The 57,671-nt window shown below is 44.1% G+C and carries 46 protein-coding genes, 3 pseudogenes and 1 riboswitch; of the genes and pseudogenes, 19 read left to right on the top strand and 30 right to left on the bottom strand.

Annotated elements, in window-relative coordinates; genetic code table 11:
* Positions 1-27 precede the first annotated feature (27 nt).
* Positions 28-153: riboswitch (TPP riboswitch) on the top strand.
* A gap of 104 nt (positions 154-257) precedes the next feature.
* The 9 genes from thiC (at position 258) to EAE92_RS17730 (ending at position 8,424) form a co-directional block, all read left to right on the top strand.
* A complete protein-coding gene (thiC, locus tag EAE92_RS17770) occupies positions 258-2,195 on the top strand; it encodes a phosphomethylpyrimidine synthase ThiC (protein ID WP_214069041.1) in 1,938 nt (645 codons plus the stop codon).
* Positions 2,179-2,829, top strand: a complete 651-nt coding sequence (thiE, locus tag EAE92_RS17765) for a thiamine phosphate synthase (protein WP_036814778.1) — start codon at positions 2,179-2,181, stop codon at positions 2,827-2,829. Before thiC ends, thiE begins: the two co-directional genes overlap by 17 nt.
* A gap of 10 nt (positions 2,830-2,839) precedes the next feature.
* Positions 2,840-3,589, top strand: a complete 750-nt coding sequence (locus tag EAE92_RS17760) for a HesA/MoeB/ThiF family protein (protein WP_214069040.1) — start codon at positions 2,840-2,842, stop codon at positions 3,587-3,589.
* Complete coding sequence (gene thiS, locus EAE92_RS17755; RefSeq protein WP_036781089.1) at positions 3,586-3,786, top strand: sulfur carrier protein ThiS; 201 nt, start codon at positions 3,586-3,588, stop codon at positions 3,784-3,786. Before EAE92_RS17760 ends, thiS begins: the two co-directional genes overlap by 4 nt.
* Position 3,787: 1 nt before the next feature.
* Entirely contained in the window at positions 3,788-4,555 is a 768-nt protein-coding gene (locus EAE92_RS17750) for a thiazole synthase (RefSeq protein WP_214069039.1), read from the top strand.
* The gene (gene thiH, locus EAE92_RS17745; protein ID WP_214069038.1) at positions 4,555-5,694 is read left to right on the top strand and encodes a 2-iminoacetate synthase ThiH; all 1,140 of its coding nucleotides are present in this window, start codon (positions 4,555-4,557) and stop codon (positions 5,692-5,694) included. Before EAE92_RS17750 ends, thiH begins: the two co-directional genes overlap by 1 nt.
* Positions 5,695-6,246: 552 nt before the next feature.
* Positions 6,247-6,735 (top strand): hypothetical protein, encoded by a 489-nt coding sequence (locus EAE92_RS17740; protein WP_065824152.1) that lies wholly within the window; start codon positions 6,247-6,249, stop codon positions 6,733-6,735.
* 382 nt (positions 6,736-7,117) lie between these two features.
* Positions 7,118-7,594 (top strand): carbohydrate binding domain-containing protein, encoded by a 477-nt coding sequence (locus tag EAE92_RS17735; RefSeq protein ID WP_036814783.1) that lies wholly within the window; start codon positions 7,118-7,120, stop codon positions 7,592-7,594.
* A gap of 344 nt (positions 7,595-7,938) precedes the next feature.
* On the top strand, positions 7,939-8,424 hold the full coding sequence (locus EAE92_RS17730; protein WP_214069037.1) for a hypothetical protein: 486 nt from the start codon (positions 7,939-7,941) through the stop codon (positions 8,422-8,424).
* 62 nt (positions 8,425-8,486) lie between these two features.
* Here EAE92_RS17730 and EAE92_RS17725 read toward each other — a convergent pair whose 3' ends face one another.
* From EAE92_RS17725 to EAE92_RS17705, 5 genes are all read right to left on the bottom strand, one after another.
* Positions 8,487-9,068, bottom strand: coding sequence for a DUF1349 domain-containing protein (locus EAE92_RS17725; protein WP_214069036.1), 582 nt, complete (start codon positions 9,066-9,068; stop codon positions 8,487-8,489).
* Positions 9,069-9,082: 14 nt separating this feature from the next.
* A complete protein-coding gene (locus tag EAE92_RS17720) occupies positions 9,083-10,234 on the bottom strand; it encodes an MFS transporter (protein ID WP_214069035.1) in 1,152 nt (383 codons plus the stop codon).
* A 65-nt stretch (positions 10,235-10,299) separates the two neighbouring features.
* Positions 10,300-10,932, bottom strand: a complete 633-nt coding sequence (locus EAE92_RS17715) for an HAD family hydrolase (RefSeq protein WP_214069034.1) — start codon at positions 10,930-10,932, stop codon at positions 10,300-10,302.
* Between the two features lie 13 nt (positions 10,933-10,945).
* The gene (locus EAE92_RS17710) at positions 10,946-12,007 is read right to left on the bottom strand and encodes a zinc-dependent alcohol dehydrogenase (RefSeq protein WP_214069033.1); all 1,062 of its coding nucleotides are present in this window, start codon (positions 12,005-12,007) and stop codon (positions 10,946-10,948) included.
* Positions 12,007-13,257: a class-III pyridoxal-phosphate-dependent aminotransferase gene (locus tag EAE92_RS17705; RefSeq protein WP_422616064.1), complete on the bottom strand. Its 1,251-nt coding sequence runs from the start codon at positions 13,255-13,257 to the stop codon at positions 12,007-12,009. Before EAE92_RS17705 ends, EAE92_RS17710 begins: the two co-directional genes overlap by 1 nt.
* A gap of 942 nt (positions 13,258-14,199) precedes the next feature.
* Here EAE92_RS17705 and EAE92_RS17700 point away from each other — a divergent pair.
* Entirely contained in the window at positions 14,200-15,393 is a 1,194-nt protein-coding gene (locus EAE92_RS17700) for a multidrug effflux MFS transporter (protein WP_214069031.1), read from the top strand.
* Between the two features lie 11 nt (positions 15,394-15,404).
* Here EAE92_RS17700 and malT read toward each other — a convergent pair whose 3' ends face one another.
* The gene (malT, locus tag EAE92_RS17695; RefSeq protein ID WP_214069030.1) at positions 15,405-18,119 is read right to left on the bottom strand and encodes an HTH-type transcriptional regulator MalT; all 2,715 of its coding nucleotides are present in this window, start codon (positions 18,117-18,119) and stop codon (positions 15,405-15,407) included.
* 424 nt (positions 18,120-18,543) lie between these two features.
* Between malT and malP the strand changes: the two genes are divergently transcribed.
* Complete coding sequence (gene malP, locus EAE92_RS17690; RefSeq protein ID WP_214069029.1) at positions 18,544-20,946, top strand: maltodextrin phosphorylase; 2,403 nt, start codon at positions 18,544-18,546, stop codon at positions 20,944-20,946.
* A gap of 9 nt (positions 20,947-20,955) precedes the next feature.
* Entirely contained in the window at positions 20,956-23,043 is a 2,088-nt protein-coding gene (gene malQ / locus EAE92_RS17685; RefSeq protein WP_214069028.1) for a 4-alpha-glucanotransferase, read from the top strand.
* A 273-nt stretch (positions 23,044-23,316) separates the two neighbouring features.
* On the opposite strand, the gene EAE92_RS17680 is transcribed toward malQ, so the two are convergent.
* Both EAE92_RS17680 and EAE92_RS17675 read right to left on the bottom strand, forming a co-directional pair.
* Entirely contained in the window at positions 23,317-24,414 is a 1,098-nt protein-coding gene (locus EAE92_RS17680; protein WP_214069027.1) for an ISAs1-like element ISPlu18 family transposase, read from the bottom strand.
* Between the two features lie 795 nt (positions 24,415-25,209).
* Entirely contained in the window at positions 25,210-26,085 is an 876-nt protein-coding gene (locus tag EAE92_RS17675; RefSeq protein WP_214069026.1) for an arginase family protein, read from the bottom strand.
* Between the two features lie 291 nt (positions 26,086-26,376).
* On the opposite strand from EAE92_RS17675, the gene EAE92_RS17670 reads away from it, so the two are divergent.
* Positions 26,377-28,392, top strand: a complete 2,016-nt coding sequence (locus tag EAE92_RS17670; protein WP_214069025.1) for an LTA synthase family protein — start codon at positions 26,377-26,379, stop codon at positions 28,390-28,392.
* Positions 28,393-28,458: 66 nt separating this feature from the next.
* On the opposite strand, the gene malG is transcribed toward EAE92_RS17670, so the two are convergent.
* The 3 genes from malG to malE all read right to left on the bottom strand — a co-directional run bounded on the left by malG (position 28,459) and on the right by malE (position 32,241).
* On the bottom strand, positions 28,459-29,349 hold the full coding sequence (gene malG / locus EAE92_RS17665) for a maltose ABC transporter permease MalG (protein WP_214069024.1): 891 nt from the start codon (positions 29,347-29,349) through the stop codon (positions 28,459-28,461).
* 12 nt (positions 29,350-29,361) lie between these two features.
* On the bottom strand, positions 29,362-30,918 hold the full coding sequence (malF, locus tag EAE92_RS17660; protein WP_214069023.1) for a maltose ABC transporter permease MalF: 1,557 nt from the start codon (positions 30,916-30,918) through the stop codon (positions 29,362-29,364).
* A 123-nt stretch (positions 30,919-31,041) separates the two neighbouring features.
* The gene (gene malE, locus EAE92_RS17655; RefSeq protein WP_214069049.1) at positions 31,042-32,241 is read right to left on the bottom strand and encodes a maltose/maltodextrin ABC transporter substrate-binding protein MalE; all 1,200 of its coding nucleotides are present in this window, start codon (positions 32,239-32,241) and stop codon (positions 31,042-31,044) included.
* 377 nt (positions 32,242-32,618) lie between these two features.
* On the opposite strand from malE, the gene malK reads away from it, so the two are divergent.
* The 3 genes from malK (at position 32,619) to malM (ending at position 36,113) form a co-directional block, all read left to right on the top strand.
* Entirely contained in the window at positions 32,619-33,728 is a 1,110-nt protein-coding gene (gene malK, locus EAE92_RS17650; RefSeq protein WP_214069022.1) for a maltose/maltodextrin ABC transporter ATP-binding protein MalK, read from the top strand.
* A gap of 36 nt (positions 33,729-33,764) precedes the next feature.
* Positions 33,765-35,051: a maltoporin gene (locus EAE92_RS17645; RefSeq protein ID WP_046396029.1), complete on the top strand. Its 1,287-nt coding sequence runs from the start codon at positions 33,765-33,767 to the stop codon at positions 35,049-35,051.
* Positions 35,052-35,180: 129 nt separating this feature from the next.
* A complete protein-coding gene (malM, locus tag EAE92_RS17640; RefSeq protein ID WP_214069021.1) occupies positions 35,181-36,113 on the top strand; it encodes a maltose operon protein MalM in 933 nt (310 codons plus the stop codon).
* 55 nt (positions 36,114-36,168) lie between these two features.
* Here malM and waaB read toward each other — a convergent pair whose 3' ends face one another.
* From waaB to EAE92_RS17605, 7 genes are all read right to left on the bottom strand, one after another.
* Positions 36,169-37,248, bottom strand: a complete 1,080-nt coding sequence (gene waaB, locus EAE92_RS17635) for a lipopolysaccharide 1,6-galactosyltransferase (protein WP_214069020.1) — start codon at positions 37,246-37,248, stop codon at positions 36,169-36,171.
* Between the two features lie 10 nt (positions 37,249-37,258).
* A complete protein-coding gene (locus EAE92_RS17630) occupies positions 37,259-38,038 on the bottom strand; it encodes a PIG-L family deacetylase (protein WP_214069019.1) in 780 nt (259 codons plus the stop codon).
* A 1-nt stretch (position 38,039) separates the two neighbouring features.
* Positions 38,040-38,786 carry a hypothetical protein gene (locus EAE92_RS17625; protein WP_214069018.1) on the bottom strand — a complete coding sequence of 249 codons (747 nt, stop codon included), beginning with the start codon at positions 38,784-38,786 and terminating at the stop codon, positions 38,040-38,042.
* On the bottom strand, positions 38,779-39,423 hold the full coding sequence (locus EAE92_RS17620) for a nucleotidyl transferase family protein (protein ID WP_214069017.1): 645 nt from the start codon (positions 39,421-39,423) through the stop codon (positions 38,779-38,781). The genes EAE92_RS17625 and EAE92_RS17620 overlap by 8 nt, the downstream gene beginning before the upstream one ends.
* Positions 39,424-39,689: 266 nt before the next feature.
* Positions 39,690-40,850 carry an aminotransferase class V-fold PLP-dependent enzyme gene (locus tag EAE92_RS17615; protein ID WP_214069016.1) on the bottom strand — a complete coding sequence of 387 codons (1,161 nt, stop codon included), beginning with the start codon at positions 40,848-40,850 and terminating at the stop codon, positions 39,690-39,692.
* Positions 40,832-41,506 carry a hypothetical protein gene (locus EAE92_RS17610; protein ID WP_214069015.1) on the bottom strand — a complete coding sequence of 225 codons (675 nt, stop codon included), beginning with the start codon at positions 41,504-41,506 and terminating at the stop codon, positions 40,832-40,834. Before EAE92_RS17610 ends, EAE92_RS17615 begins: the two co-directional genes overlap by 19 nt.
* Before the next feature lie 11 nt (positions 41,507-41,517).
* Positions 41,518-42,396 carry a hypothetical protein gene (locus EAE92_RS17605; protein ID WP_214069014.1) on the bottom strand — a complete coding sequence of 293 codons (879 nt, stop codon included), beginning with the start codon at positions 42,394-42,396 and terminating at the stop codon, positions 41,518-41,520.
* Between the two features lie 308 nt (positions 42,397-42,704).
* Here EAE92_RS17605 and EAE92_RS17600 point away from each other — a divergent pair, with 308 nt between their 5' ends.
* Positions 42,705-42,899 (top strand): hypothetical protein, encoded by a 195-nt coding sequence (locus EAE92_RS17600; RefSeq protein WP_146110628.1) that lies wholly within the window; start codon positions 42,705-42,707, stop codon positions 42,897-42,899.
* A 62-nt stretch (positions 42,900-42,961) separates the two neighbouring features.
* Here the strand turns inward: EAE92_RS17600 and EAE92_RS17595 are convergent.
* From EAE92_RS17595 to EAE92_RS17585, 3 genes and pseudogenes are all read right to left on the bottom strand, one after another.
* A pseudogene (locus EAE92_RS17595) lies at positions 42,962-43,262 on the bottom strand (helix-turn-helix domain-containing protein).
* A gap of 133 nt (positions 43,263-43,395) precedes the next feature.
* The gene (locus EAE92_RS17590) at positions 43,396-43,677 is read right to left on the bottom strand and encodes a helix-turn-helix domain-containing protein (protein WP_012776543.1); all 282 of its coding nucleotides are present in this window, start codon (positions 43,675-43,677) and stop codon (positions 43,396-43,398) included.
* Positions 43,664-43,987, bottom strand: coding sequence for a type II toxin-antitoxin system RelE/ParE family toxin (locus tag EAE92_RS17585; protein ID WP_040148997.1), 324 nt, complete (start codon positions 43,985-43,987; stop codon positions 43,664-43,666). Before EAE92_RS17585 ends, EAE92_RS17590 begins: the two co-directional genes overlap by 14 nt.
* Before the next feature lie 160 nt (positions 43,988-44,147).
* Between EAE92_RS17585 and EAE92_RS17580 the strand changes: the two are divergent.
* Together EAE92_RS17580 and EAE92_RS17575 are read left to right on the top strand one after the other, a co-directional pair.
* Positions 44,148-44,500 (top strand): annotated as a pseudogene (locus EAE92_RS17580) (type II toxin-antitoxin system RelE/ParE family toxin).
* Positions 44,484-44,775 (top strand): annotated as a pseudogene (locus EAE92_RS17575) (helix-turn-helix domain-containing protein). Before EAE92_RS17580 ends, EAE92_RS17575 begins: the two co-directional pseudogenes overlap by 17 nt.
* A gap of 271 nt (positions 44,776-45,046) precedes the next feature.
* Here the strand turns inward: EAE92_RS17575 and rpoC are convergent.
* The 9 genes from rpoC to EAE92_RS17530 all read right to left on the bottom strand — a co-directional run.
* Positions 45,047-49,267, bottom strand: a complete 4,221-nt coding sequence (gene rpoC, locus EAE92_RS17570) for a DNA-directed RNA polymerase subunit beta' (protein WP_040148998.1) — start codon at positions 49,265-49,267, stop codon at positions 45,047-45,049.
* Positions 49,268-49,397: 130 nt separating this feature from the next.
* Positions 49,398-53,426 (bottom strand): DNA-directed RNA polymerase subunit beta, encoded by a 4,029-nt coding sequence (gene rpoB / locus EAE92_RS17565; protein WP_046397661.1) that lies wholly within the window; start codon positions 53,424-53,426, stop codon positions 49,398-49,400.
* Between the two features lie 339 nt (positions 53,427-53,765).
* On the bottom strand, positions 53,766-54,131 hold the full coding sequence (rplL, locus tag EAE92_RS17560) for a 50S ribosomal protein L7/L12 (protein ID WP_012776540.1): 366 nt from the start codon (positions 54,129-54,131) through the stop codon (positions 53,766-53,768).
* Between the two features lie 63 nt (positions 54,132-54,194).
* Positions 54,195-54,692 (bottom strand): 50S ribosomal protein L10, encoded by a 498-nt coding sequence (rplJ, locus tag EAE92_RS17555; protein ID WP_110091784.1) that lies wholly within the window; start codon positions 54,690-54,692, stop codon positions 54,195-54,197.
* Between the two features lie 308 nt (positions 54,693-55,000).
* A complete protein-coding gene (rplA, locus tag EAE92_RS17550; protein ID WP_214069013.1) occupies positions 55,001-55,702 on the bottom strand; it encodes a 50S ribosomal protein L1 in 702 nt (233 codons plus the stop codon).
* Positions 55,703-55,705: 3 nt separating this feature from the next.
* The gene (rplK, locus tag EAE92_RS17545) at positions 55,706-56,134 is read right to left on the bottom strand and encodes a 50S ribosomal protein L11 (protein ID WP_036771650.1); all 429 of its coding nucleotides are present in this window, start codon (positions 56,132-56,134) and stop codon (positions 55,706-55,708) included.
* Positions 56,135-56,293: 159 nt separating this feature from the next.
* Positions 56,294-56,839: a transcription termination/antitermination protein NusG gene (nusG, locus tag EAE92_RS17540; protein ID WP_011144820.1), complete on the bottom strand. Its 546-nt coding sequence runs from the start codon at positions 56,837-56,839 to the stop codon at positions 56,294-56,296.
* A 1-nt stretch (position 56,840) separates the two neighbouring features.
* On the bottom strand, positions 56,841-57,224 hold the full coding sequence (gene secE, locus EAE92_RS17535; RefSeq protein WP_036771654.1) for a preprotein translocase subunit SecE: 384 nt from the start codon (positions 57,222-57,224) through the stop codon (positions 56,841-56,843).
* Positions 57,225-57,498: 274 nt separating this feature from the next.
* Positions 57,499-57,671 (bottom strand): EF-Tu C-terminal domain-related protein (locus tag EAE92_RS17530; protein ID WP_479687652.1); only part of this gene is annotated, 173 nt, incomplete at its 5' end.

Here is a 57,671-nt window from a genome sequence, read left to right as displayed (position 1 = left end):
TTCATAATCCCTTCTATACTACTGTTTGCTTTCTTGTCGGAGTGCCTAGCGTAAGCTGTTTTATCGCAGCATACACAGGCTGAGACCGTTAATTCGGGATCCGCGGAACCTGATCGGGTTAATACCCGCGAAGGGAACAAGAGTAATCAACCGCTGTCAGCCCACCCAATTTTTTACGGGCCTGTCCAGCCATCAACCATTACTCCCTGCGAGCTCCAGACAAGCAACTTTCCCAATAACACAGTTAGGAATTTGCTATGTCTCATAATACTTTTATCCCTACAACCGATATTTCACCAAAGCCTAATCCGGCACGCCCGCGTAAAGCTCAACGCGATGCTGCTCAGGAATTTATTAATTCTATTCAAGGCGTGACATTCCCAAATTCACGACGAATTTATCTTCAAGGTTCCCGTGACGATATCCAAGTTCCAATGCGCGAAATTCAGTTATCACCCACGTTAATTGGCGGAACCAAAGAAGAACCTCAGTATGAAGAAAACGAAGCCATTCCGGTTTATGATACTTCCGGCGCTTATGGCGATCCTAATGCCAAACTGGATGTACATATAGGGTTAACCAAACTACGCCAACCGTGGATCAATGAACGCCAAGATACTGAACCTGTCGCCGCCCTCGGCTCCGATTTTACTCAGCAACGCCTGGCGGATGCCGGTCTCGATCATTTACGTTTCAATCATCGCCCCCATCCATTAAAAGCCCGTGAAGGCAAATGCGTTACTCAACTGCACTATGCCCGTAAAGGCATCATCACGCCGGAAATGGAATTTATCGCACTGCGGGAAAATATGGGACGTGAACGTATCCACGGTGATGTGTTACGCCAACAACATGCCGGACAAAGTTTTGGCGCTCAGTTGCCGGAAAATATCACCCCAGAATTTGTCCGTCAGGAAGTCGCAGCCGGTCGGGCTATTATTCCTGCCAATATTAATCACCCTGAATCAGAACCGATGATTATTGGCCGCAATTTTCTGGTGAAGGTTAACGCTAATATCGGTAATTCTTCCGTCACCTCTTCTATTGAGGAAGAAGTAGAAAAGTTAATCTGGTCTACTCGCTGGGGCGCAGATACGGTCATGGATCTCTCCACAGGCCGTTATATCCACGAAACCCGCGAATGGATCTTACGTAATAGCCCGGTTCCTATCGGTACAGTTCCTATTTATCAAGCACTGGAGAAAGTCAATAGCGTCGCGGAAAATCTCACCTGGGAAATGTTCCGCGATACCTTGCTGGAACAAGCGGAACAAGGTGTCGATTACTTCACCATTCATGCCGGTGTATTACTGCGCTATGTACCGATGACAGCCAAACGCCTCACCGGGATTGTCTCCCGCGGTGGTTCAATTATGGCGAAATGGTGTCTGTCTCATCATCAAGAAAACTTCCTCTACCGACATTTCCGTGAAATTTGTGAAATCTGCGCCGCTTATGATGTTTCCCTATCATTAGGAGACGGTCTACGCCCCGGTTCTATTCAAGATGCTAATGATGAAGCGCAGTTTGCAGAACTGCACACATTAGGTGAACTGACCAAAATTGCCTGGGAATATGATGTTCAAGTGATGATCGAAGGTCCTGGGCATATTCCTATGCAGATGATCCGCCGCAATATGACGGAAGAATTAGAGCATTGTCACGAAGCCCCTTTCTATACTCTTGGCCCACTGACGACAGATATTGCACCGGGTTATGACCACTTCACTTCCGGTATCGGCGCAGCCATGATTGGCTGGTTTGGCTGCGCCATGCTCTGTTATGTGACGCCAAAAGAACATCTCGGTTTGCCAAACAAAGATGATGTCAAACAAGGGCTGATTACCTACAAAATCGCTGCTCATGCCGCCGATCTCGCCAAAGGCCATCCCGGCGCACAAATTCGCGATAACGCCATGTCTAAAGCACGTTTTGAATTCCGCTGGGAAGATCAATTTAATCTGGCGCTCGATCCCGACACTGCTCGCGCCTATCACGATGAAACGCTGCCACAAGCCTCCGGCAAAGTTGCCCATTTCTGTTCTATGTGCGGGCCTAAATTCTGCTCTATGAAGATTTCTCAGGAAGTACGCGATTACGCCGCAGGTATGGAACAGATGTCTGAAGCATTCCGCGCCCACGGCAGCGAGTTGTATCACAGCGCAGAGGATGTATCCCATGAACAATCTGCCTAACGCGCCATTTGCCCCAACTGAATACAAATTGGGCCTGTATCCGGTCGTGGATTCGCTAGCGTGGATTTCCCGTTTGTTAAAAGCAGGCGTCACCACAATTCAGTTGAGAATTAAAGATCTGCCAGAAGATCAGGTAGAAGAAGAGATTCAACAAACCATTATGCTCGGCCGCCAATATAACGCTCGTCTGTTTATTAACGACTACTGGCGACTGGCAATAAAACATGGCGCTTATGGTGTTCATCTTGGGCAGGAAGATTTAGTCATCGCTGATCTGAACGCCATCCAAACAGCGGGATTGCGGTTAGGAATCTCTACCCACGATGAACAAGAGCTGGCACGAGCAAAATCCCTACGTCCATCTTATATCGCTCTCGGCCACATTTTCCCAACCACGACCAAAGAGATGCCATCTTCCCCGCAAGGACTGGCAGCCCTGAAACGGCAGGTAGAAAACACACCAGACTATCCTACTGTCGCTATCGGAGGTATTTCTCTTGAACGCGTACCGGATGTCATGGCAACGGGAGTCGGCAGTGTGGCGCTGGTGAGTGCCATTACCAAAGCAAAGGATTGGCGTCAGGCGACCGCCCAACTGCTTCATCTGGTTGAAGGCATTGAGTTGAAGGGATAGAGAGGTTCTTATGTTGAATGATCAAGAATTTATGCGTTACAGCCGACAACTGTTACTCGAAGATATTGGCCCGGAAGGGCAAGAAAAACTGAAATCCAGCCGCGTACTGATTGTCGGACTGGGAGGACTAGGCGCTCCCGCTTCTCTCTATCTGGCCGGGGCCGGTGTGGGAACAATTTATCTCGCTGATGATGACCAATTGCACATTTCCAATTTACAACGGCAAATACTTTACCGCACCGAAGAGATCCCTGCCGCAAAAGCTGATCTTGCAGCCAATCAACTCAATGCATTGAATCCACTGATAAAAACAATGGTCCTTAATCAACGTCAGGATCTGGAATCTCTGACAACAGTCGTGGAACAAGTCGATCTGGTTCTCGATTGCAGTGACAACATGACAACCCGCCACGCTATCAATGCGGCTTGTGTGGCAACGCGAAAACCATTAATTAGCGGCAGTGCGGTCGGTTTTAGCGGTCAACTTATGGTATTTGAACCCCCTTATCTTCATGGCTGCTATAGCTGTCTCTACCCTGAACAGGAAGAACCACTACGAAATTGCCGGACTGCGGGTGTATTAGGTCCGGTAGTCGGTATCATCGGCACATTACAGGCATTGGAAGCCATCAAAATGTTAACCGGGCTTCCTTCCCCGTTAAGCGGCAAGCTCCGACTGTTTGATGGTAAACAGCAAAGCTGGAGCACACTACAACTTAACCCGTCGCAACAATGCCCGATTTGCAGAGATATTGCATGAAAATTACGGTAAACGACCAGCCGATGGAGCTTATGGCTCCTCTGGCTATACAGCAATTGCTAGAACAACTTGAACAAACACAACCGGGAATGGCACTGGCTATTAATCAAACCATTATTCCGCGTTCAGAGTGGAATACGCATCAGATCAATGATGGAGACAATATCCTTTTATTTCAGGCTATTGCTGGAGGTTAATATGTTAAAAATTGCTGATACGACTTTTAATTCCCGTCTATTTACCGGTACAGGCAAATTCGCCAATGCAAATGTAATGACTCAGGCTATAGCCGCCTCCGGCAGTCAGCTTGTCACGATGGCAATGAAACGCATTGATTTGCAGAGCGGCAATGACGCTATTTTGGCGCCATTGCAAAAACTTGGCGTCAAATTGCTGCCAAATACTTCCGGGGCCAAAACCGCAGAAGAGGCCCTGTTTGCCGCCCGTCTGGCCCGTGAAGCACTGGCAACCAACTGGATCAAACTGGAGATCCACCCGGATGTGAAATACTTGTTGCCTGACCCGGTTGAAACACTTAAAGGCGCGGAAATGTTGGTCAAAGATGGGTTTGTCGTTCTGCCCTATTGCAGTGCTGATCCCGTTTTGTGTAAACGTCTGGAAGAGGTGGGTTGCGCGGCGGTCATGCCTTTAGGCGCGCCGATCGGCTCTAATCAAGGGCTACTAACGCGAGATTTCCTGCAAATTATTATTGAGCAAGCACAAGTGCCGGTGGTTATTGATGCCGGCATCGGCGCACCAAGCCATGCGCTGGAAGCGATTGAACTAGGAGCTGATGCTGTATTAGTCAACACCGCAATTGCCGTCGCACGAGACCCCGTAAAAATGGCTCAAGCTTTTAAGATGGCGATTGAAGCAGGCGAATTATCCTATCAAGCTGGTCTGGCAAGTCCAAAACAACATGCTGTCGCATCCAGCCCGCTGACTGATTTCCTGAGAGTGTTCTGATGACGAATCATCTTACAAGCAGCCATTTTAGTTATCGCTGGCAACAATTGGACTGGGATGACATTACCCTTCGCATTAATAGCAAAACCGCGCAGGATGTTGAACGAGCATTAAGCAGCAACAAATTAAATCTGGACGATTTCATGGCCTTGCTCTCTCCGGCAGCGAAATCTTATATCGAACCACTGGCACAACGGGCACAAAAACTGACTCGTCAACGCTTCGGTAATACCGTTGGTTTTTATGTACCGCTTTATCTCTCCAATTTGTGTGCCAATGACTGCACCTATTGCGGGTTCTCAATGAATAACCGCATCAAACGCAAGACACTGAATAAAGATGAAATTATTGCCGAATGTGAAGCGATTAAAGCGCTGGGCTTCGACAATCTGTTATTAGTCACCGGAGAACATCAGGGCAAGGTCGGTATGGATTATTTCCGCAGCTATCTGCCGCTTATCCGCGAATATTTCAGCTCAATAATGATGGAAGTCCAGCCTATGACACAGGAAGAGTACTCAGAATTAAAAACGCTGGGGCTAGATGGTGTGATGGTTTATCAGGAAACCTATCATGAGCCAGCTTACCTGTTGCATCATCTACGGGGTAAGAAACGGGATTTTCACTGGCGACTACAAACACCCGATCGCCTTGGTCGGGCAAAAATCGACAAAATCGGTTTAGGAGCGCTGATTGGCCTCTCTAATCATTGGCGGACAGACTGCTATATGGTGGCGGAGCATTTATTCTTTCTACAACGTACATATTGGCAGAGCCGTTACTCCATTTCATTCCCACGTTTGCGACCTTGTGCTGGAGGCATTGAGCCTGCATCGCTGATGAGTGAAGCAGAACTGGTACAACTGATTTGTGCTTTTCGTCTATTTGCGCCAGATGTTGAGCTTTCTATTTCCACTCGTGAATCTCCATTCTTCCGCGATCACGTCATACCGCTGGCAATCAACAATGTTAGTGCCGGTTCTAAAACCCAACCCGGTGGTTATGCGGAGAGTAGTCACGAAGAATTGGAACAATTTATGCCGCATGATAACCGTTCTGTTTATCAGGTCGCGGAAGTATTAATTAAAGCCGGGTTACAACCTGTCTGGAAAGATTGGGATAACTATTTAGGTCGATAATTTAATTTTCTCTGTTCTAACATAATTCTATTTTAGGTAAGAGCCTTTAACAAGTAATCATTACACGAAATAAGATTTAATATAAATAACTGTCTGGCACTAATGCCAGACAGTTATATAATCCAATATATTCCCCATCATCATTATCACCTGAAAAATAATCTCTATTCAAAGGACCTATTCTGAATATAAAATTAAATATTTTATCTCTATCAATCCAACCAACATTAAAAATTCATTTCAATCATCAACACACTATTGCAACAAGACCATTTTACGCATGTTTTTTTATGACACATACATATATTACTCACAGAAATAAGAATATAAAAATCCAGTTTATACCTATATCGAATAAATAGAAAATACTATATTTATCGTATATAATTTAACTCCCCATTGTTTATTCCTTATTAATTTATACAAATTACAATTCCCAATTAATAAAAAACACAATTGAATATCCTCCTATCATTGATAAAGTCATTCCCGAGCAATAAAATGCTTAAGAAAAATTAAATTTATTACTATCAATTTTAAAAGGATTAACATATGAATATAAAAGACATTCTGAATAATATAGATTATTCTGGTCAGAAAAGTTCTGATAAAGAATTGATTAATGGCTCATTTGATGAAGGATATAAAGGCTGGATAATCCCATTCCCCGAAACGGTAAAAATCTTATCTGAGAATGGAATTAACTTTCTTAGAATCCACCCTAAGTCTGATGCCATCTTTCAAATTATAGAAGGATTAGAACCTAACACTAAATATAAGCTAACAGGTAAAGCGCGCATATCACCCACCATAGGCGTAATAGACGACGGCTTCCCAGCTATTTTTGGTTTACATAATGATACCTTTAATCATAACACTTTTGTTGTAGACTCCACGGAATTTATCACCGGTTCTGTAACATTAAGTACAGATGCAGAAGGATATTTACGCGTTTTCTTAGCAAAAACCACAATGGGAACTGAGTCCCCACCACCAGAAGTTACCGCTGATTTTACTGGTTTTATTTTCGAGAAAGCCTAATATAAACGTTTAACATCTGAATGCCCGAAGCTCACTACTCCGGGCGTTTTAATAATGTAGTTTTAATACTATATTTTAACATTACAGCTATAGATATTACCTCATTATTCACTCTATTTTTTCTCTCAATATGACTAATATTTCAACATAACATTTCTGCAACAATAGACTTTACCACGAGCAACAAATTAGCCTACAAAAACACCTATCAGGATAAGCGCTTATAACTCATTTATTCTTTTATTAATTTATACAAATTACAACTCACCACCAATAAAAAATACAATTGAGTATTATCCCATTATTGATAAAGTGCCCACCCGAAAAACAAAGCGCTGAAATAAATTAAATTCATTTCTATCTATTTAAAAAGGACTAATATATGAACGTACAAGAAATCCTGAATAATGAAGATTATTCTGATAGCAAGAAAAATTCTCATAAAGAACTGGTAAACGGCTCATTCGAAGAAGGATATAACGGCTGGAGAATCCCAGCCCCTGAATCAGTAGAAATCTTATCTGAAAATGGCGTGCACTTTATCAGAATCCAAAGCGTTACCGGTTCAGGCGTCATTGATCAAATTATCGAAGGATTAGAACCTAACACTAAATATAAACTAACCGGTACAGCTCGCGTATCAGCAGAATGGGCCTCATCAGCTTATTTTGGTTTACAGAGCCATACCGATGGCCCCAACTCTTTTGCTGTAAACAGCACCGATTTTACAACGGGTTCAGTAGAATTAAGTACAGATCAAAAGGGACTTTTACGCGTTTATTTGTTGAAAGACCAAGTTGGCCCTCGCCCAGATGGAGAAACCGCTGACTTTACCGGTTTTATTTTAGAGAAAGCCTAAGCATTTAACTTCGATATATTTTAATATTTTAATATTTTAATATTTTAATATTTTAATATTTTAAACACCCAGAGTTCACTGATCTGGGTGTTTTAATATAGGTTGAAAAAATAAACTTAAAAATTACAAAGTAATATTTTAACTAGAATATAGCTCAATTATTTAAAAATAAATCCCCATCGTAATAATTTCGTCACCTAATTTATTTTCACACTAATTATCACAGACCTAATCTTCAATTAAAAAACACGATTGAATATTCCCCCATTATTGCTAAAGTACTTACAGAAAAAATTATTAAGAAAAATAAAATTCAATCGTTATTCATTTAAAAGGACTCATATATGGATATGAAGAAAATATTAAATCGCACAGATTATTCTGATACAAAAAACACTAATAAAGAACTGGTTAATGGCTCATTTGATGAAGGATATAAAGGCTGGAGAATCCCAGCCCCTGAAACTGTAGAAATCTTATCCGATAATGGGGTTAATTTTCTTAGCATCCAAAGCTATTCCAGCTCTGGCGTCATTGATCAAATAATAACAGGGTTGGAGCCTAACGTTAGATATAGACTGACGGGTACAGCACGCTTATCGATAAAAAAAATACCACAAAGGGCGTTGCCAGCTTATTTTGGTTTACAGAATCGCACATTTGGCCCCGAATCCTTTGTTGTAAATAGCTTCAATTTTATGACCGGTTCAGTTGAATTAAACACAGATGAAGAGGGACTTTTACGTATTTACATACTGAAAGAACAATTTGTAGAACTTCCAGAAGAAGCAACTGCTGACTTTACCGGTTTTATTTTAGAAAGAGTTTAAACATCTGACTTAATATATAACACCCGAAGCATATTGCTCCGGGTGCTTTAAAGCATGTCTGGCTAACTTAAATCATGCAATGGTTTTTTTATTGGCGGTGTCAATTGGAAATCAGAAAACCGCACCTGTAATCCGTGCCGTTCTGGAGAACAACACATTGCACCAACAAAGACAGGTTGTTTATCTTCAAAAAAAGGAGCCAACCTCAACAATGGCCACCGTAAACCATCAGTGGAATATTGCAGTCTTAAATATCCCTCTTCACGAGTCAAACGTAACCAGAATTTACTAGAATCACCGGGAAATACGCCCATAGACCAATCAGAATGATGACGTGTCAGCACACTACCAATCGTGGCATGACCATCAGAATATTCAATTCCGCCTTTCAGCCAATGTTTCTCATCGACTAATAGCATGACACCTGCTTGATCGTATAAATGTTCAAAACAGCCTTCAATACAGAGTTGAAAGGTGAAATCATTCTCAACATAACGCCCAAAAACATGGCCATTATGACGTTCAAAGCCATACCACGTTTTCTGCCAAAAGTCGGTCTTATGATCTGTGATGACATTAAGCCAATCACTGCCACATTGCCAATCAGATGGTTCATTAAGCCAATGATATTGTGACAAACTCATAGGAATTTCCTCTATTATCTTCCGCTCGAATTAATCAATTTATATCCTGCAAATAAGGAGATAGAGAGTAAAGCAATACAAGCAAAAGCGCCGTGTAATGTCACAATATGCGCTAATCCACCAATGATTGCAGGTCCCAGAAAAATCCCTGAATATCCCATTGTAGAAACCGCGGCAACAGCCAGCGAATCAGGCATAATTTTCTGTTGACCAGAAGCGGTAAAAAGCATTGGCGCTATATTGGATAATCCGGCGCCTATCATCAGGAAAGAGAGTCCTAATATCATTGCGGTTGATGCTGAGTAAATAAGAATAAACCCAACAGTCGCCAATAAAGCACTGCTGATAAAAACTCGTTGATGTCCATAAAGGGCAATAATCTTATCACCCATAAAGCGGCCCGATGTCATAGCAATAGCAAACAAGGTATAACCGATGCCAGCCTGATGACTACTGATATTATGTACGCTGGTTAATAATATACCGCTCCAGTCCAGCATTGATCCTTCCATGATATAGGCGACAAAACAGAGAAAGCCCAATAAAATCACGATCCCATGAGGCACAGCAAAGAATGGCGTATTACCCGCTTCGGCTTCGTTCAATAACCCACCCCATACCGGCAATAGCAATAAAATAATCAGTAATACCGCCATTACCATCACCTGGAGAGGTGATACTCCCAGAGACAATAATGCACTCACCGATCCTGCGCCGGCGATCCCGCCCAAACTAAATAACGCGTGAAAGCCAGACATAATTGGCCGCTGAGCCATTTTCTCGACCATGACGGCATGGATATTGACCACAACATCCATTGCCCCAATACCTGCGCCAAAGACAAATAAAGCGCAAGCCAGTGTCAGTGGCGTCGGTAATACACTTAACCCTGGCAACATCACTAGCACGATCAAAGCACATAAAGTGAAAATGTTCCGGCAACCGAAACGTGCGGCTAACATGCCCGCTATTGGCATCATGATGAAAGAACCAATGCCGAATGCCAACATTAGAAGCCCCATAGCGCCATTATCAAGTTGTAACCGTTCTTTAGCTAAAGGAATAAGGGGAGCCCAACTTGCAAGACTAAAACCAGCAATAAAAAAAGCGGCGCGCGTCGCCATAATGGGTTGTTTTACCAAAGAGATAATATTTTGATCAGACAACTCATGTTCCTTCTATGTCAATAAAATGCCCTCCGCTATCACTAACACTAACGGAGAGCATTAAGTTACCCAAAATTAATTTTAGAAAATTGCGGAATATCGGTCAGCGCCCCAATAATACGAGTTGCCTGTTGATACTGTTCCGCAACCGATAAAGCATGGGGCCAAGCATATACATAGGGAATACCCGCCTGCGTTGCTGCTGTAATACCCAAATCGGTATCTTCAATCACTAATGTCTGATGAACATCCATAGACTTCAATTTCAACATAGCAAGATAGGGATCTGGATGAGGTTTCGTCCTCACAACATCATCACCAGAGATTAAAGCCGGGCTTTCGCTCAATTCCAGTAATCCAATATTCGCCAAACAGACTTCCCGCGGCGCAGTAGAAACAAAGCCAAAAGGGATACTGTGCTGTTGTAAGGCCGCTATCAACCTGGAAATCCCTGGACGAAGATAACTTTTAGATAGCTTATCTTTGTAAACAGCGACGATTTGGGCAGTGATCTCTTTCTGTCGCTGAGCTGGCACCCCAATGTAATCTAACGTTTCTTCCAAACTCAGGCCAATAAGTTGCTGTGGTTGTGCATGCTGTGTGTAGTCAGGAGCCAAATCACAAAGAACATCAAAGTGCAGTTGTTCACTGTCAACAATGACTCCATCGATATCAAAAATCACATTAAATCTATCCATGTGAAACATTCCATTATTTTAGATCGGAAATACGGATCAGCACTTTACAATTCGGAGTAAACAGTGGTTTTTGAGTTTTGCACGCAATATCACAACCGACCGTGAGAAAAGCCTGCAAATAATCATTAAAATCGAAAACCTGGCTGACCAGACGACCGGCTGGAATAACACCATCACGGATCATGGTATAAGCACGCTCAAAACTGTTATTCAGAGAATCAATGGAACCAATCACGGAAAGGCTCTTATCAGCAATTTTCAAGATATCAAGATTGGCATGCTTATCTTTAAGCGCGACATTCAACAATTTTCCGCCAGGCGCCAAATGGTCAAAAATGTATTCGGTTAGCTGCCCGGTCGTATCCACACAGAGATCGATAAGCGCTGATTTATCACCATATTGTTGCGCCAATGCCTCATTAAAATCAGTATACAGCTCACATTCCGGCGGCAGATTTTCTTTGGCAAATTGAACACGACTTTCGTTTTTCTCGACCATGAAAGCCTTAACGCCTTTGGCATGTAAAGCCCAAATGTAGAGCATTCCCATTGGGCCTGCGCCAGCGACCGCCGCACGAATATTAGTATGAGTAATGCCCAGTTTATCAACCCCGGTCAGTGTGCAACTGAGTGGCTCAGTCAATGATGCCTCTTCCATACTGACATGATCATCCAGCTTTATCAGTGAACTCTCTTTAGCCAGATACTGTTCAGCAAATGCCCCGTCATAGGAAACCCCCGCTTCGGTTCCCAATTTTTTCTCGCAATGATTTGGACTGCCTGTCTGACACATCCGACAGTGCCCACAGGAATAGGTTGGATTGATAACAACACGATCACCCACATTAAAATGTGTGACACCCTTCCCTATTTGCGCAATAACTCCCGTTGTTTCATGGCCCAGAGTGGTTCCCGGAATAGCAACAGGATAAGATCCGGTGATAATCCCAACATCCGTACCACAAACGCCACACACCGCAATATCAACGACGACATCATCAGGTTCAACACAGCGTAACGGTTCAACATCCTGGATTTGCACATCCCACACCCGATTAAATTTAAGTGCTTTCATTACGCTACCTCCTTGTTGTCAAACATATTTAATGTCATATCAGCAAAAGTCAGATCAAGTTTATGCAGAATTTCGTTCAAATGTTCCTGAGTACAAATTAGCGGCGGACGAACTTTAAGCGCACGACCTTTACCATAGCGAGAACCACGGATGATCAAATTATGGGAATTCGCTATTGCGATCGCTTGTGCCGCAAATTCCGGTGATGGCGTATCAAAGCCAAACATATAACCGACGCCCCTAACACCGGTAATCTCTGGGTATTTATGCTGTAATGCTAATAAGCCATCACGTAAATAAGCTTCATGACGTTGCACATTCTCCAGAACCTGTTCGTCTTCGATAATATCGATAATTTCGTTGAGAGCTGTTAATGAAAGAGGGTTAGCGCCTGATGTGCTGGAATGTTCGAATGACTCTAATACATCTAATGAACTCCGCATCAGCACACCACCGGTAGGAATACCTATGCCACCAGCGCCCTTAGCGAAAACAATAATATCCGGTTCTAATTCTTTAGCGTAACCGGTTGAAGCAAAGAATGTTCCGGTACGGCCAAATCCAGTCTGTACTTCATCCGCGATAATAATAATGTCATGTTTATGGCAGATGTCTCTGATCTTACGGTAAAAATCGACGGGGAAAACGTTATTTCCGCCGTTTCCTTGAATCGGTTCAATAATAAGACAAGCAATATTGTCATTTGAACCCAATTGAATAAATTGTTCTAAGTCAAAATATTGATTGGGTTCTGTATTTGGTCCAAGTTCTGACATAACACTAGCAGGGGTTGGAACTTTTAAAGAACCATCAATGTTGACATGAAAATCTTTAATTCTAAAAGCATTACCCGAAATTTGCGCTGTGGCTAAAGACTGACCATGATGAGCCAGAAAGAAAGAGATAACTCCTGAACGCCCTGTTGCTTTTTGCGCGATACGAATTGCACATTCAACCGCCCCAGAACCGGAAACATCACGCAACCATATTCTATCAATGCCCTTAGGGGTATGTTTAACTAATTTAGCCAAAATATATTGTGACATTTCATGGGTATAGGCTGAACTCAGATGTGTACATCTATCGATCTGCTGTTTTAATTTTTCTGTTATTCTGCGATTAGTGTACCCAAGTGGAAGGTTAAATGTCCCCGAAGCTGCATCGATATACTTTTCACCATCAATTTCCAGATAAGGGCCGTTCCCAACAAAGCGAGAAAGCACATCTTCAAATCGTTTACCATTTTCCATCATTTCATTACCCTAATTAATCATTTCCAACTATAAGAAAGCACAATAATCTTTAACAGGTAAGAGAATATTTACTAAAAATTAATTTAGATCAACAAAGAACATGTAAAAACATCAAAAACATTTAAAAAATTAAAGTATTTTGTATAAAATACATTATTATTTTGAATGATTAATTAATGGCATGCAGAACTGCTGATCTATCGGGTTATGACAAAAAATTCTATTAAAAATCCTGCAAAACTTTACTAAAAATCTCTCCCTTTCCGACTTTTGCGCTGATGATTAAGAGCATTTATATTTACGCGTGGTTATTTTCTAAAGGTGATAAAATGTAATAAAAAATTCTCGATTATTTCTATTTGTCTGAAACGGCGTGCTTTTCATACACTGAATATAGCCAGACTCTCGACTGACATTCAAATGTCGAGTACAGAACGCACTGATTATTACAGCGCGATATTGTTTATCTGCATTTATAATATTTTGACATTAAAAATAATCAGATATTACTATCAGGGATAGCCTTTTGAGGTGATATATCAGGTATTTTTTTCCTATACCCTATGGATTTCAAGATGTATCGCGGCGGCAAGGGAGTGAATCCCCGGGAGCATAGCGAACTATGTGACCGGGGTGAGCGAGTGCAGCCAACAAAGAGACAACTTGAAAGATGACGGGTATATATAAAATTCTTTTAAAAATACCCATACAAGCTAGTCGGTTTACACCAATGAATAGCTCGTATAAAGTTCAGTCTTTAAAAAAAGTAAAGGGTTCAGTCTGTGGGTAATCCTTAAACATCCCTATCGTCAGCTTGAAATGATTTGCCAGTAGGATTTCTGGTGTATCCAAGATCTTTGGTCGCACTAAAGAATCAATTCCACTGAGCCTATTCACCAATAAAACCACCACCATTATTGAAATATCAAAAGAACACACATGCAAAATTATATTCTTCTACTACTTAGCCTGGCACTTTTTGGACCTTTAGGTGTCGATGTATTCTTGCCTACCGTCCCTGCCATTGCCGAGGATTTTAAAGTTAACAATGAAGTTATTCAGTCAACGATTTCTTTATTTTTATTAATTATGGGGCTAGGCCAGTTAATCGCTGGACCATTGGTAGATAAATTCGGCCGTCGGCCAGTGGCCCTGACGGGTATCATCTTATATATCATCGGTTCTGTGATCGCAGCGCTTTCTACTTTTCCCGAACTTTTTATTGCCGCGCGAATTATTCAAGGATGCGCTGTCTGCTGTACCAGTGTCGTCTGCGTTAGCGGTGTGCGTGATCGCCTAAACGGTGATGAAGCCGCCAAAGCCTATGGATTCATTAACGGTACGCTAAATATTGTTCCGGCTCTCGCCCCATTACTTGGCGGTATTCTGGCCGAAATTTTCAACTGGCGGGCGCCATTTTGGTTTTTAACTTGCTACTCAGTTATTACACTACTGATCATTGCCGCCTGGTTACCAGAAACGCGCCCCGCTAATACTAAGACTGTTCGCGGGCTACCGCTAAAGCAATACTTCCAAATTCTCAGTAATGCCCAGTTTATGCATTTTGCCCTGGTCAACGCCGGCATTATGGGCATAGTCATTACCTATGTGTCATTTGCCCCCACCGTGCTGATGACCGAGGGCCATGTATCACCGTTAGCCTTTTCATTGATTTTTGGCGGCAACGGGTTCTGGGCGATGATCGCCTTCCTAACCGTCAACAAAATCATCCATCGAATTGGGCGCCCTGGCTGCCTGCTATTAGGGGCAATTCTGATGGCGCTGGCTAGCCTGTCTCTATTTTCTGGCATGCATCTGCCGACTGCCGCCAGCCAGCACTGGTTAAGCTACATGTTGCCGGTTGCTTTCGCTTGTACAGGTATGGCATTTGCTATGGGGCCTGCCACCAGTTATGCGCTAGAACCTTATTCTGACGAAGCCGGGGTCGCTTCCGCACTGATAGGATTCGTCCAGATGGCTGTCGGCTCCGCTCTCTCGCTCATCGCGATGGTGTTGCCATTTTCGCTCAAACAGTCGCTGGTGTTAATCATGTTACTCGGTACCGCGCTAACCCTGTCAGCATACCTACGCAGTCGCAATCTGAAAGGGCGGGCAGTTTCGCTAAAATCTTAAAATATTATCTGTCACACACCTAATCCCATCATCTGCATCAGTTGCTGTGCTTGCTGAATCGCCTCCTGGCGATTCGCAATTCCTAGCTTCTGATACAGATTCCGTATATGCGTCTTGATAGTTGTCGTCGCTACATCCAACTCTGCGGCAATCTGATCATTACTGTAGCCTGAATAAATCAATCCCAACACCTGCCACTCACGCTGTGTCAGCGGGCTATTGCGAATAAGCTCAGGCACATCAGGATGTGTTAGCAACTGAGTGACAAAACTTTCATCAAAATGGGCGAATTTATGGCGATGTTGACGGTTGATATCCCGCAGAATGCGTTGCGCACGATGCAACTCCAGCTCAGACAAGGTATTGAGTTGAATAAGCTGACGTAGCTGTTGGGCCATCAACTCGCCTTCAATGACAAAATGGCTGATAAATCCGGTACGGTTAGCCAGAGACAATGCCTCGATAAGCGCACTCTGCGCTTCGCTTTTGCGTCCTACATACCAGTAAAGCAAGTTACACAACAATAAATTACGATTCAGATCGCTGATTAATTGCAATTCTCTCGCATGTTGATTCAGTGTATCCAAAATGGACTCAGCTTCATCATACAAACCAAGCAGAATCTGAGCACGAGCAATGTTGCGCCACTGGCCCTGATTAAAATGATTACTGACGCTTTCTGGCCGCTCAGTCTGCGCTAACCACCGAATAGCGGCGCTTTTGTCGTCCATACTCTGCCAAATGATGACTCGCAGCTTGTCAGTATTCGTGCGCCAATCTCTATGATATTGCCCATTATTTAGCAGGTTTTCACAACGCGCCAGATAACGGCGGGCATTATCAATATCTCCTCTGGTCAGAGAACATTTAGACAACTGGGTCAGACACTGCAACTGCTGTTGAGGTTGGAAGTTAGACAACACCTCCAGCCCACGACGCGCAGCCTCTTCGGCTTCATCAAGACGAGACCAGCACCACAAAAGCTGTGAACGGATACGCAACAAAAATTCATGCATTGGCAACTGTTCCAAATGCTGTTCACGGATCAATTCAAACGCCTTGCTCTGCGTTTCATAAGCCGTCTGCAAATATCCCTGAGCTAATAAAATCTCACTTTGCTGCAACAGCGCCCACAACGCATAGTGATGAACATGGAAACGACGCGCCAACTGCTCGGTTTGTTGCATCCGCGCTAATGCATCAGCCAACTCACCTCTACAATGTAATACTTCCCCTTCCACGGAAGTCGCAACAATACGACTGTATTCATTCTGAGGAAGCAGTGCCGCCAAAGCTTGTTTCGCCAACTTATCAGCCATCTCCGGCTTACCACTGTTCATCGCCACCTGAGCCCGTAGCGCATCGAATTCAGCTAACAGATCCGGCTCAATGGCAATTTGTTTCTGTTGCAACGCCTGTTCCGCCTGATTCAACAGTGTATTGACCTCTGAATAACGATGTTGGCTTTGAGCCAGCCAAGCCTGGAGCAACACCAGACGCGGACTCTCCAATAGCTGCTCATAAGGCAACGCATTCATACACTCTTCCAACAGAGATAACTCACTGTGGTTAAACAGCGACCAAGCATGCTGCAACAAAATATCGCGTAACATGGCAGTATCACTCGCCGCCAAGGCATGATGAATCGCCTCGCCCGGATACCCCTGCGCCAGCCAGCCTTCTGCGGCCGCGCGATGCAACTCCGGCAATTGCAACGCCATTTCCCACTGACAGCGTTGACGTAGAAACGAAGCAAAAAGCGGATGAAAACGAAACCATTCGCCAGAATCATCCATACGCTGAATAAACAGCCCCTGACGTTCGGTTTCCTCAAGGCGCTGCTGACCATTCTCTTCACCGGTCAGACGAACAATCAAACCATCATTCATGGAGCGTAAGATAGAGCTGCGCAACAAAAATTCACGCGTCGAACTATCCACCTGATTGAGTACCTCATCCACCAAATAATCGGAAAGATGGCTGGCGTTAATGCCTGACAAGCGCTTAGCCGACAGTTCAGCGGCATCACACGACTGCCGCGCTGACAGCGCAATAAGCTGGAGCGCCGTTGCCCAACCCGCCACTTCATTGCATAGGCGCTTACAATCGTCAGCGTCAAGGGATGTGGTTAAACGCTTATCAAAAAATTGCTGCGTTTCTTGATAATCAAACGCCAGTTGCTGACTGTCAATTTCCAGCAATTGCTCACGCACTCGCAGATTAGCAACCCCAAGAAAAGGCAAATTACGCGATAAGATGGTTAACGTCAGATTCTCAGGCTGGTGACGCAGGAAAAATCGCATAGCCTCATGAATAATATTATTTACAATCAGATGGTAATCATCAATCACCAAGAAAATGGGCCGCTGCCACTCACTAAGTTCAATAAATAATTGAGCAAAAAGCGCGGGTAAATTGGCATATTGATGTTTTTGGGCCAACACTTCACTTTTAACACAATGTCCCCGCGTAGCCTGCTGCAACGCCGCGATAAGATAACTGGCAAAACGTTCCGGCTGATTATCGCTCTCATCCAAAGAATACCACCCCAGATTATCTTGCCCAGCAGCCCACTGAGAGACCAATGTGGTTTTGCCATAACCAGCAGGGCTGGTTATTAGCACAAGACGATAATTAGACGACTCATTCAGTCTAATTAACAGACGCTTACGCAAGACTGTATTATTCAGACGAACAGGACGACTCAGTTTTGATGGGATAAGCATTAATTTCCGTGCCCATTAAGAAGCGATAAGTGAAACCCGCGTCGGAACCCTATGTGATGTTATTAAATAATTATCTCACGGTCCGTATTGACGTCATTAATCAACCCAACCAAATTTAGTGAAATAGATGACTTTTGCAAATATGTTTGCGAACCCCATAGTATTAAGTTGCGTGCCCTATCACATTCTTGAACAGCAAATTCCATTTTCTACAGATAATTTATGGAAGCGATTAGCAAATTACCTTAATCGATCCGCTGGAATAAAATGGACTCAATGGATGCAAAAATGATGCGAAATATAGTTACTGGCTACGCCCTTCTACTCCTCCCTGACTAATACCTCTCCAGGATGATGCTTTAGATCCTGAGAGCATTCAGCATAGTGCTTAAATTTTCCTTTTCAGCTACAGGATAAAGACTCCATGCAACAGTCCAGATTAGATAAAGCCCAGTTTCAGGCTGCGCTGACACGTCAATGGCAGCGCTTTGGCCTCGGTTCAGCACAGGAAATGACCCAGCATCAGTGGTGGCAAGCCGTTAGCGCGGCCCTGTCAGAGCTGTTGCCCGCATGCCCTGTCATCGATCATTCCGACCAACAACGCCATGTGAACTACATCTCGATGGAGTTTCTGATTGGCCGTTTGACCGCAAACAATCTGCTTAACCTTGGTTGGTATGAAGACGTTCAGGCTTACCTGGCAGAAGAAAATATTATTCTCAGCGATCTTCTGGAACAGGAAACCGACCCCGCTTTAGGTAACGGCGGCTTGGGACGGCTCGCCGCCTGTTTTCTGGACTCTATGGCAACCGTCGGTCAGTCGGCAATTGGCTATGGTCTGAATTATCAATACGGCCTGTTCCGCCAATCCTTTGAACAAGGGCAACAAATTGAAGCACCAGATAATTGGAAACGAGAATCCTATCCCTGGTTCCGTCACAACACTCAATTAGATGTTGAAGTGAATTTCGGTGGCAAAGTCGTCATAACCGATGATGGACGCGAAATCTGGGCGCCTGACTTTACCTTGATTGGAGAAGCCTGGGATCTACCCGTCATTGGTTATCGCAATGGCATTACTCAACCATTACGCCTGTGGCAAGCAACCCATGCCGAGCCATTTGATCTCGACAAATTCAACGCCGGGCAGTTTCTGGCCGCAGAACAGCAAGGTGTTGAAGCCGCTAAACTGACAAAAGTTCTCTATCCGAATGATAATCATCAGGAAGGCAAACGCCTGCGTCTGATGCAACAATATTTCCAGTGCGCCTGCTCCGTCGCAGATATCCTACGTCGCCATCAGCTAGCGGGCCGCAAAATGGAAGATCTGCCTCAGTATGAAGTTATCCAGCTTAACGACACCCATCCAACGATCGCCATCCCTGAAATGATGCGCATTCTGCTGGATAAACACCAGATGAGTTGGGAAACAGCATGGGAGATAACCAGCCATACTTTCGCCTATACCAACCATACCCTGATGCCAGAAGGTTTGGAATGTTGGGACGAGGATCTAGTCAGCCGCCTGCTGCCACGCCATTACAGCATCATTAAAGAAATTAACTACCGGTTTAAAAAGTTGGTGGACAAAAATTGGCCCGGCGAACAAGCCGTATGGGAAAAATTGGCTGTACATTATAACCATCAGATACGCATGGCGAATCTTTGCGTCGTCGCGGGCTTTGCCGTAAACGGGGTAGCCGCGCTGCACTCACAGCTCATCGTTAAGGATCTGTTTCCTGAATACCATCAACTATGGCCGAATAAGTTTCTCAATGTGACAAACGGCGTTACCCCACGTCGTTGGCTTAAACAGTGTAACCCGGCACTGTCAGGATTGCTTGACCGCACACTTAATCGCGAATGGATTAATGATCTCGATGCTCTTAAAACACTTGAACCCTATGCAGATGACGCCGCTTTCCGCGAAGAGTACCGAGCTATCAAACAAGACAACAAGATTCTGCTATCCAATTATGTCAATAAAGTGATGGGGCTTAAGCTAGATCCAAGCGCCATTTTTGATGTGCAAATTAAACGCTTGCATGAATATAAGCGTCAGCATCTGAACCTGTTGCATATCCTATCGCTCTATAAACAAATTCAGGAAAACCCGGCGCTGGATATCGTGCCGCGCGTGTTCCTGTTTGGCGCAAAAGCCGCTCCTGGCTACTATTTGGCAAAAAACATTATCTCTGCCATCAATCAGGCGGCGGAGAAAATTAATAACGACCCGATCGTCCGTGATCGCATTAAGATCGCTTTTATCCCCGATTACAAAGTTTCTGTCGCAGAACTCATGATCCCGGCTGCCGATGTTTCAGAACAAATCTCCACTGCCGGTAAGGAAGCTTCCGGTACCGGCAATATGAAACTGGCGCTAAACGGCGCCCTGACCATCGGAACATTAGATGGAGCGAACGTCGAAATCGCCGAACAGGTCGGGGATGACCATATCTTCATTTTCGGGCATACCGTAGAAGAAGTGAAAGCCTTAAAAGCTGCCGGTTATGACCCGCTGAAACTACTCAAGGAAGATCAGCATCTGGACAACATACTCAAGGCGCTGGCTAGCGGCGAGTTCAGTTATAGCGATAAGCGAGCATTCGATATGCTGCTACATAGTCTGATTGAAGGTGGCGATCCTTATCTGGCGCTAGCTGATTTTGCCTCCTATTGTGACGCGCATAAACGGATCGATGCCTTGTACCGCGATACTCAAAGCTGGACACGCAGCGCCATTCTAAATACCGCCCGAATGGGCATGTTCAGCTCTGACCGAACAATCCGTGATTATCAACAACGAATCTGGCAAGCAAAGAGATAAGGAAAAATCATGGAGGAGAAAAGCCTCGATCATTTAGCGACCGAGGCTGGCATTGTCGCCAGCTATATTAATGCTTATGGTAAACCGCAAGCGATTCCAACGGAGACCCGACACTACTTGTTGGATGCAATAAGTGAAAACAAACCGGCCTGCGGGTCGGTTTCCCCTTTGCCGACAGTAAAAGTTTTTACTCAAGGCGAGCGCTTCGCTATCGCCCTGAAAGATGAAGAGCACTACCAATGGCAGATACAGACAGAACAAGGAGAGGTATTTCAGGGGCATTGCCGCCACATATTAACGCTACCTGATACGCTTGCTCTGGGCTACCATCACCTTACTTTGACACAAGAAAACCAATGCTGGTCCATGCGGATTATCGTGGCGCCCAAACGCTGCTACGAACCAGACGCTCTACTAAGGAGAGAAAAACTTTGGGGCGCCTGTGTGCAACTCTACACCCTGCGTTCAGAAAACAACTGGGGAATCGGCGATTTTGGCGACCTGAAACACATGCTGAAAGAGATAGCAGCATGTGGAGGCGCTTTCATCGGGTTGAACCCATTACATGCGTTGCACCCTGCCATGCCAGAAAGCGCCAGTCCCTATAGCCCCTCTTCACGCAACTGGCTTAACGTGCTTTACATTGACGTTAATCAGGTTGAAGATTTCAAACTCAGTGAAGAAGCACAGAGTTGGTGGCAATCACCAGAGACTCAACGGGCATTACAGTATTCCCGCAGTACAAAGTGGGTGGATTACACCACAGTGATGGCGTTGAAAATGGCGGCACTGCGTCTGGCACATCAACAATTCAGTACACGCCCAGAACATGATTCATCAAAAACCGCTTTCCGCCAATTTGTCATTCAGGGCGGTGAATGTCTCTACTATCAAGCCGCTTATGACGCTCTGCATTGCCGACTATATGCCGAAGATAACTCCTATTGGGGCTGGCCGGTATGGCCGGAAAAATACCGCGATCCGCACAACGAAGCCGTACAAACATTTTGCCAGTCTCACCCGCAGGAAGTGGAATTTTTCCTCTGGTTACAGTGGCTGGCCGATACGCAACTTGCAGACTGCTTTGCACAAAGCCAAACAAGCGGCATGCCGATTGGGCTTTATCGTGATTTGGCCGTTGGCGTAGCGGAAGGCGGATCGGAAACCTGGTGCAACCGGGTTGTCTACTGCACTAAAGCATCAGTGGGAGCGCCACCGGATGCTCTTGGACCACTGGGTCAAAATTGGGGCCTCCCCCCCATGAATCCTCATGTTTTGCAAGCCCAGGCTTACCAGCCGTTCATTCAGCTGCTGCGCACCAATATGACCTATTGCGGCGCGCTACGCATTGACCACGTGATGTCGATGCTCAGGCTCTGGTGGATTCCCTATGGCGAAACCGCCGACAAAGGAGCATATGTACACTACCCGGTTGATGATCTGATGGCCATTCTGGCATTAGAAAGCCAACGCCATCGCTGTCTGGTTATTGGTGAAGATTTGGGAATTGTACCGGAAGAGATTGTCGGCAAACTGCGCGACAGCGGTGTCTATTCTTATAAAGTGCTCTACTTTGAGCGTCATGGCAATGGAGAATACCGTGCGCCTGAGGATTACCCGATACAAGCAATGGCGACCATCACCACCCATGATTTACCGACCTTGCGTGGATTTTGGCAAAGCGCCGATTTGACACTTGGGGAATCACTCAAGTTATATCCTGATAAAGACCTGCTTCAAGGGTTACATACTGACCGTCAAGCGAGCAAACAAGGGTTATTAGAAGGCTTACATCGCTACGGCTGTATCCCGGAACATATCGGCCACATGGCAAAAGAGGTAGACATGTCACCGATAATAAACCAAGGGCTACATCGTTATATCGCCCACAGTGCCTGCGCACTACTGGGCCTGCAACCCGAAGATTGGCTGGATATGGATAAACCGGTCAATATTCCAGGTACGGTCATGGAATATCCTAACTGGCGACGTAAATTGAATACCACTCTGGAAACCCTGTTTGGTGATGATCATGTCAACCAATTGCTGAAAGATGTAGATAGATGCCGTAAAAAAACGGGAATAGCCAGAGGTTAAATGCCGTAACGTCTATTTCTCCTCCGAAAGCATTATCCTGTCCAGTTTAAAGGATGGTTTTAATCTATAAACCATCCTTTATATTGCTGACTGTTAACACCTTGATTACCAACGTTGAGTTTTCATCAATGATAAAACAGGCATTCAGAAAAGCCTTTTTTATCTGTCAGTGTGGTTTTAAAAGCTGGATAAAGAGGCCAAGCGTACCCCGGAAAAAACAGATAAAAACTTTAATCACCAAAAGTCAGGGCGGGATTCCACTTTGTATTTAATTTAATCAAAGATCAGTTGACTACGGAATTCCCCTGACCAAATGGCTCTTCGACGTTTAGCCGCCTGACTGTCTTTTATACTGGTATTCTGTTTAATCACACTTAATGCAATTCGGTTAAAAAGCGCCATTTGTGCAGCCCCATCAGGATCTTTGAGTGAGATAGCATCTTCTCGAAAAGTGACATCTAATACCCAATGCAGCTCGTTTTCCACCGACCAGTGCTTTCTTATTGCCTTAGCCACGATTTCCACCTCCAACGGTAGCGAGCTGACATACCAGCGTGAATCACGATGGGGAGGCTGACCTTTTACGCTTCGTTCACTGACGACTTCAATAACACTTTGTATTGAAGGCCATTGCCGCCGAAGGACCTCCGGTAATACGGCACTAATTTGCATGACATGCCGAAATTCTGTCCGTCCATGACCGCTATTTTTCTGCGTAAATTCAACAAGCTCATCACTCTCATAATGCGAAGCAAAATACGATTTGACCCATTCATGGAGGTTTTTTTGATTGCCTTTGAGACCCACAATAAAATCACCGCCGCGCTGAGTAATTAACGCAAGGGTTTCTTTCTGGCAATGCAGGGCATCCATAGTGACAATCGCGCTATCAAGCGCCAGTAATTCAATCAATTGTCTGGCAACCGGACCTTCCTGACCTTTGCTTTCGGCTGCCTGATGGTATAGGGCTACACCAGATTCAACATCATAAGCACTGACCCCATGCAGGGCTTCAAATAATGTCCCCTTACAGGTTCCTCTCAGGGTTTTTCCATCAATGGCGATAAGACTTTTTCCTGCCCTGACCCGACGCTGGTTGATCCAGGCATAAAAGGCTTCAACCAGTGCATCTTGCTCTATCATTTTGATAATATTAGCAATACAGTGACGACGAGGAATACCGTGAGTAAAATGCGTGTATTGTTTAAGCCACTCGCTCTGTAACTCACCAAATTCCTGAATCGATTTCCAGCCAGAAGCGCCGCATAATACTGCGGAGAAGGCTAAAAAAATCACATCCATTAATTCATGTTTTTTATTGATGTCAGAACGCGGGTCTTCTATCTTGCTGATAAAATTAAAAATACTCATTATTAGGATCGCTTTTTTATGGAAGAGAGAGCTTAACGTTTTAATGAGAGAAATGCCTATAAAAAGTCATATTCTGATTTTTATTTAACCAAAATAACCTTATTAAAAAGGTGAGATCTCACCCTGACCATTATCCTGAGATGGGGATAATGCAGGAAGCCATTAAACGAGCCATGACAGGCGGCTCTTTTAAATAGCGCCGGTCTGTTCCGCAGTAAAAAATGACAGCGTAAAACAGCCATCATTTAATACGTGGCGTTAGAGAGAACAACAGACCGCTTCCAACTGAGTAGGATGGAGTGGAGACAGATAACAGATAACAGATAACAGATAACAGATAACAGATAACAGATAACAGAGAATTTCGCTCTCTAAATACTATTACCACAAGATCACGATATTTATCAGATGAACATGAAGAAAATGTGATTAATGTCACGCAAAATGGCTAATTAATCGCCATCCATATACGGAATGAATAAAAATCACTGTGAATTTTCATCTGATACAGAGGCAATATAAAACCCCAAAAGCATCGAGATATTAATCCGGTATATTGGGGTTGGCAATAAATAAGCTTTTATCATGGCAGTACACGCATTTTTTCATTCCAGGCCGTTGTTGTAACGAAAACGCCTTCATGAACTCTTTCACATATTTAAGTCACTGCCACATTTTATTGCCCTTAAAGCACCAGTCCACGCCGATTTTGGGGTTAAGGTCAATATCCACTTCGATGACTTTTCGTATAAAGCCGCCGATATTGACCCCAGATAAAACAATTCGATATTTCAACTAATCTGAACGCCCTATTAAAGGAAGCTGTTCAAGCATATCTTTAAGATTCATAGCATCCCAAGGAAGATGTTCTGCAATCCCAAGCCCAACAACTTTAGCCCGAGAGGCTGCCTTTTGGATCAGAGCCAGCACATCGGGAATGTTAAGTTTACCTTTGGCGATACCAGCGAAATCATGCTCACAGGCACCCGGACGAGCGAACAATACGGAACGGAAGTTATTTTCATCCAGTACATCCAAATCAATGTGAATTGCCAGACATTCGATTTTTTCTTCTTCAATCCATTTCATCACCGACTCGCCTCCCGCTCTGACATCATTCGGAGAACAAATTCTGATTGCGTTATCAGCAATGAACTTTTTCTCATATTCCAGCGGGCTGTGTATTCCTGCGATCATGACTCTCCGGGAAGGTACTGGGCAAACCACGGTGGTTGTCAGATCGGGATCGCCATTGCCCATCAGTGCGCCAAGAACATGAGCGTGAGCATTCTGAAATTGAGCGGGAGTCATAACATCAGGATGCGAATCAATCCACAGTATCCCTAGCTTTTCTCCCCAGCGCTCACTCAGCCAGGCAAAAGGGGCGAGATCAACCAGACAGTCACCACCAAACGTGACGATATTATCTGGCTTATATTCACGAATAATTTTCCAGACGCTACTAAGCTGAGTTTTAAGTGCTTCCCTGCCGATAATGCCATTTTCTACCGAGAGAGGCTCGGCGGGTTCCTGAATGGGTACATGAATAACAGGCGCATCCGTTTCCGGTGCAAGCCAGTTCAGCATTTCCGCACCAAATTTGTATGCCGGGTTATTTCCCCCTTGCCACTGCGGCATAACCAGCCTGATAGTATTTGAACAGTTAGTCATTACGATACTCCTTTGCATATATGTAAAGTGTATTCAACATCAGCCAGGCTGACGCCTCATCGACACTCCTTTCCCGCCTTATGTCGGCTGGAGTGCCTTTTCGAGGTAAAGATGATTTTCAGTCTGAACCATCCTTCAATCGCTTCTATCTGACCAATAACCACTCTACTGCAAAAAATAGCAAATAAAATAACCCAATGGGATAGGCAGTAAATTGCTGAATGAGATAGGATCTTGACCTGATAAACACTAAATTAACCTGATCAATCTATTACCAATTAAGAAGGCATTATGTGGTTTTCCAGATTTAAACTGGCTTTTATCGCACTTCTACTTCCTTGGTTGCTAACGGTAGCAACACAAATGGCGGGAAGAATCTATCTTCTCTTAGCTTATGGCAATCATCAGCTTCTTGTTGATTCTACTCAAGACGTGGAACGCATGTTCTGGATCGGCGGACTGTTTGATATTCGAATTGCCAGTTTGCTGTTTGTGCCTTGTCTGCTGATTGCTAGCTTATTTGCCATTAATAAAAATAGCTTCAACATATGGCAACACGCCTATCCGTGGTTGGCAACAACACTCAGTACCGTGGTCGGGGCTTTGACGGTAAGTAATGTTTACTACTATGCCACCTATGAACGGTCGTTCGATATTTTCATCTTCGGCTTAGTGGAAGATGATACGCAAGCCGTGCTACACACCCTATGGAACGACTATCCTGTTATCGAAAGTTTGCTCTGTTTAGCGCTGTTCGCAATGACTGTTTTCTGGTCCTGTCTGCTCTGGCAACGCTACCTTATTGCACGCACAGAGCGCAAAACCAGCTTACCCGTTTCTGCTATCGCGACGCTGGTTATCTTGACCGTCTGTTTCGTTGGCATGCGTGGCTCCATAGGAACCTTTCCACTACGTCAGGCCAATACACAGGTTTCAGAAGTCAAAATGCTTAATATGTTGACGCCTAATGGCCCAATGGCACTGAACTGGGCGTTTAATGATCACTACAAAAATAGCGACTTCCCAGAAGCAACCGATGAACAAGGTAGCTGGTTATTAAACCATTTTCTGGAGAAACCAACCCCCGCAAATCTGTCACCGTTTATGGCTAAAACCGCCGACAACCCTACCGCTCAAAAAAATCCACCTCACGTAATATTTAACGTCATGGAGAGTATGGGTTATCACCTACAAAGCTTGGATCGCCCAGATCTTGATGTTTTTGGCGCCCTACGCCAGCACTGGCAAAACGACTGGCGTTTTGAACGTTTCGTTTCCGAAGGCGATGGCACTATTGACAGTTTGAGCCGTTTCTTGATCCGCAGCCCGAACAGCGCAATCAGTCAATCCATCGCGCAGGATCTCGATTTCACCAGCAATATGTTCAAACCCTATCTGGCGAATGGTTACAAAATTATCTTCGTCACATCCGGTAACGGCGCATGGCGTAATTTAAATCAGTTCTTGCCAAACTTGGGCGTTAGTGAATTTATCGATCAGAATGGGCTGAAAAAACGCTATCCAGAAGCCCAATTTGGTACTTGGGGCGTACCTGATGAGTTTATGTTCCGTTATATTAAAGATCGCCTGACTCAGGCAGAAAAGAACGGGGAGCATGTTCTGATTATGTCATTGTCTACGACTCATCATCCTCCGTATAAATCACCAGAAGGCTATAAGAAAACCGATATTAAGCTGAACGATATAGAGAAGCAGCGTTTAAGTCATTTGGCTAGCGGTGATGAACTACAAGAGGTTTTCCACACTCTGCGTTATGCTAACGATCAATTAGGGCAGTTTATTAGTTGGGTGAAATCCCAGTCATTGGCTTCCCATACCATTATTGCGGCAACCGGTGACCATAATATTCGAGGTATTAGCTATCCAGATGCTCACGAATTGGCAATCGGCCACGGCGTGCCGTTTTATCTCTACGTGCCGCCCGCTTATCGCCAAAACGCAACTTTTGACGCGACCAGAGTCGGCAGTCATAAAGACATTTGGCCAACCCTCTACCATTTGAGCTTGTCACATACAGCTTACTACCGTACCGGCTGTAATTTGCTGGCTAAACATCTAGACCCTATCTGGTGCCAAGGATATAACCCAGAAGTCACGATTACACCACAAGGGGCCTATATCATGATTGGCAAAGGTGAATTTCGACCGTGGGCAAATCAAACAGGCTTATTACTCGGTGAACCCCAGCCAATGACAGCCGACCAAACCAAACAGCTCCAACGTTGGCAGGTATTTACCGATCTCCTGTCATGGCAATTAAATCGTCAAGTTCACCACCAGCAATAATTGATATTTCCGTGAATCCCTTTAATTTCGACCTATTAAAGGGATTCACCCTGATGAATATTGCGATTATCCTTTAACTCCCCCTGCGGTCAAACCATTGACCAACCAGCGTTGAGCAACCAGGAAAACGATGGTAATAGGGAGTGCTGAGAGCACAGCGGCAGCGGCAAAATCTCCCCAAAGATAGTCCTGTGGGTTAAGGTATTGCTGCATGCCCACCGCCAAAGTGTAATTGTCCACATCTCGCAGAAGCAATGAAGCAACAGGCACTTCCGTAATCACACCGATGAAGGAAAGAATGAACACTACCGCCAGAATCGGTACCGAAAGCGGTAACAGCACCATACGGAAAGCTTGCCACGGTGTCGCGCCATCAAGCGCAGCCGCCTCTTCCAAGGAGCCATCAATGGTTTCGAAATAACCTTTAATCGTCCAGACATGCAACGCAATGCCCCCCAGGTAGGCAAAAATCACACCACCGTGGGTATTAAGACCGATAAACGGTACATATTCTCCTAGTCGATCAAACAAGGCATATAGCGCCACCAGAAAGAGCACCGCCGGGAACATCTGAAAAATTAGCATGCCTTTCAGCACGATACTTTTACCGCGAAAACGCATACGAGCAAAGGCATAAGCGCAAGTCGTTGATAATGTCACGATACCTACAGCGGTAATAAAGGCGACCTTAACAGAGTTCCAGAGCCATAGCATAACGGGGAAAGGCGGCGGTGTAACACGGCCATCCGGTGATACCACACTGTAACCAAGCGCCAATTTCCAATGCTCCCAAGAGATGCTTTCCGGGATCAAACTCCCCGTGGCAAAGTTCCCCGGCCGCAAGGAGATAGTAATAACCATCAACAACGGGAATAAGATCATGGCAATAAAGGTTAACATCAACAAATGTGTCGCCAACAAACGCCATTTCTGCGATTTGGATTGAACCATCGCCATTGCATTCCCTCCTTAGTCAAATTTAATGCGGGTGGCTTTCAGGTTAATAATCGCCAATGCGCCAACCAGCAAAAAGATCACCGTTGCAATCGTCGCAGCTAAACCAAAATCCTGACCGCTACCACCGTCGAAAGCAATACGGTAGGTATAGTTCACTAATAAATCGGTATAGCCTGCCGGCGTCGTAGTGCCAATCCGATCTGGCCTGCCATTGGTCAACAATTGAATCAGAACAAAGTTGTTAAAGTTAAAGGCAAAACTGGCAATCATTAGCGGCGTCAATGGTTTAATCAGCAATGGGAAAGTGATCTTAAAAAAGTTCTGAAACGGCCCTGCGCCATCCATTGCCGATGCTTCATACAGATCATCTGGTATTGCCTTCAACAACCCCATACAGAGGATCATCATGTAGGGATAACCCAACCAAGTATTTACTATAATCAGCATGGTTCGGGCCAAAGTAGGATCGGTAAGCCAAGCGGGCTTAAGACCAAACAAACCATTAAGTAACAGATTAATCTCGCCGAAACTCTGATTAAACAATCCCTTAAAAATCAAAATGGAAATAAATGATGGCACGGCATAAGGCAGAATAAGTAGCATACGATAAATGCCACGCCCTTTCAGCGCTTCCCACTGCACGATGCAAGCCAAAACCATACCAACAGCGACCGTCAACACCACAGTGATCAGAGAGAACACAACCGTCCAAACAAAAATAGAGAAAAACGGCTTCTGAATACCTTCATCCTGTATTACTCGTAGGAAATTTTTCCAGCCGATGGAAACCGTAAATCCAGGTGTCAAAGTCTCATTTCCCCATTGTCCCTCAGCATTGACAGACTGATAGAAACCGGTATCGGTATTGGGGCGATAAAGCGTGCCTGTTTGATTGTCGGTGAGGATTTTACCATCTTCCCCAAGCAAGTATTGGGGATGTACGCCAGAGAATTGACGTAGAGAACTCATTTTCAGTCGGCTGCCATCCGGTAAAACGGCAACCAACTGGTTCAGCGCCTGTCGATTTTGGGTGATAATGCGTAATGCCGCCGCTTCACCGTACTGAATGTTATCCTGCTCATACAAATGCAGAGCCGTCTCTTTCGTTGCCGACAGCGAGAACGGTTCGGACACCAGTTGCTTAGTCTGGCCCGGAACACTCAGTGCCAAAATCCACTGTTCTGATTTTGGGTAGAGCTTGAAAGTAAACGTTTGTCCTGATTGATACTGACGACTCATCAAGACAGATTGCGCACGTTCAAAAGTCAATTGATTGGTACTGCTATAGTTAGTAAAGGCGATAGCAATGGTGCAAATGAGAGGAAACAGTACAAACAATCCCATTCCGGCTATACCCGGATAAACATAGCGCCAGGCATAAGTATTGCGGTTAGCGAAAACGTAAACCCCTGTTCCCAACAATACCAGCGTCAGTATTGCAAACAGATACTCTCCCTGTGAATACATCAGTACCACCAGATAACCGGTAAAGAGTATACACAGGCTTACTGCAAACCATTTCAGAGCAGAATGCTGCCACCATGATGTTTTTTCGAGCGTCGCTGACATAATGCTCTTCCTTTTTACTACGACGTAACAGCTTTACGGATAGCTTAATCAATCTTCCTGCAAGCAGGCATCCATACTGGTTGCAGGAAAGAGACACCCTTCAAAAAGAAGAGCGTCCACAAGTTACTTAGTCATACGAGCTTCCGCATCACTTAATGCGGCATCAACGGTTTGACGGCCAGTCACCGCATTAACAACGGCGCTGCGCATGGCGTACCAGAAACTACTCATTTGTGAGACGTTCGGCATGATTTCGCCTTTTTGAGCATTTTCCATTGTGGCGGCAATACGTGGGTCCGTAGCTAAAATATCCTGATAGGATTTCAGTGACACAGCCCCCAGCGGCTTATCCCGATTCACCATCTCAAGACCTTCATTGGTCAGCAGGTAATTTTCCAAGAACTCCTTCGCTAGCTCTTTATTCGGACTGGCAGCATTGATGCCTGCCGTTAATACGCCGACAAACGGCTTAGACGGATGGCCTTTAAAAGTCGGCAACAACGCCACGCCGTAATTTATCTTGCTCTTTTCAATGTTAGTCCACGTCCACGGACCATTAATGGTCATCGCCGTTTCACCTTTGTTGAACGCGGCTTCGGCAATGGAATAATCAGCATCTGCGTTCAAATGCTTATTTTTCACCAAGTCTATAATAAAATTCAGCCCTGCTTTGGAGCCTGCATTATTCACTCCGACGTTCTTCACATCATATGCGCCGTTTTCCATCTTGAACGCATAACCCCCAGCCGCGGCAATCAGCGACCAAGAGAAATATGGCTCTTGCAGATTAAACATAATGGCACTCTTGCCTTTGCTCTTGAGTTCCTTATCCAGAGCCGGGATCTCTTCCCAAGTTTTTGGCGGCGTCTTCACCAAATCTTTGTTGTAGATAAGAGAGAGGGCTTCAACCGCGATAGGATAACCGACTAGTTTACCGTCGTAGCGCACGGCATCCCAAGTAAACGGGAATAGCTTATCTTTGAAGTTCTGATCCGGCGTGATTTCCGCCACCAAACCAGACTGCGCGTAGCCGCCAAAGCGGTCATGGGCCCAGAAAATAATATCCGGCCCATCACCGCTTGCTGCGACTTGTACATATTTCTCTTCAAACTTATTTGGATGTTCAACGGTAACATTGACGCCAGTATCTTTCTCAAACTTCTCACCAACTTGCGCCAGGCCATTGTAGCCTTTATCACCGTTGATCCAGATAACCAGCTTACCTTCTTCAATTTTTGCAAAAGCGGAGGCAGATAACGCTAGCGTGGCTAAGGCAGAAAGCGCTAAGGTACGAGCGCTCGCTTTTAAAGTTGTTTTTATCATCATTCCGTCCTCATAGTTTGAAAGGTTCAGAGTGAACTGTTTGGTTACATTAGCGGAGGGTATTGAGCTAGTGTGCGATCAACAACGGAAAGACTCATCCTCCCCTACTCTACGCCCTACCCGGGATGCGTGTGATCTCTATTCCAAAAACAGAAGAACCGTGCTACTGACCACAAAAAGGGACTTCTTTTTTTGCGATAATTATCACAAATTATCCATTAGCTCATACCTCACCACCTCAGCAACGCTTATCTCATCCTCCTCACTCCTCCCCCATAAAAAACTTCGGTATGGAGGATTTACTCACCCGTCATCTTAAACACACTCTGGTTTATTATTTTTCACCGCGAATTGCGGTGATAAGTCCGGGGGAGCACATGTCGAGCGTCACACTACATCATGTATCGAAGGCTTATGGTGAAACTATTATTTCCAAGAACATCAACCTTGAGATACAAGAAGGAGAATTTATCGTTTTTGTCGGTCCATCAGGCTGTGGAAAATCGACAATATTAAGGATGATTGCGGGTCTGGAAGATGTAACTTCCGGTGATTTGCTGATCAATAACATCCGAATGAACGATGTGCCACCCGCCAAACGCGGCGTTGGGATGGTTTTTCAGTCTTATGCACTGTATCCCCATCTGTCTGTTGCAGACAATATGTCATTCGGCATGAAACTGGCGGGCGCTAAAAAAAGTGATATTCAGCAACGGGTAAAGCAAATTGCCGAGATGCTTCAACTCGCTCACCTGCTTGATCGCCGCCCTAAAGCCCTATCAGGCGGGCAACGTCAACGTGTTGCCATTGGCCGTACTCTGGTCGCTGAACCCAGTGTTTTTCTATTGGATGAACCTCTTTCCAACCTGGACGCCGCGCTGCGCGTCCAAATGCGCATTGAAATCTCACGTCTGCATAAGCGTCTGAAATGTACGATGATTTATGTCACTCACGATCAGGTTGAAGCGATGACGCTAGCCGACAGAATCGTGGTGCTGGATGCCGGGGATGTCGCTCAGATCGGCAAACCACTTGAACTATACCACTATCCGGTTAACCGCTTTGTCGCCAGCTTTATTGGCTCACCCAAAATGAATTTCCTGCCAGTTAAAGTCACGGCTACCGCTATTGATCAGGTACAGATTACTCTGCCCAACCGACAACAAATCTGGCTGCCCGTAGAAAGCAAGGGAGTAAAAGTAGGCAGTAATGTCTCTCTGGGGATACGTCCTGAACACCTCCTGCCAAGTGATATCGCGGATGTCACGCTGGAAGGCGTAGTGCAGGTTGTCGAGCAGTTAGGCAATGAAACCCAAGTTCACATTGAAATCCCGGCCATTCATCAAAATTTGGTTTACCGCCAACCTGATGTTGTGCTGGTGGAAGAAGGGTCCACTTTCACCATCGGGCTACCCCCTCACCGCTGCCATTTATTCCGGGAAGACGGAACGGCATGTCAGCGTCTGCATCAAGAACCCGGTGTTTGAGCCTGAGCTAACTAAGAAACGACAGGAGAATAATTGATGAAATCAATGCGTATACTACCTATCTCACTAACCATTATGGCCGGATTACTGTCTATTCAGGCATCAGCCGTAGAATTCCACGGTTACGCCCGTTCTGGTATTGGTTGGACCGGCAGCGGCGGTGAGCAACAGTGTTTCAAAAGCACCGGCGCACAGAGTAAATACCGTTTAGGTAATGAATGTGAAACCTATGCTGAACTTAAGCTAGGTCAAGAGCTATGGAAGGACGGCAATAAGAGTTTCTATTTCGATACCAACGTGGCTTATTCCGTGGCGCAACAAAATGATTGGGAATCCACCGATCCCGCGTTCCGTGAGGTCAATGTTCAAGCGAAGAACGTCATCGATTGGTTACCCGGCTCAACACTGTGGGCAGGTAAACGCTTTTACCAGCGCCATGACGTACATATGATCGATTTCTACTATTGGGATATCTCTGGTCCGGGCGCTGGTCTGCAAGATATTGATCTCGGCTTTAGCAAGCTCTCTCTGGCTGTTACCCGTAATACCGAATCTGGCGGTTCTCATGGCTGGATTGCCGGTCAACGCGATCAAATACCCACCTCCAATGATGTCTACGATATACGTCTATCCGGCCTGGAAGTTAACCCAGGCGGCAATCTGGAGCTTGGTTTTGACTATGGACGCGCCAACGCGCGAGATCACTACAAACTTGACCGTAATGCTTCCAAAGATGGCTTCATGTTTACCGCCGAGCATACACAGAGCATGTTAGGAGGCTTTAACAAATTTGTCGTACAGTACGCAACCGATTCCATGACCTCCTCCAATAGTGGTCATTCCGAAGGCGCTAGCGTAAACAATGACGGTTATATGTTACGCATTCTGAATCATGGCGCGGTTAATCTCGCAGAAAAATGGGATCTCATGTACGTAGCGATGTATCAGGATACTGACCGTGATAACAACAATGGCAGCACATGGTATACGGTCGGGGTACGTCCAATGTACAAGTGGACGCCGACGATGAGCACTCTGCTGGACATCGGTTATGATAACGTCAAATCCCAACGTACCAACGACACCAATGATCAGTACAAAATCACCCTAGCCCAACAATGGCAGGCCGGTGACAGCATTTGGTCCCGTCCGGCTATTCGCCTGTTCGTCACCTATGCAAAATGGGATGAAAAATGGGGTCACGCGAACAACAACGACGGTTACATTGATGGCATGGCCTACCGTGATACAGCAACGCATAAATTCAGCCGTGGCGACGATGATGAATTCACCTTTGGCGCACAATTCGAAGCTTGGTGGTAATCCGGTTACAACGATTTGATCTCAGATCAATCAAATGATTTGTAATGGTTAACGCCTTTTAGACTGATATGCCTCCTAACCGTGGGGTGGGTATCAGTCTCTTTTTTTCAACCGAACAAGGGTAAGAAGATGAAAACTAAACTGCTCTCATGTTGCCTTAGCGCGGTACTCTGTAGCACATTTCCTCTTATAGGATATGCAACGCCCATTACCGCGACTCAAACACCTATAACAACTCAAACAACCACGACACAGGATATTGTTGCCCCTTCCCTCTCAATAACAGCATTGCAAAAACTGAGCTGGCAACCGATTAATACCAGTGATACACAGACCATTACCCTCAATGCCGCATCGCAGCATCTCAATGAGGGAGATATTCAGGGACCGATAGCAGCATTCGCGCTGCCGGCAAACCGAGGCTCTCTGGATATTACCCTGAGCAGCTTAGTACAAGACAAACAAGTTTATGTGCCAAATGTTTTAGTCCTGGATCAAGGGTTACGCCCAGCCGCATTTTACCCGAGCAGCTATTTCCCCTATGAACGTCCGGGGGTCATGTCCACCGATCGACTGGAAGGCACGCTAAAGCTAACACCGGCACTGGGGCAACAACAAATTTATATACTGGTCTACACTACCCGTACCGATTTGCAGCAATCCACCCAAATGGTTGATCCCGCCAAAGCTTATGCTCAAGGCGTCGGAAATGCTGTTCCCGCTATTCCCGATCCCGTTGCCCGCCATGCGCAAACAGGTACGTTGAAGTTGAAAGTAAAATCAGAACAAAACGCCGGCAACATCACGATTGGTCAAGTTTTCTCAAGTCCAGCACAAGAACCGATCATTGTCGGGCCAACACAAGCCATCGTAACGCCGTCTACGCTGCAAAAAGTCAAACCAGTCCTGAGTGATACAGAACGATATTTCAGTGATGCAATCAAAAAGGAAATTAATAACGGCAATATTGATAAGGCACTCAAATTGCTGGATGAAGCGGAACGCCTTGGATCTTCAACGGCACGAGAAACATTTATCAACAGTATCAAAAACAAAGGGTAAACAAATGCTCTCCGAAAAGGAGGGCATCGGGTTTAATTTTCATAACATTTTACGACTAGAGACATCTATGGATGGACAAAGCCTTAGTGATTCTTAACAGGAAATTATATTCGTAAAGAAAGGCAATAGAATTTTTTATTGCTTGATGATCTCTTATTTTATATTCATCAATAATGAGTTGTAATTTTTCAGACAACTCAAGAATATTACCTGATTTATAAAGTTCACCATTTAAATTATTAATAATATCGCTTGGACCACACTGGCAATCTGAACTTATACAGTAGATACCATAAGATATTGCTTCCGCTAATACCATACCAAAGCCTTCATATTTTGATGTTAAAATAAAAGCGGATACTTCTTTTATGTTATCCATCACAAACTCCCAAGGCTGATCTTGCCAACCGTGCCAAATAATATTGTTATTTATATTGAGTTGTGAAGATAATTCTCTTAAATAACCTTCATCATCACCAGAACCTACCATATGTAACTCCCAATGACCATGCAATTGTGAAAGAGCTAAAAATAGTTCAGTTAAATTTTTCGATTTATAGGCAAGAATTCTGCCAACATATAAAAATCTAGCCATGTGTTTTGGTTGAGAAATTATAAAGGGATTCATTTTGATAGGATTGAAAATAAGATGAAGCTTCTCTGGTTTTATTCCAAAGGATAACATTTGATCTCTTAAACCAGAACTGATGACCAGGTGCTCGTCGGCACAGCATAAATCTTTAATTTTCTGTGGGGTAGGATTCCTAATTGAAGTATGCAGCCAAGAATAGGTTTTTGCCGGGAAATTAATCTTTTCACAGGAAAGTCGAGTAATATTACAAGATGTCGTGTCTAAACTTATTATAATCTCAGGATGAAATCTTTCTAATATCAAAGATAATTCACATGCAATATTCTGGCGAGATTTATCACTGTTTGATATTAAAGAGATATGTTGAGCATTGGATAACCAAGCACGACTTTCAATTCTGTTTATCTCATTTAAAGATATAAATATGAAATTAATTTCAATATTGGCAAGGTCAAGCAAATTTATTAAATTTGAACATACCGTTTCTACCCCGCCATATCCATTCAAGAAAACATCATGGTATATTATAAATATATTTTTCATTATTAACCCCTTATTGAATCAACCAAAAACGCTCTTGCACTTTTATTTCATTAATAGAGCGATGGTATTTTTCCAATGAAATTAAAAGATTTGATTCATTCCCAAACAGAGGTTCTAGTTGAGAATCATAAAACAGGATGTTTTGCATTTTTTCTTTTAAATCAATATCCACCAATATAGCACGCATATCAAATTTATTATTTCTTAATAAAGCACTTTCCAAACTATCAGGGTTAACAATAGGGTATTCACCTAAAACATAGGGAAAATCTTCATAAAGTAATATTTTTAACTTATGTGAGCCTTTTATATTGTGCACAAGATTATTTATTATAATGTGGTCTACATGTCGACCTATTCCCAAAGGGGCATAGATATAATCAGGTTGATAATTTAACAATATTTTGTCGATAAGATCTTGAGCCATATCGGATGCATAATCTGATTTATGTGCCAAGCCACTATAAATCCCGGCAGAATTATTATACATAGGTTCACCGTATTGATCGATTCTGTAAATGCAATCTAAAATTTTACCATGTATTGGAATTGCTGATAATTTATTGCAAAAAGCAATATCCTCATTAGCTCGCTTTGAATAAAGTTTTATAAATGAATTCATATTATCATTACTCTCAGAGCGTAAGTAATGAGATGTAAGATTTTCGTCATATTCAGTAAAAAATGTTAAAACAACCACCTGTTGATTTTCTGAAACCAATTTATGTATTAAACCACCAGCGCTTAAAGCCGCATCATCTAAATGGGGGGATAGAAATAAATGCATCATTTTAAATCTCCATACAAAGGCTGTTATACTTTATTTCCATGAGTACGATGTAAATAGCGGCTAAATCAATGCGTATTCCATCTCTGTTTTTTATAAAATCCGAGTTATTAATGTTTGGCTTTTCTTTGGACTGGACTCTTTCATCATCGGCATAAAATTCTTTCATTATATCAAACCAACTAGCATGAATTCTTTCTGCCGCAATTTCTATTATACTGTCACTGTGGCCTAATATTGTCATTAAATCTGAAAAAATGGCATCGTTTGTAGAAAGTAACATCTCATAATTGAAATTGTCGGATGCAATATTGTCATCGTATAAATAAATATTTCTCATCACTTCCGATATAATACTCAAGTCGCTCTTGATTAGCCTCTTTTCAAACTTCTTCTCTTTTTCTGTGAATGCTTGATAAGGTTTTAAAAAATTAACTTGCAAGTTGTACTCAATTTCAAGTTTTGTGATTGAATCTTGCGTAGCGATTCTATTATCGATTAAATATTTTGCACACCATAAATCATGTATGCAAGAGGCAAGAATATCTAAATTACCGTCCTGTTCCAAGAACGAGCATATCTCAGAAAATAATTTAATTTGTGAACCATTTAACTGGGTATTTAAAGTTACATGGCCAGGGTTAAATATAAATGAAGCTTGTTTTAATCTTCTTTGAATCTCTTTGGTTAGATATGTTGAATTTGAATTAATTTCATTATTCAACAGATTTTTGTTATTTTCTTTATTCATGAGTCATCTCCTTTTCTTTATTCATTGACCTTATTTCCGTTGATGATATATCTAAGCGAAATAAATTTTCCGGAATAGATTCAAATAAAAAACGGTGTTCCTTTCTAATATTCATCAAATCATCAACTGCATGATATTTATTATTAAAAAAACGCCCAGCGACCAGAAATCGACAATCATTACTCTTAATTGTCATTAGAGATTTTTTTAACCCCTCTTCACCACCATAATAGACAGGGTTATTAATTTCTTGACATAAATCAGCGCCAATGACGAAAATTGCTCCTTGATAAATATGCGATTTATCAGTAAAAAACGTAGCATCACTTAAAATTACATCACCCTTCTCTTTGAATTGCCCTATCCTCTTGAAAACTTCATCGGTTGAAATGGTCAGTTTTACCGCATTTTTAATTGACAGTTCATAATAGGGCTTTCTTTTAGTCATCGTTGTAGAGATTTCTTTTAATTCTTCATGACCTTTATGAAGTGGATTGAAAGAGCCAGATAAAATTAAAGTATCTTTCCAGTCTATGTTTGTATTGCTAAAGTCCCCTTTTCTATCAATATGTATATAATTCAACTTGCCATCAATTAAATCGTTTATATAACGCTCATTATTGTTAGGCATATTCATATATATTCCCACATGTTATTATTGTTAATAAAATATATGTTAATTCCTTATAATTACATATATTTCTAAAATTTTATCATTGTATTATTTACTAATGTTGATTAATAACAAATTTTTATTTTCTTGAAATAAATATCAAATTAATTTACTTAGCTATTTGTTAGCAGCGAATCCCTGTATTTTAAACATTAAAGCTATGAATTTTAAATGTTTTATTCACAGTTACATTTATTACTGAATCACCTAAGTTATCTGAATTATTCTCATTAATTATCACTATTTTCTTCACAACTTCCCTCAGTGATTTCAATCAAGGCAGATTTTATTTTTAAAATATCTTCCGTTGTATGCGACGTATCAAGGCTAACCCGAACAGCACCATCAGGATAAGTGCCAAATTTTTTATGGGCTAATGGCGCGCATTGCAATCCGGGACGGGTAATAATATTGTATTTGTTCTCAAGTATATAAGAGACTTCCCCGGGATGATAGCCTTCTACTGTCAAAAGAATTGTTGGTAATCCTACTTTATGTTTACAGATTAATTTGATCTTCTTTAATTGTGATAATTCATCTATAAGAGTTGTGCGCAGAATTTGTAATTGATTTTGAATATTCTCTATGCCAATTTTTTTCAAACGCTTTATAGACGCCAATAATGAAAGTATGCCAATAGTGTTTTGTGTTCCTGATTCATACTTGTATGGTATTCCAGTTGGCTGCGTTGTTAATTTTGATAATACACCTGTCCCACCTTGAATTAATTCATTATGAGAGAATCCATTATCAAGCATAAAGTACCCCCCAATACCTGATACTCCTCCTAAGCTTTTATGCCCGCTAAAAACAAGGTAATCAATATTACCTTTCGATAAATCAATTACTTGTGAACCAAAAGATTGTGAACCATCAACTAAAACCATCGCACCGTATAAATGCGCAAGTTTTCCTGCCTCATCTATATTGCAGAATGTACCAATAGTATTGGAGCAACTATGAACCACTACTAACTTCGTTTGCTTATTCTTTAATAAAGATTCCAAATGCGACATATCAATTTCACCATCTGTCACATCGATACATTGACTAGTTACCCCAATATCTTTTAAATGCTCTAAGGGCCTAAGTACTGAATTATGTTCTAAATAAGTAGTAATGACATTATCACCCGGTTTAAGCGTACCTTTCATACATTCGTTGAGTGAATACGTTGCTCCTGAGTTAAAAATGACTGTCCCATGACCATTTAATTTTGTTTGTTCGATGAATTCATGTCGGCACTCTTCAACCAGTTCAGTAACCTTTTTAGATTGTTGCGATAAAGATCGCCCAGGAGTTACCCCAAGCGTATCTAAATACATATTTATTATGTCTTTTACCTCTTGTGATTTTGGCCATGAGGTAGAAGCTACATCTGCATATAACATTCTTCAATCTCCATATGATCATTAATATATAATTTGAATTTTTTAGCAGTCGCATCCATCTCCTTTATTCCTTCATTATCTCTCCAATCAGATCTTTCAGGCACATTTAAACTATTTGCCAATACTGTTCTTATCATTCCTCTCTCAATGAAATCTGATTCACCTATCGTAAAAACATATTTATTACCACTGTCTTCAACGTAAATATAGGGGCCAGCCTCACCGAACATCTTAAGTTCATCCAATGAGTCTATTGTATGCATTTTAAATTGATCCTTTAATTTATTATGAAGATCAATCTCGGTGGGGAAACAACATAAGTGTGCATGATAACAATACTTTTGATTTGGGTCCATGATGATACAACCACCGGCTCGTCCATTTTCATAGCAAAGAGGATTACTTATATTATAATATTCTCGATAAAAACCATTTATTATATTCTTAAATTCTTTCAGTTCTTTTATTGCTTCTTCATCGTATATCTCTGCAAAGCACCGGTATCCCCCCGAATCAGTCTCACATTTGTTAGTGGCAATAATAATATAGCCCTCAATTATCTGGCCTTTGGGTACGAACACATAGAAATATTTTCCTCGTAAAAGTATTTTATCTTTTTCAAAGGAAGACTCTGGGTGACAAAAAATACATCCCATTTTAAACTCCTTTATCGTTTGTCTATTCTGCTGATAAATATATTTTCATGACACAAATTGAAATCTTCTTCGGTATGCCAGGCAATCATCATGCTAAATTTATTTATAATGCTATATTTGTTCAGTCTACTTTGCAGTTCAGAATAAATAGGATTTGGTAAAATTATTCTGCATTTCCCCCTAATAGCGAGACAAGAATCAATTATAGCTAGAACTGCATAGGGAGCTGTGTTTGACAAACCTATCACTTCTACCGTGGTATCATCAAAACCTAGTATCGCGACTTCTTCTCCAACAGTTAATAACTTAATATCTCTATAGCGAGGACACTGCTTTGCGTAAGCAATCCAATTGTTATTTACTTTCCTGCCGAAAAAATTGATTCTATTAATACTATCTATTTCATTAAAATCTTTCAGATCTACATCTATTTTGGTATCTCCTTCCACTACTATTTCTGTAAAATCAAAAACGTTCACTTTGCTACAGATATATTTCTCAAAAATTTTTGAATAACACCTGATCTTTCTTTCATCTGAGAAACAAACCGTCGCATCGATATCATCACGGTGTGTTTGTCTGGCACTTTCTATTACCAAAGTTCGCGATTTTACACTTTCATTTACACCAAAATCGCTAAGTATATTAACGGATACTCGTCTGTGTTTAAGACTAAACTCACACTTTCTTGTTATAACAATTGACAAGTATATATCGTTTCTCTTATATAAACATGCTTTTATCTCACTAGAAAGATTATATTTCTTTTCTTTCAGATTTTTCCAAATAAAATAATCCAAGCTACCTATATCACGCTTATAAAAATCATTGATTAAAATATAATTCTCTTCCGTTATATCTTCATAGACTAGGGTTACTCCATTCTCCATTATTTTGTCCCATCATTTATATTGGCGACAATTGCTTTCATTTTTAGTTTATATTCATTTCCGAATAGATGAATCATGAAATATTGTATTTTATGACCTGTATCATAATTTAAAGATACAACAGGATAAAAAACTGAGATTATTTATCCTGAGAAATCAAATTGAAGTCTCCATCAATCATGCAAGGATATGGATAAAAATAGGGTCTTTAAAGAGAATAATCTTTCATAAATTCTATGTGATGGGACTTTAAATGAAATAATCACATTAACAAGCCCCCTGAATTAAATACGATGAGCTATTTCTGCATGCCGAATAATATTCTTTACGATAGCCAAGGTGATTTTGCCAGTACCAAATTCATGGAATACTTAATCATCAGTGTATATTTCGACGTGCATGAGCGCAGCTTGAATCACTGCACGATCAGCTATCCTGTGACGATTTCCCGCCCGACTGAACCCGAAGATTCCCACTTCATTGGCTGTCTTTCTCATGCTTGACAAGTCTGACACAAGCCTCAGTGGGCAGAACGACGAGTTCTGCCCACTGAGGCAAAGCCATATCAAATATGGACTACGATACGTTTACCATCAGGAAGTTGAACATCAAGGCTCAACTCTCCACCTAACGCTGCAACGTAGCGTTTCAATGTTGAAAGTTTAGGGTTATTACCAGGCTGTTCTATTTTAGCAATAGTCGGTTGCTTGACTCCAAGCGCAGTTGCCAGCTCAGTTTTGTGAAACATCGAAAGCCTCGCGGATTTGATAAAGTCCTATCTCTCGTTTCATTTCATCAACTTTTTTAGCAATTCTATGGCGGCTTTCAGGGCTGCGTTTTTCAAGCAATTCATCAAGTGTGATCATACTCAGTTTTCCAAGATGGGTAGGAAATTAATTCACACAATTATTTTACCTCCTGCTTTTACAAGAATTTCATTAATAGAGTCAAAATATGGAAGGAGGGGTTAATAATGCCCTAACCCCATAGCACAGAGAATTACAACGTAATTTGTGGGTTCTGGATACCACAGGCTTGCGCATAGCGCACTAATGTTTCTATACTAGCTTTTGTTACATTATTTTCCATTTTCGTCACCGTTGGCGGCGTAACCCCCATTCTTTCCGCGACTTGCGAGCGAGTAAGTCCAGCAAACTTACGCCACTCTGCAAGTGTTTCTTGCAATCTTTCCTTACGTTCTTCAGCTTCATAAGCGGCTTTAAATTCAGAGTCTTTCATCATTTCTGCCAGAATCTCTGAATGTGTCTTATATTTCTTCATGTTTCATTTCCTCCAATCTGCGAAATGCTAAAGCTATCTCACTTGGGTTGATTTTTTGTGTTTTCTTTATATAAACTCGCAGAATATATATTTGCTTACCTGTCTGATATACCCATAATCCGCGTGCTATATCTCCCCCCATTGTTCGAACTTCGTAAAGACCATTTCCCAAATGTTTTGTGTCCGGTTCACGTAGTGAGCGAGGATCTTTTTCTAGCTTTCCAATCAACCTTACAAGTTTTACCCCTACTTTTGCTGGCAAAGACTTAATTTCTTGTTCGGCCTCATCATGGTATTTAACTATAAACACTCTAATTTCCTCCTAATGCAAAAAATTAACTCAAAGGGCAATTTTCATCAAGAGGAAAATTGCATTTTAATGAAATATCACTTCTGACTAGATTTCTTGACCATAGATTCCATCTATATAGCATTTGACCTATATTGAACAATAAGTAATCATGTAGTCTATCGAGACGACGGACATCTTTTGATGCGTTGTTCGATGCTTTAGATGGCACCGACAAGGCCAATGTGCTGGCTTCAATAATAGCACTTCGGGAAAGAGGCCCTATGTTACCCAGGCCATACGCAGATACTGTGAACAGTTCATGCCACAGCAATACGTGTCCAAAGCAAAGGCGATCCGCTCCGAGCATTCTTTGCGTTCGCCCCCAAGCGGAGAAGAATTTTGCTTTGCGCCGGTAACAAAACCGGAAACGAGAAACGGTTTCATGAAACGATGATTCCGATTGCTAACCGTGAGTTCACGGCACATCTGGAAAAATTAAAAAGGAGTAAACACTATGGCAAGAACTCTTGATCAAATATTAGCAAATGAAAAAAACGAAGTTGTTGCCAATGCACAAGCTGCGGCAACAGAGATGTTATCTGGCAGAACTCCGTGAGCGGGTACAGAAGACCCAAGGAGAAATAGCTCTGGCTCTTGGTATCAAGCAACCCACGGTTTCTGATATGGAGAAACTTGGCCGCGACTTGAAATTGTCTTCCCTCAAACGTTACGTTGAGGCAACGGGTAGCAAGCTGCGTCTCGATATCGAGTTACCCGACGGTACCCACTACGGATTTTCCGTTTAACCACAAACGCCCCGGCAGCCCTCGCGGATATATTCAAGATCAATGTCCGCATCGACTTTACGTGCCAGATGATTGTGAGGAACAAGGTCTCAAGTGAACTCTTTTCGGAAAGAAAAAGCTGGGGAGAGAATTTTTAGCGTGAAGGCAAGTTCTATTTTGTAAACGAAACTCGATTAAAACAGAGCGCCAAGTAAAAAATTGGCACGTTATCAAAAAGTTGAAATGCCCTCTCAAAAAGGAGGGCATTTAGTTAGCTAGCGTGTTCTAAGAATTACTTCTTATCGCCACCAAAACCGGCATTCAATAGTTCTGCCAAGTTTGCAGTTGCTTCATCTACACTCACTTGTGGTGCTTCAGAAGGCTCATTCAACTGACGACGACGCATGCGATCCTGATGGTAAGCATAACCGGTACCGGCAGGGATCAGACGACCGACGATGACGTTTTCTTTCAAGCCACGCAGTTCATCACGTTTACCCGCAACCGCAGCCTCAGTCAGTACGCGGGTCGTTTCCTGGAACGATGCCGCAGAGATGAAGGATTCAGTTGCCAGAGACGCTTTGGTGATACCCAACAGGTCGCGGCCGTAAGTCGCAGGCACTTTACCTTCTTGTTCCAGCTTACGGTTTGCCACTTTAACACGGGCGTATTCAACCTGTTCGCCTTCCAGGAACTCGGAACTACCTGCGCTTTCAATGGTCGCTTTACGCAGCATCTGACGAACGATAACCTCAATGTGTTTATCGTTAATCTTAACCCCTTGCAGGCGGTAAACTTCCTGAACTTCGTTGGTGATGTAACGGGTAACCGCATGAACACCACGCAGGCGCAAGATGTCGTGTGGAGATTCTGGACCATCAGAGATCACGTCGCCACGTTCAACCACTTCGCCCTCGAACACGTTGAGCTGACGCCATTTAGGGATCATCTCTTCGTAAGCATCACCACCATCTAATGGGGAGATAACCAGACGGCGTTTACCCTTGGTTTCTTTACCGAAGGAGACAATACCGCTGACTTCAGCCAGGATAGCAGGCTCTTTCGGACGACGCGCTTCGAACAAGTCAGCAACACGTGGCAGACCACCGGTAATATCTTTCGTACCGCCTGATTCCTGCGGAATACGCGCTAAGGTGTCACCCGCAGAGATGCTGACGCCATCGTCTAACTGAACAATCGCTTTGCCCGGCAGGAAATATTGAGCAGGCATATCAGTACCCGGAATCAATACATCGTCACCGTTGGCGTCAACAATTTTCAGTGCTGGACGCAGATCTTTACCACTACCGGTACGCTCCGCACTATCCAGAACAACCAGTGAAGATAGACCTGTCAGTTCGTCCGTCTGACGGGTAATGGTTTGACCATCTATCATGTCAGCGAAACGGATGATACCAGATACTTCACTGACAACCGGCATGGTATGTGGGTCCCAGTTAGCAACGGTTTCACCGCCATTAACGGTTTCGCCATCACCTTTACCCAGTACCGCACCGTAAGGTACTTTATAGCTCTCTTTAGTACGGCCGAATTCGTCGATCAAACACAGTTCGGTGTTACGGGAAGTAATCACCAATTTACCTGCGGAGTTGGTCACGGATTTAGCGTTAAACAGTTTCAAGCTACCTTTGTTACGCACCTGAATGCTGGATTCGGCTGCCGCACGAGATGCCGCACCACCGATGTGGAACGTACGCATCGTCAGCTGTGTGCCCGGTTCACCGATGGACTGAGCCGCAATAACACCAACCGCCTCACCTTTGTTGATGATGTGTCCGCGAGCAAGGTCACGACCATAACAGTTCGCGCAAACACCAAAGTCAGTTTCACAACTTACAACGGAGCGTACTTTAATGCTGTCAACGGAGCTCTCTTCTAACAGATCACACCATTTCTCGTTCAGCAATGTATTACGCGGCACCAGAATGTCGGCAGTACCTGGTTTCAGAACATCTTCCGCCGTCACACGACCCAATACACGCTCACGCAGCGGCTCTTTAACATCACCACCTTCAATAACCGGCGTCATCAGAATACCGTCGTGCGTACCACAGTCATCTTCTGTAACAACCAAGTCTTGCGCCACGTCAACCAGACGACGAGTCAGGTAACCAGAGTTCGCCGTTTTCAGTGCGGTATCCGCCAAACCTTTACGAGCGCCGTGGGTTGAAATGAAGTACTGGAGTACGTTCAAACCTTCACGGAAGTTCGCGGTAATTGGGGTTTCGATAATGGAGCCGTCTGGTTTAGCCATCAAGCCACGCATACCCGCCAACTGACGGATCTGAGCGGCAGAACCACGCGCACCAGAGTCAGCCATCATGAAGATGCTGTTGAAGGAAACTTGTTGCTCTTCTTCACCATCACGATTAGTGACTGTCTCAGTAGACAAGTTTTCCATCATCGCCTTAGCAACACGCTCGTTTGCCGCAGCCCAGATATCGATAACTTTGTTATAACGTTCGCCGGCTGTGACCAGACCAGACTGGAACTGTTCCTGAATTTCAGCAACTTCTGCTTCGGCTTCCGCAATGATGCCCGCTTTTTTCTCTGGGATAACCATGTCATCGATACCAACAGACGCACCTGAACGTGCAGCGTAGGCAAAGCCGGTATACATGATCTGGTCAGCGAAAATAACCGTTGGTTTCAGGCCCATCACGCGGTAACAGGTGTTCAGCATTCTGGAGATAGCTTTTTTACCCAGTGGTTGGTTAACCAGCGAGTAAGGCAGACCTCTTGGTACAATCATCCACAGGATTGCACGACCAATGGTCGTATCAATCAAACTGGTATTAACTGTGATATTGCCTTCGCCATCTTTCACTTCTTCAGTGATACGCACTTTAACGCGGGCATGCAAAGAAGCCAGCCCTGCGCGGTATACGCGTTCAGCTTCTTTAGGCCCAGTCAGTACCATGCCTTCGCCTTTGGCGTTAACACAGTCACGGGTCATGTAATACAGACCCAGAACAACGTCCTGAGATGGAACGATGATTGGCTCACCGCTCGCTGGAGACAAGATGTTGTTGGTAGACATCATCAGCGCGCGCGCTTCTAACTGGGCTTCCAGTGTCAGCGGTACGTGAACAGCCATTTGGTCACCGTCGAAGTCGGCGTTATATGCCGCACACACCAGTGGGTGCAACTGAATCGCTTTACCTTCGATCAGAACCGGTTCGAATGCCTGAATACCCAAACGGTGAAGTGTCGGCGCACGGTTCAGCAGAACTGGGTGTTCACGAATAACTTCATCCAGGATATCCCATACCACCGCCTCTTCACGCTCAACCATCTTTTTAGCGGCTTTAATCGTGGTCGCTAAACCACGCAGTTCCAGCTTGCCGTAGATGAATGGCTTAAACAGCTCCAGCGCCATCTTCTTAGGCAGACCACACTGATGCAGACGCAGGTAAGGACCTACCGTGATTACAGAACGACCGGAATAGTCAACACGTTTACCCAACAAGTTCTGACGGAAACGACCTTGTTTACCCTTGATCATATCAGCCAAGGATTTCAGAGGACGTTTGTTAGAACCGGTAATGGCACGACCGCGACGACCGTTATCCAGCAAGGCATCAACCGCTTCCTGCAACATGCGTTTTTCGTTACGCACGATGATATCTGGCGCAGCCAGATCCAACAGGCGCTTCAAGCGGTTGTTACGGTTAATAACACGACGATAGAGATCGTTCAGATCCGAAGTGGCAAAACGGCCGCCATCCAGCGGAACCAATGGACGTAAATCCGGCGGCAGAACTGGCAGAACCGTCAGAACCATCCATTCTGGTTTGTTGCCAGACTGAATAAAGGCTTCCAACAATTTAATACGTTTGGTCAGCTTCTTACGTTTAGTTTCAGAGTTAGTTTCATTTAACTCTTCACGCAACGTTTCACACTCATTTTCCAGATCGAGATTTTTCAGCAAAGACTGGATAGCTTCCGCGCCCATCTTCGCATCGAATTCATCACCAAACTCTTCCAGTGCATCCAAGTATTGCTCTTCTGTCAGGATCTGACTGCGCTCCAGGCTGGTCATACCGCCTTCTACAACCACATAGGATTCGAAGTACAGTACACGCTCAATATCACGCAGTGGCATATCCAGCAACAAACCGATGCGGGATGGCAATGATTTCAGAAACCAAATGTGCGCCGTTGGAGAAGCCAGTTCAATGTGACCCATACGTTCACGACGAACTTTAGTCTGGGTAACTTCTACGCCACACTTCTCACAAATTACACCACGGTGTTTCAAGCGCTTGTATTTACCACACAAGCACTCATAATCTTTTACCGGTCCGAAAATACGGGCGCAGAAAAGGCCGTCACGCTCAGGTTTGAACGTACGGTAGTTAATTGTTTCCGGCTTTTTCACTTCACCAAATGACCACGAACGGATCATATCTGGCGAGGCCAGAGCAATTTTGATCGCATCAAACTCTTCGGTCTTAGTTTGCGCTTTCAGAAACTTCAATAAGTCTTTCACGAAATGGCTCCTGTCGGAGTTAGACCTGTCAGGAGAGCGGCCCATGCCGCTCCCCCCTATGACCAGTGCAACCACTGGCTGGTAAACTGCCCGTCATATCCATTCAGGGCAGTACCAGCGGGAATACGATTTATTCGTCTTCCAGCTCGATGTTGATACCCAGAGAGCGGATCTCTTTCAACAATACGTTGAAGGATTCCGGCATGCCTGGCTCCATCTGGTGGTTGCCATCCACGATGTTTTTATACATCTTGGTACGGCCGTTAACATCGTCGGACTTGACGGTGAGCATTTCCTGCAAGGTGTACGCGGCACCATATGCTTCCAATGCCCACACTTCCATCTCACCGAAGCGTTGACCACCGAACTGCGCCTTACCACCCAGCGGTTGCTGAGTAACCAGGCTGTACGAACCGGTTGAACGGGCGTGCATTTTGTCATCCACCAGGTGGTTCAGCTTCAGCATATACATGTAGCCAACGGTAACCTGACGCTCAAATTGCTCACCGGTACGACCATCAAATAGGGTAATTTGACCAGAAGTTGGCAAGTCACCCAGTTTCAGCAGCTCTTTGATTTCTTTCTCTTTCGCACCATCAAACACCGGTGTCGCAATTGGCATGCCTTTTTTCAGGTTTTCTGCCAAACGCATAACTTCTTCATCAGAGAAAGTGCTCAGATCAACTTTCTGACGGGTTTCATCACCTAGGTCATAAGCTTTCTGGATAAATTCACGCAGTTTGGCAACTTCCTGCTGCTGTTTCAGCATCGCATTGATCTTGTCGCCAATGCCTTTCGCAGCCATACCCAGATGCGTTTCCAGGATCTGACCAATGTTCATACGTGATGGTACGCCCAGTGGGTTCAGTACGATATCTACCGGCGTGCCGTTTTCATCGTAAGGCATATCTTCGATCGGGTTGATCTTGGAGATAACACCCTTGTTACCGTGGCGGCCCGCCATCTTATCACCAGGCTGAATCTGACGTTTAACCGCCAGATAAACTTTGACGATTTTCAGCACGCCCGGCGCCAAATCATCACCCTGAGTGATCTTACGGCGTTTAGCATCCAGCTTTTTCTCGAACTCAGCTTTGAGTTCGTCATACTGTTCAGCCAACTGCTCCAACTGATTCTGTTTCTCTTCATCAGCCAGACCCAACTCTAACCAACGCTCACGAGGCAGTTTATCCAGCTTCTCAGCTTCGATGCCGCCAGCAATCAAAACAGAACGGATACGTGCAAACAGGCCAGCTTCAAAGATTTGCAACTCTTCTGTCAGGTCTTTCTTCGCCTGACGCAGTTGCATCTCTTCGATTTCCAAAGCACGTTTATCTTTCTCTACGCCATCACGGGTAAATACTTGTACGTCGATAACCGTACCGGACACGCCATTTGGTACGCGCAGAGAAGAGTCTTTAACATCAGACGCTTTCTCACCGAAAATAGCACGCAGCAATTTTTCTTCCGGCGTTAGCTGAGTTTCACCTTTAGGTGTCACTTTACCAACCAGAATGTCACCGCCGGTCACTTCCGCACCAATATAAACGATGCCAGACTCATCCAGTTTGGAGAGCGCAGCTTCACCCACGTTAGGGATGTCAGCCGTGATCTCTTCAGGCCCTAATTTGGTATCACGAGATACGCAAGCCAGTTCCTGGATATGAATGGTTGTAAAGCGATCTTCCTGGACGACACGCTCAGAAACTAAGATGGAGTCCTCGAAGTTATAACCATTCCACGGCATGAACGCTACGCGCATGTTCTGACCAAGAGCCAGTTCACCCAAGTCAGTGGATGGACCATCAGCCAGTACGTCGCCGCGTTCCACCGGTTCGCCCAGAGAGACGCACGGCATCTGGTTAATACAGGTGTTCTGGTTAGAACGGGTATATTTAGTCAGGTTATAAATATCAATACCTGCTTCACCCGAATACATCTCATCTTCGTTTACTTTGATAACGATACGAGATGCATCAACGTACTGAACCACACCACCACGTTTAGCAACAGAAGTTACACCGGAGTCAACCGCTACTGCACGTTCCATACCTGTACCGACCAGCGGCTTATCAGCACGCAACGTAGGAACAGCCTGACGTTGCATGTTTGCACCCATCAATGCACGGTTTGCGTCATCGTGTTCCAAGAATGGGATCAAGGAAGCACCAACGGAAACCACCTGCTGAGTGGAAACGTCCATATATTCAACCTGTTCACGGTTAAATAAGCTGGATTCGCCATAACTACGGCAAGTTATCAGATCTTCAACGAAGTGGCCTTCATCATCCAATACGGTGTTTGCCTGTGCGATAACGAAGTTACCTTCTTCAATCGCAGACAGATAATGAATTTCATCCGTAACAACACCATCACGAACCAGACGATATGGGGTTTCAAGGAAACCATACTCATTAGTCTGCGCATAAACAGACAATGAGTTAATCAGACCGATATTCGGACCTTCCGGGGTTTCGATTGGACATACGCGACCATAGTGGGTTGGGTGTACGTCACGAACTTCGAAGCCAGCACGCTCACGAGTCAAACCACCTGGGCCCAACGCAGAGATACGGCGTTTGTGAGTGATTTCAGAAAGCGGGTTGTTTTGGTCCATAAACTGAGATAGTTGGCTGGAACCAAAGAATTCTTTCACTGCGGCTGAAATCGGCTTAGCGTTGATCATGTCCTGAGGCATCAGTGTATCCAGATCACCCAGAGACAGACGCTCTTTAACCGCACGCTCGACACGTACCAGACCAACACGGAACTGGTTTTCCGCCATCTCGCCGACAGAACGGATACGACGGTTGCCTAAGTGGTCAATATCGTCGACTTCGCCTTTACCATTACGGATATCAATGAGTTTCTTCATGACATCAATGATGTCATTTTTACTCAGAATACCAGAGCCTTCGACTTCTTCCCGGCTCAATGAGCGGTTGAATTTCATACGACCAACCGCAGAAAGATCATAACGATCTTCTGAGAAGAACAGATTTTCAAACAGATTTTCTGCTGCTTCACGGGTCGGCGGCTCACCAGGACGCATCATGCGGTAAATCTCAACCAAAGCACCCAAACGGTCATTGGTTGGATCAACACGAAGTGTCTCGGAAATATATGCACCGTGATCTAAATCGTTGGTGAACAGTGTTTCGATAGATTTGTGACCAGCCTGGCTCAAACGTGCCAGCAGATCTAAAGAGAGCTCCATGTTGGCAGCACAGATAATTTCACCTGTATTGACATCAATGTAGTCTCTTGCAACAACTTTACCCGCAATATATTCAACAGGAACCTCAATACGGTTCACTTCGTCTTTTTCTAACTGGCGGATATGACGTGCGGTAATACGACGGCCTTTTTCAACATAAACCTTGCCGTTTGCTTCAATATCAAAAGAAGCGGTTTCACCGCGCAAACGTTCTGGCACCAGCGTCATTTGCAGTCTGTTGTCACGAATTTCGAAAATCGTTTTACTAAAGAACAGGTTCAAAATCTCTTCAGTGCTGTAATCCATTGCCCGCAGAATAATCGTTGCCGGCAATTTACGGCGGCGGTCAATACGTACAAACAGATTATCTTTTGGATCGAATTCGAAATCTAACCAAGAACCACGGTAAGGAATAATACGCGCGTTATACAGCACCTTACCGGATGAGTGAGTTTTACCCTTATCGCTGTCAAAGAATACACCAGGACTACGATGCAACTGGGAGACAATAACCCGCTCAGTACCATTGATAACAAAGGTACCGTTGTCAGTCATGAGCGGAATTTCACCCATGTAGACTTCTTGCTCTTTGATGTCTTTGACCGTGCCTTCCGGTGCTTCACGTTCATAGATAACCAGACGCAACTTAACGCGTAGAGGCGCAGAATAAGTTACACCACGAATCTGGCACTCTTTAACATCAAACACTGGCTCACCAAGACGGTAGCTAACGTATTGCAGCTCCGAACTGCCGCTGTAGCTCTGAATTGGGAATACAGAACGGAATGCCGCTTCTAAACCATTCTGGCCTTCTGGATCTTGCTCGATAAACTTCTGGAACGAGTCAAGTTGGATAGAAAGGAGATAAGGTACGTCCAACACTTGGGGACGCTTACCAAAATCCTTACGAATACGTTTTTTCTCGGTATAGGAGTAAACCATAGGGTTCCTCAGCTCGCTGATCAGTGACCCACTCTGCCCGCCCTAAAGGACAGCTCTTTACGACACTGTTTTTTCGAACAGAAAATTGAATTATTTTCCGTAATACTCATTGCTATTACTCTTAAATCATTTCATTGCGTTACCTTACTACCGAGCTACCCGAGTGGATCGTAGCTGAGAACGCAGTATATTAAGTCGTCAATAGGAAAAAGTATTTGGGGGTTAATTAACAGCCAAACAGTGGAAATGCTGCTAATGCCCTACAGCGCAAAAAGGCTGGTGATTAATAAATCACCAGCCGTCAGCCTTTAAAGTCAGGCTGCTAACTCAAAACTGAACTTACTTAATCTCAACAGAAGCACCAGCTTCTTCCAGAGATTTTTTCAGTGCTTCAGCGTCATCTTTGCTGATAGCTTCTTTCAATACAGCTGGAGCGCTTTCAACCAGGTCTTTCGCTTCTTTCAGACCCAAGCCAGTTGCGCCGCGTACTGCTTTGATAACAGCAACTTTGTTGCCGCCAATAGCGGACAGAACAACGTCAAACTCGGTTTTTTCTTCAACAGCTTCAGCCGCACCAGCAACAACAGCTACCGCTGCCGCAGCAGAAACGCCGAATTTCTCTTCCATTGCAGTGATCAGCTCAACAACATCCATAACGGACATTGTGGCAACTGTGTCCAGAATTTGTTCTTTAGTGATAGACATAACAAGTGTTCCTAAAATTCAGAAATAATTTATACGTTAAAAAGCACGAAGGAGACTTAGCGATTAAGCCGCTTCTCTCTTCTCGCGTAACGCAGCCAGAGTACGAACCAGTTTGCCTGCAACGGCTTCTTTCATGGTGGACATCAGGCGTGCGATTGCTTCTTCGTAAGTTGGGAGTGTCGCCAAACGGTCAATATTGGCCGCAGAGATAAACTCACCTTCAAAGGCTGCTGCTTTAATCTCGAATGCTGGATTCGCTTTCGCGAACTCTTTGAACAGACGAGCAGCGGCGCCCGGATGTTCGTTAGAGAAAGCAATCAAGGTTGGACCAATAAACGCTTCTTTCAGGCACTCATAGGCAGTACCTTCAACAGCACGGCGGACCAGTGTATTACGTACAACACGGATGTAAACGCCAGCTTCGCGACCTGCTTTACGCAGTTCAGTCATTTTATCTACGGCAACGCCACGGGAATCCGCAACAACCGCAGACAGCGCGCCTTTGGCTACTTCGCTGACTTCAGCAACAATCGCTTGTTTGTCTTGAAGATTTAGTGCCATTAGCTTTTTGCTCCTGGATTAACCGGGAAAAACCCGGAACTCACATCACTCATAACACTAAAAAGTGCCTGAGCTCTAAAACACGGTGAGCAGAATCCAGAAATGAATGTCATTTGGCTCTGTCACCGTCTACGCAGGGATATTAAGTAATTACTTACACCTGCGGTCTTGGACGGGGCTTGGATTAGGCCAAGCTCCAACCGAAAATTTTTTATTTAGCTAATAAAAAACTTACTAGCCAAATACAAGGCGCCAAATTTTAGACAAATCTGACGCCAAGGTAAAGCGATAATCACATTCAGCTAAAATTAAGCTGAAGCGTTCAGACCTGATTGGTCAATCGCAACACCTGCGCCCATAGTAGTGGACAAGCTAACTTTCTTAATGTAAACGCCCTTGGCAGAAGATGGTTTGGCTTTTTTCAGCGCAACCAGCAGAGCTTCCAAGTTTTCTTTCAGTTTGTCAGCATCAAAGTCGACTTTACCGATGGTGGTGTGGATAATGCCGTTTTTATCGTTACGGTAACGAACCTGACCTGCTTTAGCATTCTGTACAGCTTCAGCAACGTTAGGAGTTACAGTACCTACTTTAGGGTTTGGCATCAGACCGCGTGGACCCAGGATTTGACCTAATTGGCCAACAACGCGCATTGCATCTGGAGAGGCGATAACAACGTCAAAGTCCATTTCGCCTTTTTTAACCTGCTCAGCCAGATCTTCCATACCTACCAGCTCAGCGCCCGCTGCTTTAGCAGCTTCTGCATTTGCGCCTTGGGTAAATACAGCTACGCGAACGGAACGGCCAGTACCGTGAGGCAGTACTGTTGCACCACGTACGTTCTGGTCAGATTTACGAGCGTCGATGCCGAGGTTAACAGCAACGTCAACGCTTTCCACGAATTTAGCGGTTGCCAGCTCTTTCAGCAGAACAACGGCTTCGTTAATGTCATATTGCTTAGTCGCATCCACTTTTTCGCGGATTGTGCGCATGCGCTTGGTCAGTTTAGCCATCGATTAACCCTCCACTACCAGGCCCATGGAACGAGCAGTACCTTCAATTGAACGCATCATTGCTTCAACGCTGGCGCCTGTCATATCCGCAGCTTTAGTTTCAGCAATTTCACGAACTTGCGCACTGGTTACTTTACCAACTTTGTCTTTGTTCGGTTTGCCGGAACCTGATTTAATGCCCGCTGCTTTCTTCAGCAGAACAGCCGCTGGCGGGGTCTTAGTAACGAAAGTGAAAGAGCGATCAGAATAAACGGTGATCACAACAGGAATTGGCAGACCTTTTTCAATGCTGTCAGTTTTAGCATTGAACGCCTTACAGAATTCCATGATGTTGACACCCTGCTGACCGAGAGCAGGACCTACTGGAGGGCTTGGGTTAGCCATACCAGCTGCAACCTGCAACTTGACATAGGCTTGTACTTTCTTAGCCATTGATAATTTTCCTCTATGTGGGTGGTATCGCCTTTGTTTAAAAGGCTCCCCTGTTATTTCAGCCCCGCCCTATCCAGGCCAGACTACTAAAAAACAAAAGGCGCGAAATTGTATGTTAATTTCTCACCTATTGCAAGCCAGCAAAAATACGCTCGGAAATTACGCCTTTTCTACCTGGCTGAAATCCAGCTCAACGGGGGTCGCGCGACCAAAGATAGAAACCGAAACTTTCAGGCGGCTCTTCTCGTAATCGACCTCTTCCACAACACCATTGAAGTCTGCGAATGGACCATCGCTGACACGAACCATTTCACCTGGTTCGAACAGTGTTTTTGGCCGTGGTTTATCACCAACCTGCTGAAGACGATTCATAATCGCATCAACTTCTTTGTCACTGATTGGCGCCGGACGGTCAGATGTGCCACCGATAAAACCCATGACGCGTGGTACGCTGCGAACAAGATGCCATGTCGCATCGTTCATGATCATTTGTACCAGCACATACCCAGGGAAAAATTTGCGTTCACTTTTGCGACGCTGGCCGCTACGAATCTCAACAACTTCCTCTGTTGGCACCATCACTTCGCCAAAAGAATCTTCCATATCATGTAATTTGATATGTTCACGTAAAGATTGTGCAACGCGACCTTCAAACCCGGAAAATGCCTGTATAACATACCAACGTTTTTTTGGGGAATCTGACATCTTAGAACCTCAGGCCTGTAATAAATGAAACTAAACGCACCAGGATACCGTCAAGACCCCATAGGATCAAAGACATCAATGCAGTGACTGCCGCAACAATCAAAGTTGTATGCAACGCTTCCTGGCGAGTTGGCCAAATAACTTTACGCATTTCAATGCGAGCTTCGCGGGCGAAAGCCAGTGTGGTTTTCCCTTTCGCAGTCCAGAGCGCAACCGCTCCCGCAAGAGCAACAATAACAACAACCGCCATCGCGCGTAGAGGAAGGCTATACTCCCGATAAAGGTAGTTTCCAACGATAGCAACCGTTAATAAGGCTGCCACTAATAGCCATTTCATTACCTCAAGACTACGCCTGCTTTCTTGAGCATCGCTATTCGCACTCATAAACCAACCTGTAACTATGATTTAAATAGATAGCCAGCTTGCCTCGCAAGAGCAAAACAAATCAGACCGAACCAAAAGATTTGAGTGATTGTATCTGACTTGGCGCCATAATTCAGTATGACATTGTATATCTGAGAGAGATATAGCCAATTCGTTGCATCAGAGCCTATCTCACCAATAATTAAAAACAACTATTGATGAGATAGGTTCTTATTAAGACAACGTACAAAAAGGGCATCGGTTGATGCCCTTTTAGTGTAATCACATCAAAAAATTACGCGATAATTTTAGCAACAACACCAGCACCTACAGTACGGCCGCCTTCACGGATAGCGAAGCGCAGACCCTGGTCCATTGCGATTGGCGCAATCAGGGTCACTTTCATCTGAATGTTATCGCCTGGCATCACCATTTCCACGCCTTCTGGCAGCTCGATTGTGCCGGTTA

The sequence above is a fragment of the Photorhabdus hainanensis genome, assembly GCF_018448965.1.
GTDB lineage: Bacteria > Pseudomonadota > Gammaproteobacteria > Enterobacterales > Enterobacteriaceae > Photorhabdus > Photorhabdus akhurstii.
This window is presented reverse-complemented; position numbering and strand designations above follow the sequence as displayed.

Coding starts and splice junctions, on each gene's coding strand:
- thiC (WP_214069041.1), top strand. CDS start 258: ATGTCTCATAATACTTTTATCCCTACAACCGATATTTCACCAAAGCCT.
- thiE (WP_036814778.1), top strand. CDS start 2,179: ATGAACAATCTGCCTAACGCGCCATTTGCCCCAACTGAATACAAATTG.
- EAE92_RS17760 (WP_214069040.1), top strand. CDS start 2,840: ATGTTGAATGATCAAGAATTTATGCGTTACAGCCGACAACTGTTACTC.
- thiS (WP_036781089.1), top strand. CDS start 3,586: ATGAAAATTACGGTAAACGACCAGCCGATGGAGCTTATGGCTCCTCTG.
- EAE92_RS17750 (WP_214069039.1), top strand. CDS start 3,788: ATGTTAAAAATTGCTGATACGACTTTTAATTCCCGTCTATTTACCGGT.
- thiH (WP_214069038.1), top strand. CDS start 4,555: ATGACGAATCATCTTACAAGCAGCCATTTTAGTTATCGCTGGCAACAA.
- EAE92_RS17740 (WP_065824152.1), top strand. CDS start 6,247: ATGAATATAAAAGACATTCTGAATAATATAGATTATTCTGGTCAGAAA.
- EAE92_RS17735 (WP_036814783.1), top strand. CDS start 7,118: ATGAACGTACAAGAAATCCTGAATAATGAAGATTATTCTGATAGCAAG.
- EAE92_RS17730 (WP_214069037.1), top strand. CDS start 7,939: ATGGATATGAAGAAAATATTAAATCGCACAGATTATTCTGATACAAAA.
- EAE92_RS17725 (WP_214069036.1), bottom strand. CDS start 9,068: ATGAGTTTGTCACAATATCATTGGCTTAATGAACCATCTGATTGGCAA.
- EAE92_RS17715 (WP_214069034.1), bottom strand. CDS start 10,932: ATGGATAGATTTAATGTGATTTTTGATATCGATGGAGTCATTGTTGAC.
- EAE92_RS17710 (WP_214069033.1), bottom strand. CDS start 12,007: ATGAAAGCACTTAAATTTAATCGGGTGTGGGATGTGCAAATCCAGGAT.
- EAE92_RS17705 (WP_422616064.1), bottom strand. CDS start 13,257: ATGGAAAATGGTAAACGATTTGAAGATGTGCTTTCTCGCTTTGTTGGG.
- EAE92_RS17700 (WP_214069031.1), top strand. CDS start 14,200: ATGCAAAATTATATTCTTCTACTACTTAGCCTGGCACTTTTTGGACCT.
- malT (WP_214069030.1), bottom strand. CDS start 18,119: ATGCTTATCCCATCAAAACTGAGTCGTCCTGTTCGTCTGAATAATACA.
- malP (WP_214069029.1), top strand. CDS start 18,544: ATGCAACAGTCCAGATTAGATAAAGCCCAGTTTCAGGCTGCGCTGACA.
- malQ (WP_214069028.1), top strand. CDS start 20,956: ATGGAGGAGAAAAGCCTCGATCATTTAGCGACCGAGGCTGGCATTGTC.
- EAE92_RS17680 (WP_214069027.1), bottom strand. CDS start 24,414: ATGAGTATTTTTAATTTTATCAGCAAGATAGAAGACCCGCGTTCTGAC.
- EAE92_RS17675 (WP_214069026.1), bottom strand. CDS start 26,085: ATGACTAACTGTTCAAATACTATCAGGCTGGTTATGCCGCAGTGGCAA.
- EAE92_RS17670 (WP_214069025.1), top strand. CDS start 26,377: ATGTGGTTTTCCAGATTTAAACTGGCTTTTATCGCACTTCTACTTCCT.
- malG (WP_214069024.1), bottom strand. CDS start 29,349: ATGGCGATGGTTCAATCCAAATCGCAGAAATGGCGTTTGTTGGCGACA.
- malF (WP_214069023.1), bottom strand. CDS start 30,918: ATGTCAGCGACGCTCGAAAAAACATCATGGTGGCAGCATTCTGCTCTG.
- malE (WP_214069049.1), bottom strand. CDS start 32,241: ATGATAAAAACAACTTTAAAAGCGAGCGCTCGTACCTTAGCGCTTTCT.
- malK (WP_214069022.1), top strand. CDS start 32,619: ATGTCGAGCGTCACACTACATCATGTATCGAAGGCTTATGGTGAAACT.
- EAE92_RS17645 (WP_046396029.1), top strand. CDS start 33,765: ATGAAATCAATGCGTATACTACCTATCTCACTAACCATTATGGCCGGA.
- malM (WP_214069021.1), top strand. CDS start 35,181: ATGAAAACTAAACTGCTCTCATGTTGCCTTAGCGCGGTACTCTGTAGC.
- waaB (WP_214069020.1), bottom strand. CDS start 37,248: ATGAAAAATATATTTATAATATACCATGATGTTTTCTTGAATGGATAT.
- EAE92_RS17630 (WP_214069019.1), bottom strand. CDS start 38,038: ATGATGCATTTATTTCTATCCCCCCATTTAGATGATGCGGCTTTAAGC.
- EAE92_RS17625 (WP_214069018.1), bottom strand. CDS start 38,786: ATGAATAAAGAAAATAACAAAAATCTGTTGAATAATGAAATTAATTCA.
- EAE92_RS17620 (WP_214069017.1), bottom strand. CDS start 39,423: ATGAATATGCCTAACAATAATGAGCGTTATATAAACGATTTAATTGAT.
- EAE92_RS17615 (WP_214069016.1), bottom strand. CDS start 40,850: ATGTTATATGCAGATGTAGCTTCTACCTCATGGCCAAAATCACAAGAG.
- EAE92_RS17610 (WP_214069015.1), bottom strand. CDS start 41,506: ATGGGATGTATTTTTTGTCACCCAGAGTCTTCCTTTGAAAAAGATAAA.
- EAE92_RS17605 (WP_214069014.1), bottom strand. CDS start 42,396: ATGGAGAATGGAGTAACCCTAGTCTATGAAGATATAACGGAAGAGAAT.
- EAE92_RS17600 (WP_146110628.1), top strand. CDS start 42,705: ATGCCGAATAATATTCTTTACGATAGCCAAGGTGATTTTGCCAGTACC.
- EAE92_RS17590 (WP_012776543.1), bottom strand. CDS start 43,677: ATGAAGAAATATAAGACACATTCAGAGATTCTGGCAGAAATGATGAAA.
- rpoB (WP_046397661.1), bottom strand. CDS start 53,426: ATGGTTTACTCCTATACCGAGAAAAAACGTATTCGTAAGGATTTTGGT.
- rplL (WP_012776540.1), bottom strand. CDS start 54,131: ATGTCTATCACTAAAGAACAAATTCTGGACACAGTTGCCACAATGTCC.
- rplJ (WP_110091784.1), bottom strand. CDS start 54,692: ATGGCACTAAATCTTCAAGACAAACAAGCGATTGTTGCTGAAGTCAGC.
- rplA (WP_214069013.1), bottom strand. CDS start 55,702: ATGGCTAAACTGACCAAGCGCATGCGCACAATCCGCGAAAAAGTGGAT.
- rplK (WP_036771650.1), bottom strand. CDS start 56,134: ATGGCTAAGAAAGTACAAGCCTATGTCAAGTTGCAGGTTGCAGCTGGT.
- nusG (WP_011144820.1), bottom strand. CDS start 56,839: ATGTCAGATTCCCCAAAAAAACGTTGGTATGTTATACAGGCATTTTCC.
- secE (WP_036771654.1), bottom strand. CDS start 57,224: ATGAGTGCGAATAGCGATGCTCAAGAAAGCAGGCGTAGTCTTGAGGTA.